Annotated in this window: 59 protein-coding genes (2 of these 59 running past the window's edge); 28 read left to right on the top strand and 31 right to left on the bottom strand. The window is 71.7% G+C overall.

What is annotated here, in order from left to right; genetic code table 11:
- Positions 1-397 carry the 5' portion of a hypothetical protein gene (locus tag SACTE_RS21060; protein ID WP_202435154.1) on the bottom strand. The gene continues 62 nt to the left of window position 1, outside the view, so only the first 397 of its 459 coding nucleotides appear in the window; its start codon is at positions 395-397; its stop codon lies off the left edge, out of view.
- 37 nt (positions 398-434) lie between these two features.
- Entirely contained in the window at positions 435-869 is a 435-nt protein-coding gene (locus tag SACTE_RS21055; protein WP_019993816.1) for an alpha/beta hydrolase, read from the bottom strand.
- A 281-nt stretch (positions 870-1,150) separates the two neighbouring features.
- Between SACTE_RS21055 and SACTE_RS21050 the strand changes: the two genes are divergently transcribed.
- The gene (locus SACTE_RS21050; protein WP_014048033.1) at positions 1,151-1,876 is read left to right on the top strand and encodes a dienelactone hydrolase family protein; all 726 of its coding nucleotides are present in this window, start codon (positions 1,151-1,153) and stop codon (positions 1,874-1,876) included.
- Positions 1,877-2,013: 137 nt separating this feature from the next.
- Here the strand turns inward: SACTE_RS21050 and SACTE_RS21045 are convergent, their stop codons facing one another.
- Positions 2,014-2,565: a helix-turn-helix domain-containing protein gene (locus SACTE_RS21045; RefSeq protein WP_014048032.1), complete on the bottom strand. Its 552-nt coding sequence runs from the start codon at positions 2,563-2,565 to the stop codon at positions 2,014-2,016.
- A 99-nt stretch (positions 2,566-2,664) separates the two neighbouring features.
- On the opposite strand from SACTE_RS21045, the gene SACTE_RS21040 reads away from it, so the two are divergent.
- Complete coding sequence (locus SACTE_RS21040; RefSeq protein WP_019993819.1) at positions 2,665-3,615, top strand: alpha/beta fold hydrolase; 951 nt, start codon at positions 2,665-2,667, stop codon at positions 3,613-3,615.
- Between the two features lie 293 nt (positions 3,616-3,908).
- Positions 3,909-4,805, top strand: coding sequence for a type II CAAX endopeptidase family protein (locus tag SACTE_RS21035; RefSeq protein ID WP_014048030.1), 897 nt, complete (start codon positions 3,909-3,911; stop codon positions 4,803-4,805).
- Positions 4,806-5,039: 234 nt separating this feature from the next.
- On the opposite strand, the gene SACTE_RS21030 is transcribed toward SACTE_RS21035, so the two are convergent.
- Positions 5,040-5,879 (bottom strand): serine protease, encoded by an 840-nt coding sequence (locus SACTE_RS21030; protein ID WP_014048029.1) that lies wholly within the window; start codon positions 5,877-5,879, stop codon positions 5,040-5,042.
- Positions 5,880-5,998: 119 nt separating this feature from the next.
- Positions 5,999-6,352: a helix-turn-helix domain-containing protein gene (locus tag SACTE_RS21025; protein ID WP_014048028.1), complete on the bottom strand. Its 354-nt coding sequence runs from the start codon at positions 6,350-6,352 to the stop codon at positions 5,999-6,001.
- Between the two features lie 98 nt (positions 6,353-6,450).
- Here SACTE_RS21025 and SACTE_RS21020 point away from each other — a divergent pair, with 98 nt between their 5' ends.
- On the top strand, positions 6,451-7,338 hold the full coding sequence (locus tag SACTE_RS21020) for an NAD(P)-binding domain-containing protein (protein WP_014048027.1): 888 nt from the start codon (positions 6,451-6,453) through the stop codon (positions 7,336-7,338).
- Positions 7,339-7,357: 19 nt separating this feature from the next.
- On the opposite strand, the gene SACTE_RS21015 is transcribed toward SACTE_RS21020, so the two are convergent.
- The gene (locus SACTE_RS21015; protein ID WP_014048026.1) at positions 7,358-7,717 is read right to left on the bottom strand and encodes a hypothetical protein; all 360 of its coding nucleotides are present in this window, start codon (positions 7,715-7,717) and stop codon (positions 7,358-7,360) included.
- A 77-nt stretch (positions 7,718-7,794) separates the two neighbouring features.
- Between SACTE_RS21015 and SACTE_RS21010 the strand changes: the two genes are divergently transcribed.
- The 3 genes from SACTE_RS21010 to SACTE_RS21000 all read left to right on the top strand — a co-directional run bounded on the left by SACTE_RS21010 (position 7,795) and on the right by SACTE_RS21000 (position 10,545).
- Positions 7,795-8,607, top strand: a complete 813-nt coding sequence (locus SACTE_RS21010; protein ID WP_014048025.1) for an arylamine N-acetyltransferase — start codon at positions 7,795-7,797, stop codon at positions 8,605-8,607.
- A gap of 235 nt (positions 8,608-8,842) precedes the next feature.
- Complete coding sequence (locus tag SACTE_RS21005; protein ID WP_014048024.1) at positions 8,843-10,054, top strand: pyridoxal phosphate-dependent aminotransferase; 1,212 nt, start codon at positions 8,843-8,845, stop codon at positions 10,052-10,054.
- A 92-nt stretch (positions 10,055-10,146) separates the two neighbouring features.
- Entirely contained in the window at positions 10,147-10,545 is a 399-nt protein-coding gene (locus SACTE_RS21000) for a hypothetical protein (protein ID WP_014048023.1), read from the top strand.
- 231 nt (positions 10,546-10,776) lie between these two features.
- Here the strand turns inward: SACTE_RS21000 and SACTE_RS20995 are convergent, their stop codons facing one another.
- Complete coding sequence (locus SACTE_RS20995; RefSeq protein WP_014048022.1) at positions 10,777-12,603, bottom strand: phosphoenolpyruvate carboxykinase (GTP); 1,827 nt, start codon at positions 12,601-12,603, stop codon at positions 10,777-10,779.
- Positions 12,604-12,813: 210 nt separating this feature from the next.
- On the opposite strand from SACTE_RS20995, the gene SACTE_RS20990 reads away from it, so the two are divergent.
- Positions 12,814-13,494 carry a hemolysin III family protein gene (locus SACTE_RS20990; protein ID WP_014048021.1) on the top strand — a complete coding sequence of 227 codons (681 nt, stop codon included), beginning with the start codon at positions 12,814-12,816 and terminating at the stop codon, positions 13,492-13,494.
- Between the two features lie 63 nt (positions 13,495-13,557).
- Here the strand turns inward: SACTE_RS20990 and SACTE_RS20985 are convergent, their stop codons facing one another.
- On the bottom strand, positions 13,558-15,579 hold the full coding sequence (locus SACTE_RS20985; protein WP_014048020.1) for a thioredoxin domain-containing protein: 2,022 nt from the start codon (positions 15,577-15,579) through the stop codon (positions 13,558-13,560).
- 172 nt (positions 15,580-15,751) lie between these two features.
- Between SACTE_RS20985 and SACTE_RS20980 the strand changes: the two genes are divergently transcribed.
- On the top strand, positions 15,752-16,318 hold the full coding sequence (locus tag SACTE_RS20980; RefSeq protein WP_014048019.1) for a Uma2 family endonuclease: 567 nt from the start codon (positions 15,752-15,754) through the stop codon (positions 16,316-16,318).
- A gap of 117 nt (positions 16,319-16,435) precedes the next feature.
- Here the strand turns inward: SACTE_RS20980 and SACTE_RS20975 are convergent, their stop codons facing one another.
- Both SACTE_RS20975 and SACTE_RS20970 read right to left on the bottom strand, forming a co-directional pair.
- On the bottom strand, positions 16,436-16,657 hold the full coding sequence (locus SACTE_RS20975; RefSeq protein WP_014048018.1) for a DUF397 domain-containing protein: 222 nt from the start codon (positions 16,655-16,657) through the stop codon (positions 16,436-16,438).
- Between the two features lie 4 nt (positions 16,658-16,661).
- A complete protein-coding gene (locus SACTE_RS20970; protein WP_014048017.1) occupies positions 16,662-17,522 on the bottom strand; it encodes a helix-turn-helix transcriptional regulator in 861 nt (286 codons plus the stop codon).
- A gap of 209 nt (positions 17,523-17,731) precedes the next feature.
- On the opposite strand from SACTE_RS20970, the gene SACTE_RS20965 reads away from it, so the two are divergent.
- Genes SACTE_RS20965 through SACTE_RS20955 form a run of 3 tightly spaced genes read left to right on the top strand, consistent with a single transcriptional unit; the run spans position 17,732 to position 19,136 of the window.
- Entirely contained in the window at positions 17,732-18,181 is a 450-nt protein-coding gene (locus SACTE_RS20965) for an ATP-binding protein (protein ID WP_019993822.1), read from the top strand.
- The gene (locus SACTE_RS20960) at positions 18,171-18,770 is read left to right on the top strand and encodes an ATP-binding protein (protein ID WP_014048016.1); all 600 of its coding nucleotides are present in this window, start codon (positions 18,171-18,173) and stop codon (positions 18,768-18,770) included. The genes SACTE_RS20965 and SACTE_RS20960 overlap by 11 nt, the downstream gene beginning before the upstream one ends.
- A gap of 27 nt (positions 18,771-18,797) precedes the next feature.
- A complete protein-coding gene (locus SACTE_RS20955) occupies positions 18,798-19,136 on the top strand; it encodes a recombinase family protein (protein ID WP_014048015.1) in 339 nt (112 codons plus the stop codon).
- 165 nt (positions 19,137-19,301) lie between these two features.
- On the opposite strand, the gene SACTE_RS35585 is transcribed toward SACTE_RS20955, so the two are convergent.
- Positions 19,302-19,580, bottom strand: a complete 279-nt coding sequence (locus SACTE_RS35585; protein ID WP_019993823.1) for a hypothetical protein — start codon at positions 19,578-19,580, stop codon at positions 19,302-19,304.
- Between the two features lie 389 nt (positions 19,581-19,969).
- On the opposite strand from SACTE_RS35585, the gene SACTE_RS20945 reads away from it, so the two are divergent.
- Entirely contained in the window at positions 19,970-23,188 is a 3,219-nt protein-coding gene (locus tag SACTE_RS20945; RefSeq protein ID WP_026359252.1) for a tetratricopeptide repeat protein, read from the top strand.
- A gap of 156 nt (positions 23,189-23,344) precedes the next feature.
- On the opposite strand, the gene SACTE_RS20940 is transcribed toward SACTE_RS20945, so the two are convergent.
- Positions 23,345-23,581: a hypothetical protein gene (locus tag SACTE_RS20940; RefSeq protein ID WP_014048012.1), complete on the bottom strand. Its 237-nt coding sequence runs from the start codon at positions 23,579-23,581 to the stop codon at positions 23,345-23,347.
- A 1-nt stretch (position 23,582) separates the two neighbouring features.
- Complete coding sequence (mca, locus tag SACTE_RS20935; protein ID WP_014048011.1) at positions 23,583-24,464, bottom strand: mycothiol conjugate amidase Mca; 882 nt, start codon at positions 24,462-24,464, stop codon at positions 23,583-23,585.
- A 97-nt stretch (positions 24,465-24,561) separates the two neighbouring features.
- On the opposite strand from mca, the gene SACTE_RS20930 reads away from it, so the two are divergent.
- A complete protein-coding gene (locus SACTE_RS20930; protein ID WP_014048010.1) occupies positions 24,562-24,966 on the top strand; it encodes a DUF4307 domain-containing protein in 405 nt (134 codons plus the stop codon).
- A 229-nt stretch (positions 24,967-25,195) separates the two neighbouring features.
- Positions 25,196-25,693 carry a transcription elongation factor GreA gene (greA, locus tag SACTE_RS20925; protein ID WP_014048009.1) on the top strand — a complete coding sequence of 166 codons (498 nt, stop codon included), beginning with the start codon at positions 25,196-25,198 and terminating at the stop codon, positions 25,691-25,693.
- Positions 25,694-25,762: 69 nt separating this feature from the next.
- Here the strand turns inward: greA and SACTE_RS20920 are convergent, their stop codons facing one another.
- From SACTE_RS20920 to ilvA, 3 genes are all read right to left on the bottom strand, one after another.
- Positions 25,763-26,617 carry an ABC transporter permease gene (locus tag SACTE_RS20920; RefSeq protein WP_014048008.1) on the bottom strand — a complete coding sequence of 285 codons (855 nt, stop codon included), beginning with the start codon at positions 26,615-26,617 and terminating at the stop codon, positions 25,763-25,765.
- Positions 26,614-27,618, bottom strand: a complete 1,005-nt coding sequence (locus tag SACTE_RS20915; RefSeq protein WP_014048007.1) for a daunorubicin resistance protein DrrA family ABC transporter ATP-binding protein — start codon at positions 27,616-27,618, stop codon at positions 26,614-26,616. Before SACTE_RS20915 ends, SACTE_RS20920 begins: the two co-directional genes overlap by 4 nt.
- 166 nt (positions 27,619-27,784) lie before the next feature.
- Positions 27,785-29,014, bottom strand: coding sequence for a threonine ammonia-lyase (gene ilvA, locus SACTE_RS20910; protein WP_014048006.1), 1,230 nt, complete (start codon positions 29,012-29,014; stop codon positions 27,785-27,787).
- Between the two features lie 156 nt (positions 29,015-29,170).
- Here ilvA and SACTE_RS20905 point away from each other — a divergent pair, with 156 nt between their 5' ends.
- Complete coding sequence (locus SACTE_RS20905; RefSeq protein WP_014048005.1) at positions 29,171-29,701, top strand: MarR family transcriptional regulator; 531 nt, start codon at positions 29,171-29,173, stop codon at positions 29,699-29,701.
- A gap of 87 nt (positions 29,702-29,788) precedes the next feature.
- On the opposite strand, the gene SACTE_RS20900 is transcribed toward SACTE_RS20905, so the two are convergent.
- Positions 29,789-30,934: a cystathionine gamma-synthase gene (locus SACTE_RS20900; RefSeq protein WP_014048004.1), complete on the bottom strand. Its 1,146-nt coding sequence runs from the start codon at positions 30,932-30,934 to the stop codon at positions 29,789-29,791.
- Positions 30,935-31,014: 80 nt separating this feature from the next.
- On the opposite strand from SACTE_RS20900, the gene SACTE_RS20895 reads away from it, so the two are divergent.
- The 4 genes from SACTE_RS20895 to SACTE_RS20885 all read left to right on the top strand — a co-directional run bounded on the left by SACTE_RS20895 (position 31,015) and on the right by SACTE_RS20885 (position 34,039).
- Entirely contained in the window at positions 31,015-32,118 is a 1,104-nt protein-coding gene (locus SACTE_RS20895) for a hypothetical protein (protein WP_014048003.1), read from the top strand.
- 47 nt (positions 32,119-32,165) lie between these two features.
- The gene (locus SACTE_RS34655; RefSeq protein WP_014048002.1) at positions 32,166-32,315 is read left to right on the top strand and encodes a hypothetical protein; all 150 of its coding nucleotides are present in this window, start codon (positions 32,166-32,168) and stop codon (positions 32,313-32,315) included.
- A 69-nt stretch (positions 32,316-32,384) separates the two neighbouring features.
- Positions 32,385-33,098 (top strand): peptide-methionine (S)-S-oxide reductase MsrA, encoded by a 714-nt coding sequence (gene msrA / locus SACTE_RS20890; protein ID WP_014048001.1) that lies wholly within the window; start codon positions 32,385-32,387, stop codon positions 33,096-33,098.
- A 155-nt stretch (positions 33,099-33,253) separates the two neighbouring features.
- Positions 33,254-34,039: a hypothetical protein gene (locus tag SACTE_RS20885; protein WP_014048000.1), complete on the top strand. Its 786-nt coding sequence runs from the start codon at positions 33,254-33,256 to the stop codon at positions 34,037-34,039.
- Positions 34,040-34,072: 33 nt separating this feature from the next.
- Here the strand turns inward: SACTE_RS20885 and SACTE_RS20880 are convergent, their stop codons facing one another.
- The gene (locus SACTE_RS20880; RefSeq protein ID WP_014047999.1) at positions 34,073-34,432 is read right to left on the bottom strand and encodes a helix-turn-helix transcriptional regulator; all 360 of its coding nucleotides are present in this window, start codon (positions 34,430-34,432) and stop codon (positions 34,073-34,075) included.
- A gap of 175 nt (positions 34,433-34,607) precedes the next feature.
- Between SACTE_RS20880 and SACTE_RS20875 the strand changes: the two genes are divergently transcribed.
- Positions 34,608-35,015 carry a YrdB family protein gene (locus tag SACTE_RS20875; protein WP_014047998.1) on the top strand — a complete coding sequence of 136 codons (408 nt, stop codon included), beginning with the start codon at positions 34,608-34,610 and terminating at the stop codon, positions 35,013-35,015.
- Between the two features lie 58 nt (positions 35,016-35,073).
- On the opposite strand, the gene gdhA is transcribed toward SACTE_RS20875, so the two are convergent.
- The 6 genes from gdhA to SACTE_RS20850 all read right to left on the bottom strand — a co-directional run bounded on the left by gdhA (position 35,074) and on the right by SACTE_RS20850 (position 41,179).
- Complete coding sequence (gdhA, locus tag SACTE_RS20870) at positions 35,074-36,450, bottom strand: NADP-specific glutamate dehydrogenase (RefSeq protein ID WP_014047997.1); 1,377 nt, start codon at positions 36,448-36,450, stop codon at positions 35,074-35,076.
- 226 nt (positions 36,451-36,676) lie between these two features.
- A complete protein-coding gene (locus SACTE_RS34650; protein WP_014047996.1) occupies positions 36,677-36,844 on the bottom strand; it encodes a hypothetical protein in 168 nt (55 codons plus the stop codon).
- Between the two features lie 118 nt (positions 36,845-36,962).
- Positions 36,963-37,646: an ABC transporter ATP-binding protein gene (locus SACTE_RS20865; RefSeq protein WP_014047995.1), complete on the bottom strand. Its 684-nt coding sequence runs from the start codon at positions 37,644-37,646 to the stop codon at positions 36,963-36,965.
- Between the two features lie 40 nt (positions 37,647-37,686).
- On the bottom strand, positions 37,687-39,171 hold the full coding sequence (locus tag SACTE_RS20860) for an ABC transporter permease (protein WP_014047994.1): 1,485 nt from the start codon (positions 39,169-39,171) through the stop codon (positions 37,687-37,689).
- Between the two features lie 165 nt (positions 39,172-39,336).
- Positions 39,337-40,602 (bottom strand): Ig-like domain-containing protein, encoded by a 1,266-nt coding sequence (locus tag SACTE_RS20855; RefSeq protein WP_019993826.1) that lies wholly within the window; start codon positions 40,600-40,602, stop codon positions 39,337-39,339.
- Positions 40,603-40,762: 160 nt separating this feature from the next.
- Positions 40,763-41,179, bottom strand: a complete 417-nt coding sequence (locus tag SACTE_RS20850; RefSeq protein WP_014047992.1) for a hypothetical protein — start codon at positions 41,177-41,179, stop codon at positions 40,763-40,765.
- A gap of 107 nt (positions 41,180-41,286) precedes the next feature.
- Between SACTE_RS20850 and SACTE_RS20845 the strand changes: the two genes are divergently transcribed.
- Complete coding sequence (locus tag SACTE_RS20845) at positions 41,287-41,601, top strand: hypothetical protein (RefSeq protein WP_014047991.1); 315 nt, start codon at positions 41,287-41,289, stop codon at positions 41,599-41,601.
- A 56-nt stretch (positions 41,602-41,657) separates the two neighbouring features.
- Here the strand turns inward: SACTE_RS20845 and hutH are convergent, their stop codons facing one another.
- From hutH to SACTE_RS20820, 5 genes are all read right to left on the bottom strand, one after another.
- Positions 41,658-43,208: a histidine ammonia-lyase gene (gene hutH / locus SACTE_RS20840; RefSeq protein ID WP_014047990.1), complete on the bottom strand. Its 1,551-nt coding sequence runs from the start codon at positions 43,206-43,208 to the stop codon at positions 41,658-41,660.
- A gap of 126 nt (positions 43,209-43,334) precedes the next feature.
- A complete protein-coding gene (locus SACTE_RS20835) occupies positions 43,335-44,507 on the bottom strand; it encodes a GGDEF domain-containing protein (RefSeq protein ID WP_014047989.1) in 1,173 nt (390 codons plus the stop codon).
- Between the two features lie 80 nt (positions 44,508-44,587).
- Positions 44,588-45,400 carry an enoyl-CoA hydratase-related protein gene (locus tag SACTE_RS20830; RefSeq protein ID WP_014047988.1) on the bottom strand — a complete coding sequence of 271 codons (813 nt, stop codon included), beginning with the start codon at positions 45,398-45,400 and terminating at the stop codon, positions 44,588-44,590.
- A 192-nt stretch (positions 45,401-45,592) separates the two neighbouring features.
- Positions 45,593-46,789 (bottom strand): adenylate/guanylate cyclase domain-containing protein, encoded by a 1,197-nt coding sequence (locus tag SACTE_RS20825; RefSeq protein ID WP_014047987.1) that lies wholly within the window; start codon positions 46,787-46,789, stop codon positions 45,593-45,595.
- A gap of 205 nt (positions 46,790-46,994) precedes the next feature.
- Positions 46,995-47,864, bottom strand: a complete 870-nt coding sequence (locus tag SACTE_RS20820; protein WP_019993829.1) for a biotin--[acetyl-CoA-carboxylase] ligase — start codon at positions 47,862-47,864, stop codon at positions 46,995-46,997.
- A 175-nt stretch (positions 47,865-48,039) separates the two neighbouring features.
- Here SACTE_RS20820 and SACTE_RS20815 point away from each other — a divergent pair, with 175 nt between their 5' ends.
- The 4 genes from SACTE_RS20815 (at position 48,040) to SACTE_RS20805 (ending at position 50,702) form a co-directional block, all read left to right on the top strand.
- Positions 48,040-49,620 (top strand): acyl-CoA carboxylase subunit beta, encoded by a 1,581-nt coding sequence (locus SACTE_RS20815; protein ID WP_014047985.1) that lies wholly within the window; start codon positions 48,040-48,042, stop codon positions 49,618-49,620.
- A 24-nt stretch (positions 49,621-49,644) separates the two neighbouring features.
- Complete coding sequence (locus SACTE_RS20810) at positions 49,645-49,851, top strand: acyl-CoA carboxylase epsilon subunit (protein ID WP_014047984.1); 207 nt, start codon at positions 49,645-49,647, stop codon at positions 49,849-49,851.
- A 76-nt stretch (positions 49,852-49,927) separates the two neighbouring features.
- A complete protein-coding gene (locus SACTE_RS35430) occupies positions 49,928-50,056 on the top strand; it encodes a hypothetical protein (RefSeq protein WP_014047983.1) in 129 nt (42 codons plus the stop codon).
- Between the two features lie 34 nt (positions 50,057-50,090).
- A complete protein-coding gene (locus tag SACTE_RS20805; RefSeq protein ID WP_014047982.1) occupies positions 50,091-50,702 on the top strand; it encodes a nucleoside triphosphate pyrophosphatase in 612 nt (203 codons plus the stop codon).
- 6 nt (positions 50,703-50,708) lie between these two features.
- Here the strand turns inward: SACTE_RS20805 and SACTE_RS20800 are convergent, their stop codons facing one another.
- Positions 50,709-51,167 (bottom strand): hypothetical protein, encoded by a 459-nt coding sequence (locus SACTE_RS20800; RefSeq protein ID WP_014047981.1) that lies wholly within the window; start codon positions 51,165-51,167, stop codon positions 50,709-50,711.
- A gap of 421 nt (positions 51,168-51,588) precedes the next feature.
- Between SACTE_RS20800 and SACTE_RS20795 the strand changes: the two genes are divergently transcribed.
- Both SACTE_RS20795 and SACTE_RS20790 read left to right on the top strand, forming a co-directional pair.
- On the top strand, positions 51,589-53,343 hold the full coding sequence (locus SACTE_RS20795) for a biotin carboxylase N-terminal domain-containing protein (protein WP_014047980.1): 1,755 nt from the start codon (positions 51,589-51,591) through the stop codon (positions 53,341-53,343).
- Between the two features lie 121 nt (positions 53,344-53,464).
- Positions 53,465-54,061: a TetR/AcrR family transcriptional regulator gene (locus SACTE_RS20790; RefSeq protein WP_014047979.1), complete on the top strand. Its 597-nt coding sequence runs from the start codon at positions 53,465-53,467 to the stop codon at positions 54,059-54,061.
- A gap of 35 nt (positions 54,062-54,096) precedes the next feature.
- Here the strand turns inward: SACTE_RS20790 and SACTE_RS20785 are convergent, their stop codons facing one another.
- Positions 54,097-54,418, bottom strand: the final stretch of a protein-coding gene (locus SACTE_RS20785) for a DeoR/GlpR family DNA-binding transcription regulator (RefSeq protein WP_078492649.1). Its footprint extends 641 nt past the window's final position; only the last 322 of its 963 coding nucleotides appear in the window; the start codon falls outside the window, past its right edge — the gene reads right to left on this strand; it ends in the stop codon at positions 54,097-54,099.

Below are 54,418 nucleotides of genomic sequence, written 5' to 3'. Positions count from 1 at the left end.
TTTCGCTCGCCTCATGCAACCGTACGTCGACTGCGAATTCGCCCCCCTTGGACTCCGCGACGATCTGCGGGCTCTTGACCTTGCTGCCGTCCACGCCGTCCTGGACGATCTTCCAACCCTCTTTCGGGAGCTCGGCCCGCAGGCGATCCATACCCTTTTCCATATCCACGAAAGGGGTCTTATAGATACTCCAGGGGTGCCGTGCGCGGTAGACCTCCTCGTCGGGGTCGTAGTCCGAGCAACGCACCGTCATCGCACCGGTATCCGTGACCTCCCCCTTCACGTCGAGGATATCGAGAATCCGGCTGGACACCCTTTCGACGCCCGCCCTCACAGTATCGCCGTCCCGCGTTTCCACCGCCGCCTCTTTTCCATTCGAGCACGCTACTGCCAGCATGCACGTCGCAATAATGAACCCGGTTTTCAAGATTCGCCTATTCAAGTTGCACCTTGTCATATTGACCGGCGATGACGGCCCCCTGATTGCGTATACTGTCGGACTCGCCGTCGAAGAATCCGGTGTGTCCGCCGGAGTCACTCTCCATGATGTTCCCACCGAAGGATTCATCAGTGGGAATGATCCCGTTGTCACCGAGCCCCATCAGGCGGCCGCCCTGCCTGACCACCTGATCGTCCCAAGGGGCGCCCATGGCCCACACGTGGTCGGCTCCGACACCCAGGTCCGCCGCGTGATCGGCTTGGACGCCAGGACTGCCCGCGAAGACGAAGTCATTGGCGACCGCAGGGTCCTTCCAACTCCCCGACTGTGCTGAAACGCCGACCACCGTGCTGCCGTAACTGTGCCCAATGACAGTGGTGTGTGCGCGAGTTCCGTCGGCAGCCTGCTGCGCAGCCGCGTTCCCCTGCAAGAATTCGTGGAGCCGCGGACCGCCCTCGGCCGCGTACTGCCCGCAGTCCTTTGCAGGCGCACGTCCTGATCGACGGCCGCTTCGTCATCGAGGACGGCCGGCGCACCTCCGTCCTCGCGGGCCGCGCGGTCCGGAGCCCCGGGCGGCCCGTACGGCCGTGATCCACGCCCCCGGCACAGCCCACGTCGGCGCGGCGCGGTGATCCGGCCGGGCGCCCGCGCCGTTCTGCCGGTGGTGAAGAACGGCCCGGTCCGGGCCGGGCCTCACTACAGTCCCCTGCCATGACGACGGTCACCACACGCACGGTCACCTACCCGGCCGACGGCCTGACGATGGTCGGACACCTGGCGCTCCCCGCCGGTGCCGACCGTCGGCCGGCGGTCCTGCTCGGGCCCGAGGGTCCGGGGCTGAACGACTTCCAGCGCCGCCGCGCCGACGCCCTGGCCGAACTGGGGTACGTCGCGCTGGCCTTCGACCTCCACGGCGGGCGATGGTTCACCGATCCGCAGGAGATGCTGGCGCGCGTGACCCCGCTGCTCGCCGACGCCGACCGGATGCGGGACATCGGCCACGCGGCACTCGACGTGCTGCGCGCCGAACCACGGACCGACCCCGGCCGGATCGCCGCCGTCGGCTACGGCACCGGGGGCGTGATCGCAATGGAGCTCGGGCGCGACGGCGTCGACCTGCGGGCGATCGCGACGGTCAACGGACTGATCACGGGGCGGCCGGGCGAGGCCGCGCGCATCCGTTGTCCCGTGTGGGCCGGGGTCGGGTCGGAGGACCCGATCATGCCCGCCGCGCGACGGGACGCCTTCGCCGCCGAGATGCAGGCGGCGGGCGTCGACTGGCGCCTCGTGGTCTACGGCGGAGCCCTGCACGCCTTCCACCACCCGTCCGTCGACCAGGCCGTGCTCCCCGGTGTCGGCCACCACCCGCGGCACGCGGAGCGAGCCTGGCGCGACGTCGTCGACCTGCTCGCCGAGTGCCTTCCCGTGACGGAGTGACGCGCGGGCCCGCCCGGTCCGTCGAGGGCTCGGAGCGGACCGGTGCGCCCGGTGCGCCCGGTGCGCCCGGTCAGGGCCCGGGGCAGCTCCCCCCGCACGCGTCCGCCGTCAGGGAGGCCGTCGCGGGGCAGGGCGTCTCAGAGTGCCTGGTGGTCCTCTCCGGTCGCCTTGTCGGGCACCAGGGCGAGGCTGACGATGTGGCGGATGCGGCCGTCGCCGGGGGCGTGTCCCGTGCGGCGGGCGACCAGTTCCTCCAGTTCCTCCACCAGCCCGGGGAACTCCTCGGGGGTCACCCATACCGCTCCCTGCCGGTAGAGGACGCCCTCGTGCGCGGGGTCGGCGTCGTCGCGGGTGAGGTAGCGGTCGAGGTCGGCCATCATCGCCCCGGTGAAGACGGTGAACGCCTGCCGGTGGTCGTCCTTGGTCATGCCCGCGCGGGCTTCCTCGTCGACGAGGGCCTCGTCCTGCCGGACCCGATAGCTGCGTTCGACCGTCCCGCGTACGGGTCTTTCATGGACCACTTCCAGGATCCCGGCCTGGGTGAGGGTCGCGACGTGCCGGTACATGCTCGCGGGCGAGACGTCCGGAAGGCGTTCCCGCAGCTGGGCGGTGGTCAGTTCGCCGGCGCCGACCAGGGTCTGGAGGATGCGCATCCGGACCGGGTGCAGGAGGAGATTCACGGTTGCCATACGTCCATGATCTCACATCTGATAACGTTCTCGTAGTTGAGAACGAACGGCGTCCCCAGCGGCACCTCCGGCGACGCGCGAAACGAAAGAGGCCGAGTCTTGCCCGACATCGACATGACGGTCCCCGCGGACGACGGGACCTCGCTGGCCGGCACCCTGACGCTGCCGGCAGGCCCCGGACCGCACCCGGCCGTCCTGCTGCTGCACGGCTCCGGCCCGCTGGACCGCGACGGCAACGCCCCGAAGCTCAGGGTGAACCTGGCGCGGCCGGTGGCCGAGGCCCTCGCGGCCCGGGGGATCGCCACCTTGCGCTACGACCGGCGCGGGGTCGGCGCCACACCCGGCGACTGGCGGACCGCCGGGTTCACCGACAACCGCCGGGACGCCGCGGCGGCCGTGCGCGCCCTGGCCGACCGGGCCGACGTCCGCGCGGACGCGATAGGCGTGATAGGCCACAGCGAGGGCTCCCTGCACGCCATGGCCCTGGGATCCCGCACGGACGTACGGGCGGTGGTGCTGCTGGCCGGCTTCGCCGACGTGGGCGAAGGCGCCTTCCGGTGGCAGGGCCGCTCGATCGTGTCGAGCATGCCCGCCCCCGTCCGGCTGCTGCGCCGGCCGCTGGCGGGACTGGGCGGCCGGATCCTCGCCCGGGTGAAGAAGACCCGGACGGACGTGGCGCGGGTGGCCGGAACCAAGGTCAACGCCCGCTGGCTGCGGGAGATGCTCGTCCATGACACCCGGGACGACCTCGCCGCCATCAGCGCCTCGGTCCTCGCCGTCACCGGCGCCAAGGACCTCCAGGTCGACCCGGACGCCCTGGAGGACATCGCCCGTCTGGTCCCCGGCGGCGCGCAGACGCACCGCGTCGACGACCTCACCCACGTCCTGCGACGCGACACCGGACGCCCCACGATGAGCCACTACCGCCGCCTGCTGCGCGAACCGGTCGACCCCGGCCTGCTCGACCTCGTCGCCGAGTGGCTCACCCGCCACCTGGACGCGGCGGCCTGTGAGACGCCCGCCGAAGAGCGGCTCGCCTCCTCCTCCTGACCCTCCGGCACCCGCGGCCCCCGGGCGCACATCCCCGGCCGGAACAGCACGCACGCGCGACGGACACCGCGCCGCACCCCCGCCGCCCGGCCGCCCCGGCACGGACCCCGGGCCGCGCACGCCGCCACCACCCGGCACGGCACACCGCCGAGCAGCACGCCGCCCCGGCGCGGTCCCGCGCCGCGCCGCAACGCCGCGGCAGCGTCGAAACACGCCGTGGACACCCCAGGACACACCGTCCCGCCCCTCGCGGCAGACCCGCATCCCGGACGCACACAAGAGAGCTTCTTGGCATGACTACGTCACACACCACAGCCTTCCGTCCGCAGAGCTTCCGCCCACAGAGCTACCGGAGCGACCTGACCCTCTTCCTCGCCCTCGCCTTCGGTGTGAGCTGGTCGGCCTGGGCGACGGCCTTCGCGCTGGGCGGCCCGGCCGGGTCGGCCGCCGCCTCCGGCATCCATCTCTTCGGCGCCTTCGGCCCGTTGATCGCCGCGCTCGTGCTGCGTGTCCGACGCGGCCGGCGCGGAGAGTCCGCCCCCGCGCATGTGGTGCGCCTGGGGCGGAGCACGCTGGTGTGGACGCCGCCGCTGGTGGCGCTCGCCTCGGGAACGATCTGTGTGGGAAGTCTGCTGGCGCAGGCGGCGGGCGGTCCGACGCCCAGCCTGGAGCATGCCCAGGACGCCGTGCGCGACGCCGGCGGGCTCGCCGCGTTCGTCGGCGCGATGCTGATCGGCGGTCCGCTCGGGGAGGAGCCGGGCTGGCGCGGCACCGTCCACCCGCGGATGCGCGCCACGATGGGCCGCTTCCAGGCCGGCCTCGTGCTGGGCGCCGTCTGGGCCGTCTGGCACCTGCCGCTCTTCTTCGTCGACGGCACCGTGCAGCACGAGTTGGGCCTGACGAGCGCGAGCGGCGTCCTCTTCGCCGTCAGCATCGTCCCGATGGCGATGCTGATCGGGTACGCCTACGAGCGGGGCGGGATCGTCGCGGCGATCGCGGTCCACTTCGCCATCAACGTCACGATGGTCCTCCTCGACGCCAAGGCCGCCGAGACCCATGCCCTGCTGCTCGGCCTCCAGGCGCTCGTCACCGCCCTGCTGCTGGCCTTCGCCCCGCCGCCGAGGCTCCCTCGTACGTCCGAGGCCGACGCCGCGGCCCGCGCCGAGCCGGAGCCGGCGGTACACGGCTGAGGTCCGTGCTCCGGGGGCTCGGGGGCCACCGCGCTCACGGTTTCCGAGGCGGCCGGCCCACCGGATCCGCCGGCGAGCGCCGCAGGAGGCGCACCACCGCCGAACACGCCACCGACCGCCTCGGGGAACTCCCACACCGTCGCCGCCCGCCGCGAGAAGCGGCTGCGCGCGCCTGAGCCCCCTCTCACCCGCGGTGCCCGCCGTCCGGCGCCGCGCGTGGTCCGGGAGACCCGCCTACGGCTTGGGCAGGGCGCAGCCCGTGCGGTTCAGGTCGATCCGGTTGCCGGGGCCGAGGCAGGGCACGATGCCGTACGTCTGCTGGGCGTAGTTGATGCCCTTCCGGACGGTGACCGCGCCGCTCTCGTCGACCTCGCACGGGTTGTTGTCCGTGCACCGCTGGCCGTCCTCGTTGCCCGTGTTGTTGACGGCGACCACCTTGCCGGTCGCGTCGTTGATCACCGGGGAGCCGGACGTGCCGCCGATCGTCTGGCACGCGGAGGTGTAGCGGACCGAGTCCTTCCAGGTCCAGCTGCCCTCCTTGAGGCGGTAGGCGAACCCGTCGACGGCGCAGCTGTACAGGCGCTTCCAGTACCCGGAGGCGACGGTGATCGCGGTGCCCTTCGCCGGACGCGCGGAGTCGAGTTCCAGGGCCTTGATGCCGTAGGAGCTCTCGATCTGGGCGTACGTCGTCGTGAGCTGGTACAGCGAGACGTCGGTGTCCGTCATCGTCCCGTAGGCGATCTTGGAGGCGCGCAGCGTCCCGACGCCGTTGCCCGCCGCGTTCAGCAGCGTGAAGCTGCGGGTCGACGCGCGGTCGAGCACGACCTGGCCGGGGCCGGGGAAGCCGGTCTCCAGGCAGTGGCCGTTGGACAGCACGAGGGCGGGGTCGCCCGGCTGGGACGAGGGCGCGCGGACGACCGATCCGGAACAGTTGCTGAGCGCGACCGTGCCCGCGAAGCCGACCGCCTTGGCGCGGACGTCGGTGGCGTCCGGGCCGCCGGCGGCGGCTGCCGGTGCGACGCCGGCCCCGAGGAGCAGGACGGAAAGAAACGCACCGACAAGAGGCTTTTTCATGTGGGGGTCCCCTCCAGGGATGCCGTGGACCGGAGTTCTTCCGGTTTTGACATGCGCATGTTGCTGCATGGAGGGGTGCCTCACAAGGGGCGGAATCCAGCCGCCCGCGCGCCCGTCGTTCAGCTCGGCGCGGCGTCCGCCTCCGCGCCGGGGAAGACGTTCTCCCGGCCCCAGGCGCCGAGGGGAGCCAGCGCCTCGTTGAGCGCGACGCCCCGGGGCGTCAGCGAGTACTCCACGCGCGGGGGCACCTCGTCGTACACCTCGCGGTGCACGATGCCGTCCTGCTCCAGCTCACGCAGATGCGAGGTGAGCACCTTCTCGGTCACCCCGGGCACCTGCCGACGCAACTCCCCGAACCGGAACGGCCTTTCGTCCAGTGCCCACAGGATCAGCACCTTCCACCTGCCGCCGATCACGTCCATGGCCGCGTCGATCCCGCAGACGTACGCCCCCGGCCGCCGTACAGCCCCCATACCCACCCGCCTCCCAGCTGGACACTCACCTCAGCGTAACCACCCACTCGTAAGTGGGTACTTGATGGCACGACCGGCCTGCGACCACCCTCGTGACCATGTCCGAAACCACTCCACCCACGCCCCCTCTCACCCTTCTCGGGCTCGGCGCCATGGGCACCGCGCTCGCCCGCACCTGGCTCGCCGCGGGTCATCCGCTGACCGTCTGGAACCGGACCCCGCACCGGGCCGCGCCGCTCGCCGCCGAGGGTGCGGTGGTCGCCGCGACGGCCCGGGACGCCGTGGCCGCGAACGGCCTCGTGGTGGTCTGCCTGCTCGACGACGCCTCGGTCGGCGAAACCCTGGAGGGCGTCGACCTGGCCGGCCGGGACCTGGTGGACCTCACCACCGGCACACCCGGCGAGGCCCGCGCACGGGCCGCGTGGGCGCGGGCGCGGGGAGCCCGGTTCCTGGACGGCGGGATCATGGCGGTCCCTCCGATGATCGGTGTCCCGGAGTCCGGGGGTTACGTGCTGTACAGCGGCTCGCGGGCCCTGTTCGACGCCCACGCCCGCACGCTCGCCCGCCCCGCCGGCACCCGGTACGTCGGCGAGGACCCTGGCTTCGCGGCCCTGCACGACGTGGCGCTGCTGAGCGCGATGAACGGCATGTTCGCCGGTATGGCCCACGCCTTCGCGCTGATCCGCCGGGAGGAGATCGCCCCCGCCGAGTTCGCCCCGCTCCTCGTCGAGTGGGTCACCGCCATGGCGGGCTCCGCCTACACGACGGCGGAGCGGCTGGACAGCGGCGACCTGACGTCGGGGGTGGTGTCCAACCTCGCCATGCAGGTCACAGGGGGCGGCACCCTGCTCCGCACGGCCGACGAACAGGGGGTGGACCGGGCGCTGATGGCGCCCTACCTCGACCTGATGCGACGGCTCCTGGCGCAGGGCGGACGGGACGAGGAGGACACCACGGGCGTCGTCGACCTGCTGCTGTCCCGCTGAACGGCGGGCGAGGGCGCCCTCACCCGCCGGGCGTCGTCGCCGCTCCGGGCCCCGCCGCCGCTGCCTCGCGGGCGTACGCCACCGCCTGACGCAGCGACAGGCCGGGCTCCGCCTCCCGCAGCGCCTTGATGGCGGGCACCGAGTCGACCGGGCCCTCGTGACCCACGGAGGCGAGCCGCTGCCGGACCCACCGGCCGCGCAGTTCGGCGTCCGGCACGGCGGCCACCTCCGAGACGAGCTCCAGAGCCCTCTCCAGGCCGGGGCGGAGGTCGTCGGTGGCCGTGCCGAGTTCCTGCCGGAGCAACCCGGCGATCTCCGGCGCGTCCCGCAGCACGAGGACCGCGGTTTCCTGCTTCGTCTGCTTCCCGAAACCGATCATGTGAGGACTCTCCCCCCGACCGCCCTCCTCCGCACCGGATTTGAGTGACATCTGAGGCGGCTGCGTACTGTCGGTGCATGACACCCGATCTCGACGCCTACCTCGCCCGCATCGGCTGGACCGGGGAGCGGCGGCCCACCGCGCAGGTGCTGCGGTCCGTCCACCGCGCCCATGTGTACGGCATCCCGTTCGAGAATTTGGAGCCCGTGCTCGGCGGTGCCCCGTCCCTCGCGCTGACCGACCTGGAGGCGAAACTCCTCCGCTCCGAGCGCGGCGGCTACTGCTACGAGCACAACACCCTGCTCGGCGCCGCCCTGACCCGGCTCGGCTTCCGGGTGACGCCGCTGGCCGGGCGGGTGGTGCTGGGCGCCGCGCCCGGTGACGTCCGGCCGCGCACGCACATGCTGCTGAAGGTCCGGGCGGAGGACGAGCCCACCCCCTTCGTGGCGGATGTGGGGTTCGGGTCGACCGGGGCGCTCCTGGAGCCGATCCCGCTCGTGGCCGACGCCGAGCTGTCCGACACCCCGCGCCACCACCGGCTGGTGCACGCCCCGCACGACGGGCCGCTGGAGCTGTGGGAGTTGCAGGCGCAGAAGGACGGGACCTGGGAGCCGCAGTACGAGTTCACCCTGGAGCCCTTCGAGGCGCCGGACTTCGAGGTCGCCAACTGGCACACCGCGACGAACCCGCGCTCGCCGTTCCGGCAGGCGGTGTTCGCCCAGCGCACCCTGCCCGGCTCCCACCTGGCACTCGCCGGGAGGACCCTCACCCGGACCGCGGACGACGGGACCGCCGAGGTGCGCGAACTGGCCGGCCCGGCGGAGGTCGTGCGGGTGCTGGCCGACGACTTCGGCGTACGGCTCCCCGAGGACACCGTCCTCCCCGGATGACCCGGGGTGCCCTCGGGACCCTCCGGGGGCGGTGGCGCGTGGTGCATCTCACCCCACTCCGCCCGTCACGCCCGCATTCCAAGCCCCGGCGCCGCTCCGACCGGCCCTTCCCACGGCCGTCGGCCGGGGGCGGCATGCCGATGGAAGAGCGGGCCGCGCGCGCGGCGCCCCCGGGAGGGCCGACACGGCCCCGGGCCGGGGGCGGCGGGCGTAACACGGTCGTAAGCTCGCAGCCATGCAGGTCATCCAGTCAACGAAGCTCTCCGGCGTCTGTTACGAAATCCGCGGTCCCGTGCTCGAGGAGGCCATGCGGCTGGAGGCTGCGGGCCACCGCATCCTCAAGCTCAACACGGGCAACCCCGCGGCGTTCGGATTCGAGTGCCCGCCCGAGATCCTCGAGGACATCCTGCGCAACCTCTCCGGGGCGCACGGATACGGCGACGCGAAGGGGCTGCTGTCCGCCCGTCGCGCGGTGATGCAGCACTACCAGACCAAGGGGATCGACCTCGGCGTCGAGGACGTCTACCTGGGCAACGGCGTCTCCGAGCTGATCCAGATGTCGATGCAGGCGCTGCTCGACGACGGCGACGAGGTGCTCGTCCCCGCCCCGGACTATCCGCTGTGGACCGCCTCGGTCTCGCTGGCCGGCGGTACGGCGGTGCACTACCGCTGCGACGAGCAGGCCGACTGGATGCCGGACCTCGCCGACGTCGAGCGCAGGATCACCGACCGCACCAAGGCGATCGTGATCATCAACCCGAACAACCCGACGGGTGCCGTATACGACGACGAGATGCTGCGCGGCCTCACCGAGATCGCCCGCCGCCACAACCTGGTCGTCTGCTCCGACGAGATCTACGACCGGATCCTGTACGACGGGGCCACGCACACCCCGACCGCCGCCATCGCCCCGGACCTGATGGTCCTCACCTTCAACGGGCTCTCCAAGAACTACCGGATCGCCGGGTACCGCTCCGGCTGGATGGCCGTCTGCGGCCCGAAGGCGCACGCCTCCTCGTACATCGAGGGGCTGACGGTCCTGGCCAACATGCGGCTCTGCGCCAACATGCCGGCCCAGCACGCGGTGGCCACCGCGCTCGGCGGACGGCAGTCGATCGACGACCTGGTGCTGCCGGGCGGGCGGATCCTGGAGCAGCGGGACATCGCGTACGACCTCCTGACGCGGATCCCCGGCGTGACCTGCGTGAAGCCCAAGGGGGCGCTGTACCTCTTCCCCCGGCTGGATCCCAAGGTCTTCAAGATCAAGGACGACCGGCAGATGGTGCTGGACCTGCTGCGGGCCGAGAAGATCATGGTGGTGCAGGGCACCGGCTTCAACTGGCCGGATCCCGACCACTTCCGGGTGGTCACACTGCCACCGGCCAAGGACCTGACGGACGCGGTGACCCGGATCGGGAACTTCCTGGACGGCTACAGCCAGCCCTGAGGCCGCGATCGCGCGAACCCGCTTCGGATCGCGGTCAACTTTAGACAGAATCTAAGATAGGATGGCCTTACTGCACTACCAGGAGGCCATCCATGTACGAGCCGATCCGCACTAAATCGGTCCACACATCGGCCGACGACGCCGATTTCCCGCACCGCAGCCGTGAGGACGAGCTGGACATCCAGCTCGCCGGGCACCTCGGCGCCCTGCTCGCCGTCACCGACGAGCTGGGGCTCACCGCCGACGGCGACCGCATCGCCGCACAGGTGGCCCGGCTGCGCGGTGCTCCGCCCGCCCGGCACGCCGGACGGACCGACGCGGCGGCACCGGTCCTGCACCGCCGCGCCCACGCCCTCGCGGGCCGGGCCCTGGTGGTGGCCGCGTCCCGGGCCGACACGGCGGTAGCGATCCTCGCCGCCGAGGCCATGGACGCGCACACCGCGGCCCTGTCCCCCGCCACCGCGCCGACCGCTCTGGCCGGCGCCCGCTGACGGCCCCGGTCCACCTGTCGTCTCGACGCGTGGACCGGGTGCCACCGACGTGGAACCGCTGCCGGTTCCAGGCAGCACGACGCCCCGCCGAGTTCGCGCTCGGCGGGGCGTCGTGGGTCCGGCTCCCGGACCGGGCGGCAGCCGCTCGGGAGGGTTCCGGGTGCCGTACCGCGGCGGGTGGCGACCCACAGGTCAGGGCGGATGTCGTGATGCCCGCCGCGGGGTCCGGGATCAGCCCAGGCGCTCGACCAGGGCGTGGTACTCGTCCCACAGCTCCTTCGGCGTGTGGTCACCGAAGGTGTTGAAGTGGCCGGGGATCAGCGCGGCCTCCTCGCGCCAGACCTCCTTGTCGACCTTGAGCAGGAAGTCCAGGTCCGATGCGCTCAGGTCCAGGCCGTCGGTGTCCAGGGAGCCCGGGGCCGGAAGGATGCCGATGGGGCTCTCGACACCCTCGGCCTTGCCCTCCAGGCGCTCGACGATCCACTTCAGGACGCGGCTGTTCTCACCGAAGCCGGGCCAGACGAACTTCCCCGCGTCGTTCTTGCGGAACCAGTTCACGTAGTAGATCTTCGGCAGCTTGGACTGGTCGGCCTTGTCGGCGCCGACGTTCACCCAGTGCTTCATGTAGTCGCCCATGTTGTAGCCGCAGAACGGCAGCATGGCGAACGGGTCGCGGCGCAGCTCGCCGACCTTGCCCTCGGCGGCGGCGGTCTTCTCGGAGGCCACGTTGGCGCCGAGGAAGACACCGTGCTGCCAGGTGAAGGACTCGGTGACCAGCGGGACGGCGGAGGCCCGGCGACCGCCGAAGAGGATGGCCGAGATCGGCACGCCCTCGGGGTCCTCCCACTCCGGCGCGATGATCGGGCACTGGCCGGCCGGGACGGTGAAGCGGGCGTTGGGGTGGGCGGCGGGCGTCGTGGACTCGGGGGTCCAGTCGTTGCCCTTCCAGTCCGTGAGGTGCGCGGGCGGCTCCTCGGTCATGCCCTCCCACCACACGTCGCCGTCGTCGGTGAGCGCGACGTTGGTGAAGACGGAGTTGCCCCACATGGTCTTCATGGCGTTGGCGTTGGTGTGCTCGCCGGTGCCGGGCGCGACGCCGAAGAAGCCGGCCTCCGGGTTGATCGCGTAGAGCCGGCCGTCCTCGCCGAACCGCATCCAGGCGATGTCGTCGCCGATGGTCTCGACGGTCCAGCCGGAGATCGTGGGCTCCAGCATGGCGAGGTTGGTCTTGCCGCAGGCGCTCGGGAAGGCCGCCGCGACGTACTTGCTCTCCCCGCGCGGCGGGGTGAGCTTGAGGATCAGCATGTGCTCGGCGAGCCAGCCCTCGTCGCGGGCCATGACGGAGGCGATGCGCAGCGCGTAGCACTTCTTGCCGAGCAGGGCGTTGCCGCCGTAGCCGGAACCGTAGGACCAGATCTCGCGGTCCTCGGGGAAGTGCGAGATGTACTTGGTGGAGTTGCAGGGCCAGGGCACGTCCTGCTCGCCCTCGGCGAGGGGGGCACCGAGGGTGTGGACGGCCTTGACGAAGAAGCCGTCGGTGCCGAGCTCGTCCAGGACCTCCTGGCCCATGCGCGTCATGGTGCGCATGGAGACGGCGACGTACGCGGAGTCGGTGAGCTCCACGCCGATCGCGGAGAGCGGCGAGCCCACGGGGCCCATGCAGAACGGGACGACGTACATCGTGCGGCCGCGCATGGAGCCGCGGAACACGCCCTGCTCCCCCGTGAAGACCTCACGCATCTCGGCGGGAGCCTTCCAGTGGTTCGTGGGGCCCGCGTCCTCCTCCTTCTCGGAGCAGATGAAGGTGCGGTCCTCGACGCGGGCGACATCGCTCGGGTCCGATGCCGCGTAGTACGAGTTCGGGCGCTTGACCGGGTCGAGCTCGGTGAAGGTGCCCCTGGCGACGAGCTCCCCGCACAGGCGCTCGTACTCGGCCTCGGAGCCGTCGCACCAGACCACCCGGTCCGGCTCGGTGATTGCCGCGATCTCGTCCACCCAGGAGACCAGCTCCTGGTGGTTGGTGGGAACAGTGAGGGGAGCCGCGATGTCGCGCGCCACGATCGCTCCTTGGAGTGGGTGTCTGTGGAAGAGGCCCCGTGGGGGCTGCGGCCCGGATGCTTCGTCCCCCATGGCGCTCATCCGGTGCCGACCGCACTCATTTGAGTTTCCGCTCATCGCGCCCATATGTCCAGGGGGCCGCACAGGTGAGCAGACGTGAGCATCGCCACTCGTCCCCACGACCTACGGAGGCGTAGGTAGCATGCGGACATGACTTCTGCCGCTTCCGGGCCCGTCGAACTCACCGACCCCATCCCGGTGAAACCGCGGATGCGCGGCTGGCTGCACGCCGGGATGTTCCCCGCGGTCCTCGTCGCCGGGATCGCCCTGATCGCCCAGACGGAGAGCGCCCGGGCACGGATCGCCTGTGCGGTCTACGTCGTCACGGCCTGCCTGCTGTTCGGCGTGAGCGCGGTCTACCACCGCGGGACCTGGGGGCCGCGCGGCGAGGCGGTCCTGCGCCGGCTGGACCACGCCAACATCTTCCTGATCATCGCGGGCACCTACACCCCGCTGACGATGCTCCTGCTGCCGGAGTCCACCGGCCAGCCGCTCATGTGGGCGGTCTGGGGCGCCGCGGCGGCCGGGATCGCCTTCCGGGTGTTCTGGGTCGGCGCGCCGCGCTGGCTCTACACCCCGTGCTACATCGCGATGGGCTGGGCGGCGGTGTTCTTCCTGCCGGACTTCATGCGCACCGGCGGCATCGCGGTGCTCGTCCTCGTCGTCGTCGGCGGGCTGCTCTACAGCGCGGGCGGCGTGATCTACGGCATCAAGCGGCCGAACCCGTCACCGCGCTGGTTCGGCTTCCACGAGGTCTTCCACTCGCTGACCCTGGCCGCGTTCATCGTGCACTACGTCGGCATCTCCCTGGTGGCCTACCAGCACGGCTGAGGGGCTACACGTGCGAGGGCCCGGCCGCCACGGCCGGGCCCTCGCACGTGTCAGGCGTAGGTCTCAGCCGCCCAGCCCGCGTTCCAGCTCCTCCGCGTCCGTCGTCGGCGCCTCGCAGACGAAGTGCCGGCAGACGTACGCCGTCGGCGCCCCGTCCACCAGCGGCCGGTCCACCAGCAGCGGGAACTCCGCGGCGCCCCCGGGCACCTCGCCCGCGGCCACCACGGCGCCGGGCGCGCGCCCGAGCAGCGCCGTGCGGTGCAGCTCCCCGCCGACCGGCCCGGCCACCGCCACCTCACGCGGCCCGTCCAGCAGCGCCTCGGCGACCGCCAGTCCCCAGCCGATGAACCGGGGCGCCTTGGGGCCGAGCGCCTTCACCACGCCCAGCGCCCCTTCGGCGGCCGTGCGGTGCGCCTCGGAGCCGGTGTGCGCGGCGTACGACAGCAGCGCCCCGGCGGCAGCGGTCCAGCCGGCCGGGGTGGCGCTGTCGGTGGGGTCCTGGGGACGGCGGATCAGCTGCTCGGCGTCGTCGGCGGTGTCGTACAGCTGGCCGTTCTCGCCGGTGAAGCGCTCCAGCACGATGTCCAGCAGGAACCCGGCGAAGTCCAGCCAGGCGCCCTCGCCCGTGACGGAGGCCAGCGCCAGGAATCCCTCGGCCACATCGCCGTAGTCCTCCAGGACCCCGGCGTTGTCCCCGGCCCGGCCGTCCTTGGAGGTGCGGCAGAGGCGGGCGGTGTCACCCATGTGGACGCGGACGAGCAGATCGGCCGCCTCGGTGGCCCGCTCGATCAGGTCCGGCCGGTCGAAGTAGGCACCGGTCTCGGCGAGCGCGGCCACCGCCAGCCCGTTCCAGGCGGCGACGATCTTGTCGTCGCGCTCCGGGCGCACCCGGTCCCCGCGCGCCGCGAGCAGCCGGGCCCGCACGTCCGCGACCCGCGCCGGGTCCTCGTCCGGGCCGGTCCTGGCGAGCCGCAGGACCGAGGAGCCCTCCTCGAAGGTGCCCTCCTCGCTCACCCCGAAGTACGCGGCGGCGAAGGCTGCGTCGTCCTCCCCCAGCACCTCGCGCAGTTGCTCGGGCGTCCAGACGTAGTAGGCGCCCTCGACGTGCCGGCCCCGGGCGTCCTCGCTGTCGGCGTCCAGCGCTGAGGCGAAGCCGCCCTCGGTGGTGCGCAGCTCGCGCACCATGAAGTCGGCGGTCTCCAGCGCCACCCGGCGGGCCAGGTCCGATCCGGTGGCCCGCCACAGATGGGCGTAGACCCGGCACAGCAGGGCGTTGTCGTACAGCATCTTCTCGAAGTGCGGGACGACCCACTCCCGGTCGACCGAGTAGCGGGCGAAGCCTCCCCCGAGCTGGTCGTAGATCCCGCCGCGCGCCATGGCGGCACAGGTGTCGGCGGCCATCTCCAGGGCACCCTCGGCACCGGTACGGGCATGGTGGCGCAGCAGGAACTCGACGGCCATGGACGGCGGGAACTTGGGCGCGCCGCCGAAGCCGCCGTGCTTCTCGTCGTACTCCCTGCTCAGCGCGAGCAACGCCTGCGCCAGCTCCGGCTCACCGGGGACCCCGTCGCCGCCATGGGCCAGGGAGCGGCCGGCCAGGTCGGTGACGATGCGTCCGGCGACCTCCGCGACCTCTCCGCGCCGGCCGGTCCAGGCGGCCGTGACCCCTTCGAGCACCTGCCGGAAGGAGGGCATGCCGTGGCGGGGCTCGGGCGGGAAGTAGGTGCCGAAGTAGAAGGGTTCGGCGTCCGCGGTCAGGAAGACGGTCATCGGCCAGCCGCCCTGACCGGTCGCGGCCTGCACGGCTTCCATGTAGACGGCGTCGACGTCGGGCCGCTCCTCACGGTCGACCTTGACCGGCACGAAGTGCTCGTTGAGGTACGCCGCGAGCGCCGCGTCCTCGAACGACTCGTGGGCCATGACGTGGCACCAGTGACACGCGGAGTAGCCGACGCTGAGCAGAACCGGAACGTTCCGCCTTCTGGCCTCCTCGAACGCCTCGGGCGACCAGGGCCACCAGTCGACGGGGTTGTCCGCGTGCTGGAGCAGGTACGGGGAGGTGGTCTGCGTAAGTCGGTTGGCCATGCCCCCAATCCTCGCGCACCCGCCTCCACGACACCCGCGCGCCACGGGACGGAGGGCGAACGGGCAGGTGGGACCGGGGTGCGCTGTCGAAGTCGGGCGGCCCGGCATCACCGGACAGTAGGTTGGCTCCAGCAGCACCGGGACTGCCGAAGCTCCTCGAAGGAGGCACACCATGACCGCCGAGATGGTGGCGCCCGCCTGGATGCACACCCAGATCAGCGCGGAGCAGTACGACTCCTGGTCCGAGGAGCAGTGCGCCGGCATCGAGATCGTGGACGGGATGGTCGTCGTGAGCCCGAGCGCCTCCAAGCGCCACAACCGGCTGGCCCGCATCCTGGCCAACGCCCTGGACGCCGCCGCAGGCCCGGACTGGAACGCGGACACCGACTTCGACGTCCGCCTGCAGGACGTCCCCCTCACCAACCGCCGCCCGGACGTCACCGTCTACCGGTCGGAGACCATCGACCTCACGCCTACCCGACCCGAACACGTACTCCTGGTCGTCGAGGTCGTGGCGCCCGGCTCGGAAACCACCGACCGGATCGTGAAGGTGGACCAGTACGCCAAGGCCGGCATCCCCTTCTACTGGCGAGTCGAACAGGCCGCCACCGGAGTCCCGGTCGTCTACACCTACGTCCTCGACCCCACCACCAATGCCTACAGGGACGGCGAGACGTTCACCGGTACGGTCAAGGCCACCGCACCCTTCTCCGCCACGGCCGGTCTCGGGGTCGTGTAAGAGCGGAGCCGTCTCCCTGCTTTCGACAGCCGACCGGCAAACTGCAAGATCAAAGCGAAGAAGCGCCCGACCATGCCGTCTGGTCGGGCGCTCCAACTGGCGGGCATCTAGCCACGCCTACACCTGACGAAACTCGCCGCCCATGACGCCCAGGACGAAGGCGTTGAACTCTGCGGCGGTGAACGCCAGCGCGGGGCCGTCTGGGTACTTGCTGTCACGCAGCGCTCGACCACCGTCATGAAGGGTGGCAACCTCGATGCAGTTGCCGTTGTTGCCGGAGTAGGAAGACTTCACCCACTCCAGCCCGGCAACCGAAGCGCGCTCGATGTAAGGCTTCACCGTCTTATTTCATCTCCTTTATAGCGTCCAGAATGAGCGCCCGTGAATTGCTGACGTTAGCAGCGGCCATATTCAAGCGCCGAAACAGTGTGGTGTAGGTGTCAACGTCGGCAGGTTCCTCGTAGTACAGAGTACTGGTCGGCGATTCGGCGTAAATGATGTCCGTCTCGGCCGACGTCGGGAAACTCATGATGACGAACGGCCCGAAGAGGCAGGCGTTCATAGGGTCGTCCTGCGGCAGCACTTGGAGCTGCACGTTCGACCCCCTACTGTCCTCGACCAGCGCTTCAAGCTGCGCCTTCATCACCTCAGGCGAGCCGACGCGGTGATGCAGGACGCTCTCCGCGATGATCACCCAAAGCTGCAACGGGCAGTCGCGCGTGAGCACCTTGCGGCGTTCACGGCGCACGTTGATCTGCGTCTCAACGTGGCCCTTGGTGGCGTCCGGCGCCTGCAACTCGATGAGCGCTCTGGTGTAATCCGGCGTCTGAAGTAGCCCAGGAATCAGGTTGGTCTCGACGTTATACAGCTCGGCCGCGTCCCACTCGACGGCAACGTACGCGGCATACGCAGAATCCACGGCGTTGGTGTAGCGCGACCACCAACCCTTTTTCTTGGCCTCGCGTGAAAGTTCTTCGATCTCGGCACGTTCGGCGGGATCGGTGACGTTGGTGGCATCCATCCAGGCGCGCAGGTCGGGCAGGCGGATGCCGGACTGGGCGTTCTCGATACGCCCCACCTTGGACTCAGCGGATCCGAGCACCGTGGCGACGTCGGCATGAGTCATCCCGGCAGCGCTTCGCAGCTCACGAAGACGCCGCGCCAACCGGCGTTGACGGATCGTCGGGTTGCTGTTGATGGGCACGGTCGCGCCCCCTCCTCTGCTTCTTCGTGCAGGTCAAGTGTGCCGCTCGCACACGGTGGCGGCAACAGTCTGTCACGGCTCCCCAAAGTGGGGACTTGACACTTTAGGGACCCCACACTGCATAGTGCCTACTGTGAAGACGCTTGAGGTTGGCGCTCCGCACTTTGGATCGTCGCAAGCTCTCCCCAACTCAACTCAAGGGAGCAAACGTGGCTGTTCAGAAGACGGAGCTAGTGCGGCGGTACCGACGGCAGCGGCCAAGCGTCAGGGCCGCCCGAGGGGACGCCAGGGCGATAGCCGATAAGTGGCAAGAACCGCAGATCACGGGTGACTTGGAGTTGCTGGTCTCCGAGGTGGTCACGAACGCCGTTATCCACGGCACCACGGGCCGAGGCAGTCAGGTGCAGGTGAGTTACCAGCTTCTTGATGACCGCCTTCGCGTCGAAGTGCGTGACGCAGCGAGCGGCCGACCGTGCGTACTGCGGACGACTTCTGTGGGCGGTGATCTTCGCGAGTACGGACGAGGCTTGATTGTCGTCTCTTCGCTCGCGTACCGCTGGGCCGTGGTGCCTCGGGTCATGGGCAAGAGCGTGTGGTTCGAAATCCTGCTGAACAAGCAGGCAGCCAGCGACACCCCAGAGGTGAAGCATGGCGCTTGAACGTACGGACGACGCCCCCACCATGCGTCTGCACTACGCGACGCATCTGCGCCTGGCCGCCGTGCCGTCGGCGGTCAGTTGCTCGCGCATGTTCATTCGGCAAACGTTGCAGCGCTGGAAGGTGCCGGACTACATCGACGACGTGGCCGAGTTGGTGGTGAGCGAGCTGGTCACCAACGCCGTCAAGATGACCGGCATCATCGACCCGCAACCGAAGTGGACGGCGGTAAAGGCAGAACACGTCATCGGGGTACAGCTCCGCATCATCGACGCACGGCTGTACGTCGAGGTGTGGGACAGGAGTACCGACGCTCCGGTGAAAAAGGACCCGGACGACGACGCCGAAGGCGGACGCGGCCTGTTGCTCATCGAGGCGATGGCCGAACGCTGGGACGTCTACCGGCCGCAGTCGGGCGGGAAAGTCGTGTGGGCCGAGGTGTTACTCACCGAGCCCCCGAACCCGCCGCCCCTTCCCGCCGTGCCCGTGCGCGTACCGGGCGAGACAAAGCCGCGAGGCGGCCCGGCCAAAGACGCAGCTACCACCGCCCTGATGCAGCGCGTGCTTGACGGCCTCCTCAACACCCTCTGATCCCGCAGCGCAGAAAAGCAGGTACCAATGGTGACCGACACCCCCACCGCGTACGGATACATCCGCGTGCGCGCGGAAGTAGGTGACGACGAGCTTCGGCTCGTGGAAAGCGAGCTGGGCAAGTATGCCGAGGCTCACGGCCTGGAGCTGGTGCACATCCTTTACGAGGACGGTCCCGGAATCTCGCCCGACCGACTGGTTCGTCGGCTCCTCCGTGACGACGTACACCACGTGATCGTGCCGTCTCTGCAACAGGTCACGGAACACCGCCTCATCGGTGGGCTGTTGGAAGCGGCGATCGAACGGGAAGCCGGTGCTGCGCTGCATGAGGCGAGCGCGCTGAGCGGGCCCGTGAGCAGCTTATAGCCCCGCGTGCCTACCGACCTCTAAGGTTCCGCCCGGAGCCGCGTTGCTCCGTGCATGATCTACGGCGTGTTTGTTGACCTGCCTGCTTCTTCGTCAGCCGGCGAGGCTGAGGTGCAGGTGGGCGATGCCGAGCATGGCTACGACCAGCCGGGTACGAGGGTGCCGTCAACGATCAGCACCGCGCACCCATTTCTGGCGAGCATCGCCGTCGCAGGCGGCCTCCACGGCCAGGCACCGGCTCCCGCGGAGATCTCCATGCAGCTCCCAGCCGACCGGCTCCGCCCCCTCGCGCCGTGCCGCGGCGTCCAGCCACGCCCCGAATCCGGGCGCGAGGTCCACCCGGCGGGCCTGGTCGGCCCAGTCGGCGGCGGTGTGGCGTACGACGGCCAGCAGATAGGGGCGCCAGGCGTCGTTCGGTCCCTTGCCGTCGCGTACCGCCCGCACCGTCCGGGCGAACGCCTCCGAGGCGGTCCTCGGCGGTGTGCGGGTCGCGGCAGCAGGTCCGGGCGTACGTCAGGACGGCGGGGGCGTGGCGGCGGTAGGGCTCGGCGGTCGCCCCGGCGTCGCCGCCGTCGCGTATCGCGGCCGTCAGCAGCGCGTCGGGCCGTCCGTCCTCGGCGTCGCCCGCCCGGTGCCGGCCCTCGGTGCCCTTCCGCGTGCGGCCGCCGTTCCCGCGGTCGTTCGTGTTCCTGCGCTCCGCATCCGTACGACTGTCGGCGCGCAGTCTCGCAGACTCCCTGTCGCCCGGGCGCCGGACCCTGGAGACTGGGTCGTCCATACGACGGGTCCGGCCGCGACCGGCCGGCGGGCGCCAACGAGGGGGATGCATGACCATGCGGGACAGCCATCGGGCCGACGCCGAACGGCTGTTGGTGCGGGCCGTGGAGGAAGAGGCGCGGCGTACCGGCGGACGGACGGACGCCGACGCGCTGCTGGCGCGTGCGCGGGGCGCGCTCGACACGATGGCGGCGGGCGCCGCCGAGGAGTACGCCGCGTACACGCGGGCGCTCGACGCGGCGCAGGCCGGGCAGCAGCCGCTGGCGCACCGCTTCAGCAAGGCGTCCCTGGCAACCCCGCTGCTGGTGACCGGGGTTGCCGCGGCCGCCGCCTTCGGTGCGGACCTGGCGTTCGGCACGGAGACCGGCCTCGCCTTCGGCGCGGGCGCGGTGGTGGCCGTCGCGGGCACCACCGCGACCGTCGCCCGGGTGACCGCGTCGCACTGGCCCGCCGCCCACCGCAGGGCCGGTGCGCTGAGCCAGCCCGGAGGCCCGGAACAGCTGCGGCTGCAGTGGCTGACGGCACTGGAGGTACGGGGCATCCGCCCCTTCCTCGACCAGCAGCGCATGCTGACCGCCGCCACCCGCACCCCGAAGAAGGCGTCCTCCTCCGTGGTGCCGCAGCTACGCGGCCAGGACCGCAGCGCGGCGGCCCGCACCCGTTCACTGCTGGCCCAGTCCTTCGGCCATCTGCCCGCCGCCGAGGGCCCGTTCGCGGGGCGCCGGACCGAGATGGCGCAGATCGCCCGCTGGGTGCACGCGGCCCGGGCCGCGACGGAGACCCGGCCGACCGTGGTCGTCCTGCACGGGCCGCCCGGTTCCGGGCGCACCGCGCTCGCCGTACGGGCGGCCCACGCGCTGCGGGACCAGTTCCGGGGGGCCTGTGTGGTGGACCTGCGGGGGCAGGTGGCCGGGGAGGCACCGCTGCCCACCCGGGACGCGCTGCTGCACCTGCTCAACCGGCTGGGCGCGCCCCGGGAGCAGCTGCTGTTCCGGGAGCAGTCCTCGGCGGAGCAGCAGGTACGGCGCCTGAGCGCGCTGTACCACCAGCATCTGACGGGCACCCCCGTCGTGGTCGTCCTGGACGATGCCACCGACGCCGCGCAGGTCGCGACGCTCGTCCCGGAGCGCTCCGACAGCCTGGTCCTGGTCACCGCCCGTGAACCGCTCGAGCTGCCGTCCGACGTACCGGCCCGGGTGCACCAGATGCCCGTCGCCGGTCTGGACGCGGCCGGCGCCGAGGAGTTGCTCCGGGAGTCCGCCGAAGACGCCGAGCAGGGACCGTACGACTACCCCTCCACGGACGCCGTGGTGGAGCTGTGCGGCGGCCTGCCCCTCGCCCTGCGCGTCGCGGGCTCCGCGCTCGGCGCCCGTACCCGGGCGGAACTCGCCGCGTCCCTCGGGGCGTACGGGCCGGTCGCGCCCGTCGACCGGGCCCTGTGGCTGCGCTACACCGACCAGGGCGAACAGGCCCGGCGGCTGCTGCGGCGGCTCGCCCTGGCCGGGCGCGCCAGTCTGGGGGCGGCGGCCGCGGCGTCCCTGCTGGGCGCCGGGGAGCAGGAGGCCGGGCGGCTGCTGGAGGACCTGGCACGGGCGGGGCTGCTGACGCATGTGCGGAGCTCGCGCTACCGGTTGCACGACCTCGTACGGGACTTCGCCCTGGCCCGCCTCCTCGACGAGGAGAGCGCCGAGGAACGCGCCGCGGCCCAGCAGCGCCTCGTCCAGAACTACGCGGAGCTCGCCGACGCGGTGATCCGCATGGTGGACGGCAAGATGTCCACCCGGGCCGGACAGTTCGGCTCGCACGGCTTCAGCTCGCTGGACGCGGCGCTGCGCTGGCTGGACGACGAGTCGAGCTTCATCACCGCGGCCCTGCGGCATGCGGAGGGCGTCGACCAGGCCACCGTGCTGCATCTGCTGGGCGCCCTGTGCGACTACTGCCTGCTGCGCGGTGACCTCTACCGGCTCGGCGAGATCAGCGAGCTGACGCAGGCCGTCGACCGCGGGCTGCTGGAGCGTTCCGTGCAGTGGCGTACGGGCATCGCGGCCCGGCAGCTCGGTGAGCTGGACAAGGCCCGCACCACGCTCTCCTCCGTCGTCGGCCTCTACCGGGAGGCCGAGAACGACGCGGGGGCGGCCCTGGCGCTCTGCTCGCTCGGCATCACCCTGCACCACCAGGGCAACCTCGCCGAGGCGTCGGCGCGGCTGCGGGAGGCCATCGGTCTCCAGGCCTCCGACGACCAGGCCGAGGACCGGGCCTGGTCGCTGCACGCGCTGGCCGCCGTGGAACGCGACCGGGCCAACCTCGCCGAGGCACTGACCCTGCTCGACACCGCGCTCGTCCTGCACCGGGAGGGCGAGTCGCTGCACGGCGAGGCATGGACGCATTTCCAGCTCGGCCAGGTCTGCCTGCGCCTGGGTGAGGTGCCGCGCGCCCAGGAGGAGCTGTCCACCGCCCTGGACCTCTATGGCCGCACCCGGGACGAACGCGGCGAGGCCTGGGCCCTGACCCAGCTGGCCCGGGCCCGGCTGCTGGAGGGCGACGCGGCTCCCGCCGTGGAGCAGCTGCGCGAGGCGCTGGCCCGGCACCGGGCCAACGAGGACGCCCGGGGCGAGGCCTGGACCCGGTACTACCTGGGCCAGGCCCTGGAGGAGGACGGCGACACCGACCAGGCCATCCGCGAGCTGGAGCGCTCGCGCACGATGTTCTCCCGGATGCGGGACGTGTACGGGCTGGCCTGCGCCCGGCACCACTCGGGGCGGGCGACCCGCGACCAGCGCGCCGCGCAGACCGGCAACCTGCGCAACTCCGGCTTCGCCCGGCAGCTTCTGGTGGACGCCCGGGCCGACTTCCGGCGGATCGGGGTGGCCCACGGGGAGGCCTGGGCCTGCCTGGAGCTGGCCCTGATCGACGGCGGCAACAACCGCACCGCCCAGGCCCTGGAGCTGTGCGACGAGGCGGTCGTCCTGTTCGGCTCGTACGGGGACGCGCGGGGCGGCGACTGGGCCCGCTTCCTGCGGTGCACGCTGCTGCCGTACGCGTCGCCGGGCGGCAGCGAGGTGGGGACGGCGGTCGCCCAGCAGGAGCTCGCGGACCTGGCCGGCGCCGGCCACGCGATGCGGGACGCCAAGCTGACCGACTGCGCCGAGGCGCTGCGGGTGGTCCTGGACCGGGGTGTGGACCTGGACGACGGCTGGCAGGCCTGGCGCCTCGGGCTGACCCCGTCGCGTCGGGCCCGCGAGGTCATGGGTGTACCGGTGGGGGCGCGGCCGTAGCCCGCCCGTCGGGCGCGCGAGGGCCGGCGTGAGAGCCCCCGTACGCGGCGAAGGCGCGCCCCCTGCCGGGGGAAGCGCGCGTCCACGTCACGGGGTCGCCCTCGGCCGTGCGGCGCTCGGGGGCAGGGCCCGCGTGCCCCCGGCGCGGACGGACGGCTACTTGCCCCGCGCCCCGGTCTCCTCCGGCGCCTTCTCGTCGGCCGCCGCGGGGTCCGGTGCCTCCTCGAAGTCGACCTTGCCCATGTGGCGGTTCATCGACTTCATCAGGAACCACACCCCCACGGCCAGTGCCGCGAAGACGAGGAAGCCGAGGACGCCGGGGGTGACCTTGTTCTTGTCGAGCTCGTCGGCGGCGAGCGGGACGAGGTGCGTCAGTGCCTGGGTCGCGTACATATCAGGCATTGTCGCGGATGCCCGCGAAGAGGTCGCTCTCGGGGAGGGATGTGGCGACCAGAGACTTCGCGAGCTCGTACTCCTCGGTCGGCCAGACCTCCCGCTGGACGTCCATCGGGACCCGGAACCAGCCGCCGTCCGGGTCGATCTGCGTGGCGTGCGCGATCAGCGCCTTGTCCCGGATCTCGAAGAAGTCGTCGCACGGGACGTGCGTGGTCAGCGTGCGCTCGGCGCGCCCGAACTCCTTCCAGCGCTCCAGCCAGTCGCCGTACGGGGACTCCAGTCCACGGGCGAGCAGCGCCTCGTGGAGGGCGACGGTGCGCGGCCGGTTGAAGCCCTGGTTGTAGTAGAGCTTCTGCGGCTGCCAGGCCGGCCCGAACTCCGCCTCGGGGAACCGCTCGGTGTCCGCGGCGGCCTCGAAGGCGATCATCGAGATGGTGTGCGTCTTGATGTGGTCGGGGTGCGGGTAGCCGCCGTTCTCGTCGTACGTGGTGATCACCTGCGGCCGGAACGCGCGGATCTTCGCCACGAGCCGCCCCGCCGCCGTCTCGTCGTCCTCCAGGGCGAAGCAGCCCTCGGGCAGCGGCGGCAGCGGGTCGCCCTCCGGCAGCCCCGAGTCGACGAAGCCGAGCCACTCCTGCTTGACGCCCAGGATCTCCCGGGCCTCGTCCATCTCCTTCTTGCGCACCTCGTGGATGTGCTCCTCGATGTACGCGTCCCCCTGGAGCTTCGGGTTGAGGATGGAGCCGCGTTCGCCGCCCGTGCAGGTGACGACCAGGACGTCCACCCCCTCGGACACGTACTTGGCCATGGTGGCCGCGCCCTTGCTCGACTCGTCGTCGGGGTGGGCGTGAACGGCCATCAGTCTCAGCTGCTGGGTCAAGACTCGGTCCTCGGTGATTGGTCGCAATGGTCGGCTTCTATAGTGACTGAACCAGGGGGTGGAAAATTCCTCGATTCCCGGTACCGGAGGAACGATCATGGCAGCGGTGCGCGAGGCCTTGCCCGACGGGCGCTACGGCCGGTCGCGGGATCAACGCGCCGACCGCACGCTGAAGATCGTCGGGGCGGTGCTCGGTGCCGTTCTCCTCGCCGTGATCGGCTGGTTCGGGTACGCCTACGTCGCCGGCCAGGACGTGAGCGCGGAGATCATCAAGTCCAAGGTGGTCTCCGACGAGCGGGCCGACGCGCACGTGGAGGTCCGCAAGGAGCGGGACGTCGTGGCGCACTGCACGGTCCGCGCCCTGAGCGAGGACGGCGGCGAGGTGGGCCGCAAGGAGGTCCGGCTCGACGCGGGCTCCGACCGGATCGACACCGTCGTCTCGATGCGCACGACGTCCAGGGCGACCGCGGTCGAGCTGATGTCCTGCGGCGTCAGCGGCTGACCCGTCACGCGCGACGCCCCGGGGCGTCCGACGCGCGCGGGACGACCCGCGGCGCACACCGTGCCCAGGCCGTGCGCGGGGGCGCGTACCCACGCCGACGGCGTGTGACGGTTTACCTTCTCCCCCTTTTCGCGGGGAATTGTTAGGCTCGTGGTTTCGCCCACCCGTGGCAGCACATGCTTGGGGTAGGGCGATGCTTTGTATTCCCAGTACCGACGAGGAGCACCCTGTGACCCAGACCAGCGATAACGTCACCTGGCTCACGCAGGAGGCGTACAACCAGCTCAAGGCCGAGCTGGAGTACCTGTCTGGTCCCGCGCGCACGGAGATCTCCGTCAAGATCGCGGCGGCCCGCGAGGAGGGTGACCTCCGCGAGAACGGCGGGTACCACGCAGCCAAGGAGGAGCAGGGCAAGATGGAGCTCCGGGTGCGACAGCTCACCCAGCTCCTGGAACACGCGAAGGTCGGCGAGCCGCCGGCCGACGACGGCGTGGTCGAGCCCGGCATGGTCGTCACGATCGCCTTCGACGGCGACCCGGACGACACGCTCACCTTCCTGCTCGCCTCCCGCGAATACGCGACCGGCGACATCGAGACCTACTCCCCGCAGTCCCCGCTCGGCACGGGCGTGAACGGCAAGCGGATGGGTGAGGAAGCGGAGTACGAGCTGCCGAACGGCAAGAAGGCGACGGTGAAGATCCTCACGGCGAAGCCGTACACGGGCTGACCCCCACCCACCTCATCGAGGAGCCCCGGCCGGGTGCGGCCGGGGCTTCTCGCGGTCGCGGGCCGGTGCTCAGGCGGTCGCCGAGCGGTACTTGCGGACCGCGAGGGTCCGGAAGACCACGAGGATGACGACCGACCAGATCACCGACGCGAGGATCGGGTGCCGCATCGGCCAGGCGTCCGGGGTGACGAAGCCCGGCGGCAGGTTGCCGAACAGCTCACGGCAGGCCTGCACGGTGGCGCTGAAGGGGTTCCACTCGGCGATGTGCCGCAGGAACGCCGGCATCTGGTTGGCGTCCACGAAGGCGTTCGAGATGAACGTCAGCGGGAAGAGCCAGATCAGCCCGCCGGACGTGGCGGCCTCGGGCGTCCGCACGATCAGGCCGATCAGGGCGCCGATCCAGGAGAACGCGTAGCCGAGCAGGAGCAGCAGCAGGAAGCCGAGCAGCACCTTGCCGATGTTCTCGTGGGTCCGCCAGCCGACGATGAGCGCGACACCCGCGAGCACCACGAGCGTGAGGGCGGTCTGCACGAGGTCGGCGAGCGTACGTCCGGTGAGGACGGCGCCCCGGGCCATGGGCAGGGACCTGAAGCGGTCGATCAGCCCCTTGTGCATGTCGTCGGCGATGCCCGCCCCGGCCCCGGCGGTGGCGAAGGTGACGGTCTGGGCGAAGATGCCGGCCATCAGGAACTCGCGGTAGGCCTGGGGCGAGATGGTGCCGCCGACCTTGATGGAGCCGCCGAAGACGTAGGTGAACAGCACCACGAACATGATCGGCTGGATCAGGCCGAAGATCACCATCTCGGGAATCCTGATCATGCGGATCAGGTTCCTCCGGGCGACGACCAGGGAGTCCACGACCGACTGCGCGATCGCTCCCCGCCGCGCCCTCGGGGCGAATTCGGATGTGGGGGTGGTGGTCACCGCTCTGACTCCTTACGGCCCCGGTCGGCCTCGGTCGGTCCGGCCTCGTCGGCCTTCGCCTGCTCGGCGGCGTGCCCGGTGAGCGAGATGAAGACGTCGTCGAGGGTGGGCCGGCGCAGCCCGATGTCGTCGATCTCCACGCCGCGGGTGTCGAGGTCGCGGATGACCTCCGCGAGCAGCTTGGCCCCGCCGGTGACCGGGACGGTCAGCTTGCGGGTGTGCGGGGAGACGGCGATCTCGCCCTTGCCGTAGGCGGCGAGCACCGAGCGTGCGGGCTCGATCTGGTCGCTCTGGTGGACGACGACCTCGACGCGCTCGCCGCCCGTGCGGGCCTTGAGCTGGTCGGAGGTGCCGCGGGCGATGACCTTGCCGTGGTCGATCACGCAGATGTCGTGGGCCAGGTGGTCGGCCTCCTCCAGGTACTGCGTGGTCAGCAGCAGCGTCGTGCCGCCGGCGACGAGGTCCTGGATGACCTCCCAGAGCTGCTGCCGGTTGCGGGGGTCGAGACCGGTGGTGGGCTCGTCCATGAACATGACCGGCGGGGAGACGACGAGCGCCGCCGCCAGGTCGAGGCGGCGGCGCATGCCCCCGGAGTACGTCTTCGCGGTGCGGTCGGCCGCGTCGGCGAGGTTGAACCGCTCCAGCAGCTGGTCGGCCCGCTTCTTCGCGTCGCGCCCGCTCATCTGGTAGAGCTGCCCGACCATCCGCAGGTTCTCGCGGCCGGTGAGGTATTCGTCGACGGCCGCGAACTGGCCCGAGAGGCCGATCGAGCGGCGTACCTCGTTGGGGTACTTCAGCACGTCGACACCCGCCACGACGGCCTGCCCGCTGTCGGGCCGGAGCAGGGTCGTCAGGACGCGTACGGCGGTCGTCTTACCGGCACCGTTCGGGCCCAGGAGGCCCAGGACGGTGCCTTCGGGTACGTCGAGGTCGACGCCGTCCAGTGCACGTACATCGCCGAAGGTCTTGACCAGGCCTTCGGCGTAAATGGCGCCTGGCATGTGGGATTCCCCCGTTGCGTTCAGGTGACTTCCGAAAGGGATCGTAGAGTTCCCGGCCCCCGTGCGCCGGGAACACCGGAGTGTTCGGCGATGGCACAGTATCGCGATACATCGCGACCCACAACGGGTTCTCGGTACCCGGCCGCTGCCGGCCCGACACGCGTGGTCAGCCCATCACCCGGTACCCCGCCTCCCGCAGCGCCTCGGCGACCTCCACGCAGTGGTCCCGGCCCTGGGTCTCCAGGTGGAGTTCCACCTCCGCCTCGGTCAGCCCGAGCCGCGGGTCGGTGCGTACATGGCTCACGTCGAGCACGTTGGCGTCCGCCAGGGACAGCGTGGAGAGCAGTGCGGCGAGCGCCCCGGGGCGGTCGGTGAGGCGGAGCCGCAGGCTCAGGTAGCGGCCGCCCACGGCCATGCCGTGGGTCAGGATGCGCTGCGTCAGCAGCGGGTCCACGTTGCCGCCGGACAGCACGGCCACGACAGGGCCGTGGAAGGCCCCGGGGTCGCTCAGGAGGGCGGCGACCGGGCTGGCCCCGGCCGGCTCGACGACCATCTTGGCGCGTTCCAGGCAGAGCAGCAGCGCGCTGGAGAGCTCGTCCTCGGTCACCGTGCGGACCTCGTCGACCAGCTCCCGGACCAGGCCGAAGGGGATGTCACCGGGGCGGCCGACCTTGATGCCGTCGGCCATCGTCTGCACCGAGTCCAGCGCCACCGGGTGCCCGGCGGCCAGCGACGGCGGATAGCCGGCGGCGCCCGCGGCCTGCACCCCCACGATCCTCACGTCGGGGCGCAGGGCCTTCACCGCCACCGCGATGCCCGCGACGAGCCCGCCTCCGCCGACGCCCACGACGATGGTGCGGACCTCCGGGCACTGCTCCAGGATCTCCAGCCCGACGGTGCCCTGCCCCGCGATGATGTCCGGGTGGTCGAAGGGGTGGATGAAGACGGCCCCGGTCCGCTCCGCGTGCTCCTGCGCGGCGGCCAGCGTCTCGTCGACGACCTGGCCGTGCAGCCGCACCTCGGCGCCGTACTCACGGGTCGCCGCCACCTTGGGCAGCGGGGCGCCGACCGGCATGAAGACGGTGGAGCGTACGCCGAGGAGCGAGGAGGCCAGTGCCACACCCTGCGCATGGTTCCCGGCACTCGCGGCCACCACCCCGGCGGCCCGTTCCACGGGGCTGAGGCCCGCGATCCGTACGTAGGCGCCGCGCAGTTTGAACGAACCGGTGCGCTGGAGGTTCTCGCACTTGAGGTGGACCGGCGCGCCGACCAGGGACGAAAGGTGGCGGCTGCCCGCCATCCCGGTCGTCTTCACCACCCCGGAGAGCATTTTCTGCGCCCCCCGGACGTCGTCGAGGATCAGGGGCGGGACGGGGGCCGACGTACGGAAGGTCATACCGCAAGTCTTGCAGTTCGAGGCCGTCCGGGCCGTCGTGTCTCATGGCGGGCTGCGGTGGTGTCCACAGGTTTGTGCAGCGCTGGTACACGTTGCCCCGGGGCCGCGTACTCTGTCCCCCACCCATCCGACACCGCACGAAGAGAGCTCCCGGCCATGCCCCCTCAGGACATGTCGACTGCCGCGTCCCCCACCGGGGGCAGCGCCCCCGGAGACCCGGGGGCGGACCACCTCCTCGACGCTCTCCAGCACCAGGTGGCCGTCTTCGCCCGCCGTGCCGAGCAGACCCGCCTCGGCGGTGTCGGCCAGGTCCGCAACTCGATGGACCGGGCCGCCTACCTGCTGCTCAACCGCCTCGACAAGGAAGGCCCGATGGGGGTCAAGGCCTTGGCCGCCGGTATGGGCATCGACTCGTCGACCGTGACCCGGCAGGTGGCGCCGCTCGTCGACACCGGCCTCGTCAAGCGGACCTCGCACCCGGAGGACGGCCGGGCGGTCGTCCTGCAGCTGTCTCCGCGCGGCCAGACGCGCCTGGAGGAGGTCCGTACCTCGCGCCGTGAGCTGATGTCCCGGGTGACCGACGACTGGAGCGAGGAGGAGCGCGACACCTTCTGCGCGCTGCTGACCCGCTTCAACGCCTCCCTGGCCGCCCGCGCGGCCGCGCACCAGCAGCCGCAGGAGGGCTGACGGCGAAACCCCGGGGCGACGGCCCGGGGTGACACGGACGCCCGGCGGCCGGGGAGTCCCCTCGGCCGCCGGGCGTCCGCACGTCACTCAGCCGAGCGCCTGGGTGAGGTCGGCCAGCAGGTCGTCGGCGTTCTCGATGCCGACGGACAGCCGGACCAGGTCGGCCGGCACCTCCAGCAGGGAACCGGCGGTGGACGCGTGCGTCATCCGGCCCGGGTGCTCGATCAGCGACTCCACACCGCCGAGGGACTCACCGAGCGTGAACAGCTTCGCCCGGTTGCAGACCTCGACCGCCGCCTCCTCGCCGCCCGCGACGCGGAAGGACACCATCCCGCCGAACGCCTTCATCTGCTTGGCGGCGACCTCGTGCCCCGGGTGCTCCGGCAGACCCGGGTAGAGGACCTGGCTCACCTTGGGGTGCCGGGTCAGCAGGTCGGCCACCTTGGTGGCGTTCTCGTCGTGGCGGTCCATGCGCACCGCCAGCGTCTTGATGCCGCGCAGCACCAGCCACGCGTCGAACGGCCCGGCGACGGCGCCCATCGCGTTCTGGTGGTACACCAGTTCATCGGCGAGCTGGGGGTCGTCGGTGACCAGCGCACCGCCGACCACGTCCGAGTGCCCGCCCATGTACTTGGTGGTGGAGTGCACCACGACGTCCGCGCCGAGCGCGAGCGGCTGCTGGAGGTAGGGGCTGGCGAAGGTGTTGTCGACGACGAGCCGCACGCCCGCCTGCCGGGCCACACCCGCGACGGCCGCGATGTCGGTGATGCCGAGCAGCGGGTTGGACGGGGTCTCCACCCAGACCGCCTTGGTGCGGGGGGTGATCGCCGCGCGCACCGCGTCGACGTCCGAGGTGTCGGCCACCGAGAACTCCACGCCCCAGCGCGAGGCGACCTTCGCGAACAGCCGGAACGTGCCGCCGTAGGCGTCGTTCGGGATGACGACGTGGTCACCGGGCGCGAGCAGCGTCCGCAGGAGGCAGTCCTCGGCGGCGAGGCCGGAGGCGAAGGCGAGGCCGCGACGGCCGCCTTCCAGGGCCGCCAGGTTCTCCTCCAGTGCGGTGCGGGTGGGGTTGGCGCTGCGGCTGTACTCGTAGCCGCCCCGCAGCCCGCCGACACCGTCCTGCTTGTACGTGGACACCTGGTAGATCGGCGGGACCACGGCGCCGGTGAGGGGATCCGCCGTGTTTCCGGCGTGGATCGCGAGGGTCTCGAAGCTGTGCTGGTCGCTCATGGGAACCGAGCGTAGTTCGTCCCGAGGGCACTTCCGGGCCACTGCGCCGTACGGTTACCCGTCCGGGGACAATGGACCGCATGGAGATTCTGTGGTTCCTGCTCGCGCTGTGCATGCTCGTCGCCGTCGTCGGCCCGCTCGTGCTCCGCCGTCGCGGCGGCATCCGCCAGGTCGCGCCCGGCTCGCCGGACGCCGCGGACCCCGACACCTACGGTTTCGCGCGCCAGGAGGAGCTGGACGTCCGGATGCCCGGACCCGACCAGGACCTCCTCGACGTCCTCGACGTCGTGCAGGGCACCCAGAACTGGCGGGCCGCCTCCCAACTGCTCGCCGCCACACCCAAGGAGGGCGAGACCCGCTGGCAGCGGGTGCAGGCGTTCGCCGGAGCGGCCTCGCTCGAACTGGCCCAGCGGCCCGGCGAGGGCGGCGCCTGGCTGCGCAACTGGCGGGCCGAGGCCCCCAAGGACGCCGGCGCCGCCGCCGTGCACGCGGAGTTCCTGGTCCAGCAGGCGTGGCGTACGGGCACGGTGGGCACGGACGACTTCCGGGTGATCCTGGAGGAGGCCCGTGCCGTCGCCGGTGACGCGGCGCTGCTGGCACCGGGCGACCCGATCCCGTACCTCGTGGAGCTGGCCGTGGCGCGCGGACTGGGCTACTCCCACGAGCAGTTCGACCAGCTCTGGGCGAAGATCATCGACCGGGCGCCCGCGCACATGGGCGCGCACATCGCCGCCCTGCACTTCTGGTGCGAGAAGTGGCACGGCTCCCGCGAGGAGGCCGAACGCTTCGCGACCACCGCCGCGGCCCGCGCCCCGCGGGGCTCGCTGCTCGCCGCGCTGCCGCTGTTCGCGGTGTACGAGCACCTGCCCGAGGTCAATCTGGTGCAGGGCTTCTACCGGGGCGTCGTGGTGACGAAGGCGGTCGAGGGCGCCCTGTTCGCGGTGCACGCGGCCCGGCCGGACGACCCGATGCTCGCCCATGTCCGGCACCTGCTGGTCCTCTTCCTCGTCCGGATGGAACGCTGGTCGGAGGCGATGCACCAGCTGGTCCACATCGACGGACACGTGGGCGCGCTGCCCTGGACGCAGAACCCGGACCCGGCCGCCGAATACACGGTGTACCGCGCGCTGGCGGTCGCCGGGTACGAGGCGAACGGCGGCAACCCGGCCACCCTCCCGCGCTGAGAGCCGGCCCGCTTTCCGCCCCCGCCCTCCGACCGGAAGGACGCCCCATGGCCCGCCTGATCCCGCTCGTCCTGATCGGCCTCGCCGTCTTCTTCTGGCTGCGCACCAGGAAGAAGACGAGCGCCTACCTGGACTCCTACGAGTCCGTCCAGGACCCGGACCGCGACCGCCGCGATCCCCCGTCCCCCGCCCCCTGAGAAGGCGGAACAGCGGGGGCTCCGGCCGTGTTGTACAGGGCGAACCCGATCCCCGGAGGAGCCCCCCGCATGTTCCTGACCCGCCGCACCCCGCAGCTCCCCACCCCGCAGGAGGCCCTGCGCGGCCGCCCCGTCCCCGAGTTCCCGGTCCCGTCCCGCCACACGGTCCTCGGCAACGCGCTGACCGGCCCGTACCCGCAGGGCCTGGAGGTCGCGGACTTCGCGCTGGGCTGTTTCTGGGGCGCCGAGCGCAAGTTCTGGCAGACCGAGGGTGTCTGGACGACTCTCGTCGGCTACCAGGGCGGATACACCGAGAACCCGACGTACGAGGAGACCTGCTCGGGCCTGACGGGCCACACCGAAGCGGTCCGCGTCGTCTTCGACCCGACGGTCGTGAGCTACGCGGAGCTGCTGAAGCTCTTCTGGGAGTCGCACAACCCGACCCAGGGCTTCCGCCAGGGCAACGACGTCGGTACGCAGTACCGCTCGGCGCTCTACACCCACTCCCCCGAGCAGGCGGAGGCCGCGGCGGCGTCCCGTGAGGCGTTCCAGAAGGTGCTGACCGGCGCGGGCCTCGGCGAGATCACCACGGAGATCCTCCCGGCCGAGGGCCGCACCTTCTGGCCGGCGGAGGCCTACCACCAGCAGTACCTGGACAAGAACCCGGACGGCTACTGCGGCATCGGCGGCACGGGCGCCACCCTGGAGTCCCCCTCCGAGACCAACTGGGGCCGCGCCTGCCCGACGGGCATCGCCCCGGCACCCAAGGCTGCGGAGAAGTAGGCCCCGGCGCGCTCCTCGACGGCTCCCGGCCACCGGCCGGGGGCCGTTTCGTCGAGCCGGGCCCGCGTGCCCCACCCCCGCACCCCGGGCGTGCGCGTGATCGCTACCCTGTTCCTCCGCCCGACACGGGCGGGCGGCAGAACAGGGGTGGGGACATGCGCAGAGGCATCGCGACGCTCGCGGCCGTGGGGGCGGTGGTCACCGCGACGGTGACGGCACCGGCCGCACACGCCGAGGGGCGGGGGGACGTCCGCGTGACGAAGACCGTCGTGAACAAGGGCGGCAGCGTGATCGTCGGGGTCAAGAGCCCGAAGCGGTTCGCGATCGACATGACGATCAAGGACAACTCGGGGGTGAAGCGGGTCACCTATGTGTCCGCCTTCAACGTGGCCAACAGCCACGGGCCGGTCTCGTATCTGGGCACGACGTGCAAGAAGAGCAGCGGCACCACCTCCCGGTGCACCGCGACGATGGAGATCGACCCGACCTGGATCGACTCGTACGGAAGCGGGAACAGGGGCTGGGACGCCAACGCGGTCGCGGGCACCTGGCAGGTCAACGCCACCGTGCAGGCCAACGACGGTGACTACTGGATCTCCGACCGCATCGCCACCTTCAAGGTGAAGCGCGCGGCGACCCTCACCACGGACGCGGCGCCCGAACCGGTGAAGAAGGGGCACACGCTCACCGTCACCGGCAAGCTGTCCCGGGCCAACTGGACGGACCTCAAGTACCACGGCTTCACCAAGCAGGTGGTGAAGCTCCAGTACAAGAAGCCCGGTGGCTCCTACCACACGGTCAGGACGGCGACCACGGACAGCAAGGGCAACCTCCGTGCGACGGTGAAGGCCACGGCCTCGGGCAGTTGGCGCTGGGCGTTCCTCGGGACGACGACGACCATGAAGGTCGTCTCCACCGGTGACGCGGTCACGGTGAAGTAGGGCGCGGCGGCCGTCCGGCGCGCTCACACCGCGTCAGGCGGCCAGCCGCACCTGGGCCCTGGAGACGGTGCGGCCCGGAGCCGGCCGGGAGGCCACGGTGTGGCGCACCAGCTCGTCCTGGGCCAGGGACAGCACGTCGGCCAGGCCGAGACCGAGCGCGCCGGCCGCCGCCGAGAGGACCTCGGAGGAGGCTTCCTTGCGCCCCCGCTCGATCTCGGAGAGGTACGGCACCGATATCCGCGCCACCTCCGCCACGTCCTTCAACCTCCGCCCCTGCGCCTGCCGTTCACCACGCAGGACAGCTCCGACGACGTCCCGCCACAGCGGCTGCCTGGGGGCGAGGGGACGGAGCGGGACGACGGGGGCGCGGTCCGGCGCGGGGCGGCTGTTCATCACCCCAGCCTAGGAGCGCGGAGCCCCCGGCGGGAGGGGGAGGCGTTCCGCGCCGGGCTGATCTGCTGTCCGCAGAACCGTGTGTGGCACAGGGCGGGTACGGAGAGAGCGGAGTCCCGCTACTCTTCGCCCACACCTGATCGAGCGGGGCGAAGAGGAAGGGGGCGTACGACGGATGACGGCCGACGACGGTCACGGACAGCTCACCGCCTGGCACGGCAGGCCCTGGTTCGCCGCCAACGAGGTCCTCGCGTTCGTCCTGGAACTGGGCGTCCTCGGCGCACTGGCCTGGTGGGGCTTCACCGCGGTGGACGGGGCGCTCGTGTCGGCGGTGCTGGGTATCGGGACCCCGGCCGCGGCCGCGGTCCTGTGGGGGCTGTTCGCTGCTCCCCGCGCCCGGTTCCGGGGGTCCCCGGCCGGGGTACTGGCGGTGAAGGCCCTGGTCCTGGGCGGCGGAGCGGCCGCCGTGTACGGCGTCGGGCATCCGGTGGCGGCGGTGGTCCTCGCCGTGGTCCTGGTGGTGAACACGGCCTGCGCCGAGTTCTTCCGGGGCCCGGCCGCATCCGGGGGTCCCGTCTCCTGAGGGCGTACGGCGTGCGGGGCCGCCCGGTCACCCGGGGGCGGCCGGGCGGCCCCGTACGTCAGATCAGGCCCTGGGCCAGCATCGCGTCCGCGACGAGCTCGAAGCCCGCGATGTTGGCGCCCACCACGTAGTTGCCGGGGCTGCCGTAGCGCTCGGCGGTGGTGTAGCAGGAGTCGTGGATGTGGCGCATGATCTCCGCCAGGCGCTCCTCGGTGTGGGCGAAGGTCCAGGAGTCCCGGGAGGCGTTCTGCTGCATCTCCAGGGCGCTGGTGGCCACACCGCCCGCGTTGGCCGCCTTGCCGGGAGCGAAGGCGACACCGGCCTCCTGGAAGACCCGGACCGCCTCGGGGGTGGTCGGCATGTTGGCGCCCTCGGCGACCGCCTTCACCCCGTTGCGGACGAGGGCGCGCGCGTCCTCCTCGTGCAGTTCGTTCTGCGTGGCGCAGGGCAGCGCCACGTCCACCGGGACGTTCCAGACGCCCGTGCCCTCGACGTACCGCACGTGCGCGCCGCGCCGCTCGGCGTACTCGGAGATGCGGCCGCGGCCCTCCTCCTTGATCTCCTTGAGCAGGGCGAGGTCGATGCCCTTCTCGTCCACGACGTAGCCGCCGGAGTCGGAGCAGGTCACCACGGTCGCGCCGAGCTGCTGGGCCTTCTCGATCGCGTAGATGGCCACGTTCCCGGAGCCGGAGACGGCGATGCGCTGGCCGTCCAGCGACTCGCCGCGGCTGCGCAGCATCTCGGCGGTGAACAGGACGCAGCCGTAGCCGGTGGCCTCGGTCCGCACCAGGGCGCCGCCCCAGCCGAGGCCCTTGCCGGTGAGCACGCCCGACTCGTAGCGGTTGGTGATGCGCTTGTACTGGCCGAAGAGGTAGCCGATCTCGCGGCCGCCGACACCGATGTCACCGGCGGGCACGTCGGTGTACTCGCCCAGGTGGCGGTGGAGTTCGGTCATGAACGACTGGCAGAACCGCATGATCTCGGCGTCCGAGCGGCCCTTGGGGTCGAAGTCCGCGCCGCCCTTGCCGCCGCCGATCGGCATGCCGGTGAGGGCGTTCTTGAAGATCTGCTCGAAGCCGAGGAACTTGACGATGCCGAGGTTGACGGACGGGTGGAAGCGCAGTCCGCCCTTGTACGGGCCGAGCGAGCTGGAGAACTCGACGCGGAATCCCCGGTTGACGTGGATGTCGCCGGAGTCGTCCGACCACGGCACCCGGAAGATGAGCTGGCGCTCGGGCTCGCAGATCCGCTCGATGATGCGGGCGTCCACGAACTCGGGCCGCTGCGACAGCACCGGGCCGAGGGTTTCGAGGACCTCGCGGACCGCCTGGTGGAACTCCCTCTCGCCCTGGTTGCGCCGGAGAATCTCTGCGTACAGCGGCTCGATGACGCGATTCTCGGAGTGCGGGGGAAGAGGTGCGGAGCTGGCCGGCATCTGATCAGACCTTCCATGGGTGGGCGTCATGCGCGCGGCGCTCCCGTCCCTGGGGCGCCGCCGGTCCCCCTCCGGGAGGAGAGCCTCACGGAAGCGACGCTGCTTCCGGAAGACGTGCGGAACCATTGCACCGGCCAATTGTCCCAGTGCCCCGCGAAGATCTCCGTCCGCATCCACATACTGGCCGCGCCCCGCCTCGGCCGGGCCGTCCGGCGGAGGCGTCCGGTCAGGACTCGCGCGGGCCGCGCAGCATCCAGAGGCCGGCGCCGGAGCCGATCACGGTCACGCCCGCGCAGATGCTGAGGGCGAGCTGGAGCCCGCTCTCGTCCATGACGTCGAGCAGGACGTTGGCGACGAGTGCGACGCAGAGCACGAGCCGGAGCAGGGCCTTCATGGGTTTCCTCCGTGGTCGGTTCGAGGTACCCAGTCTTTCCGTGACGCCCGGGCGGCACGAGGGGGGACGCTCCCGGAACCGGGGTGCAGCCCGGTACACCCCGGTTCCGGGACCGGGGTCAGGCCGCCGCGTTCTCCGTGACCGTGACCTTCCCCTTGCGGATGGTCGCCACCCGCGGCGCCTTGCGGGCGAGGGAGCTGTCGTGGGTGACCATCACGAACGTCAGCCCGTGCTCCTTCCAGAGCCCGTCGAGCAGTTCCATGATCTCGTCGCGCATGGACTCGTCGAGGTTGCCGGTCGGCTCGTCGGCGAGCAGCACCTTGGGGCGCTTCACCAGCGCCCGGGCGATGGCGACGCGCTGCTGCTGGCCGCCGGACATCTCGCTCGGCAGGTGGGTGGGCCGGTCACCGAGGCCGACGGACTCCAGGGCTTCCGCGGCCCGCTCACGGCGGGCCTTGGCGCCGAGGCCGAGGGGGACCAGGGCGGTCTCGACGTTCTCCTGGGCGGTGAGCGTGGGGATGAGGTTGAAGCCCTGGAAGACGATTCCGATGGACTCGGCCCGCACCTTGGTGAGCCGGGACTCGGGGAGCTCGGCCAGGTCGACACCGTCGAGCTCGACGGTGCCGGAGGTGGGCCGGTCCAGCCCGCCGAGCATCTGCAGGAGGGTGGACTTGCCTCCTCCGGTCGGGCCCTGGATGACGAGCCGGCCGCCGTCCTCGATGGTCAGGTCGACGCCGGCGAGCGCGTCGACGGGGTTCTTGCCGCGCATGTAGCGCTTGGTGACGCCCTTGAGCTGGTACACGTCTGGACTCCTGCGGTACGTACGAAGGGGAGGGGCGGTGTTACGCGACGCGGCGCAGCGCGTCGGCCGGCCGCAGCCGGGAGGCACGCCAGCCGCCGAAGGCCCCGGCGATGAGTCCGCCGGCCACCGCCAGGCCGACGGCGACGAGGATCGTGGTGAGGGAGACCGGCGCGGTCAGCGCGATGTCGAGGGTCTTGGACGCGGCCTGACGGCCTCCGCCGCCGCCCATCGGGCCGCCGCCGCCCATGCCGCCTCCACCGCCCATGCCGCCTCCGCCGCCCGAGCCGAGCTCGGCGCTGAGGGTGGGGCTGATGGCAGTCACGGCGTACGCCCCGGCCACACCGACGACGATGCCGATGACACCGCCCATCAGGCCGTTGACGAGGGCTTCGCCGACGACCTGGCGGGTGACGCGTCCGCTCTTCCAGCCGAGCGCCTTGAGGGTGCCGAACTCCCGCACCCGGCGGCTGACCGCGGAGGAGGTCAGCAGGCCGGCGACGAGGAACGCGGCGATCAGGACCGCGACGGAGAGCCACTTGCCGACGCTGGAGGCCAGGTCGGACGCGGTGGAGAGGGAGCCGGACACCGTTTCGGCGAGGTCGGCGGAGGTCGTGACCGTCGTGCCGGAGATGTTCTTCTGGATGGCGGCCTTGACGGTGTCGATCTTCTGCGAGTCGGCGGCCTTCACATAGACCGTGGTGACCTTGTCCTTGGAGTCGGCGACGGTCTGCGCCTGCTTCAGGGGGATGTAGACGTTGGCCGCGGCGTCGCCGCTGTCCGCCGTCGATATGCCGACGATCTTGTAGTCGGTTCCGGAGATCGTGACGTTCTTGTCGAGGGCGAGCTCCTTCTCCTCCGCGTAGGCCGAGTCGACGACCGCGACCGCGGCGTCGGTCTCGGTCGCCTCGAAGGTGCGGCCCTTGGTGATCGCGGAGGAGGTCAGCGGTCCGAGGTCCTGCTGGGTGACGTCGGTGCCGTACACGGTGAAGGAGTTGACGTCGAAGGAGGCGCCGCCGCCCTGGACCTCACCCTGCGGCTGCCCACCGCCACCGCCGCCGCCCCGGCCGCCGCCCTGGCCGCCCTGGGAGGCGCCCTCGTCCTGCTTGAACTCGCCGCGTTTGAACTGGCCGTCGACCTTCATGACGGTCAGGCTGAGCCCGCCCACGGCGTCGGCGACCCCGTCCTGCGCGCCGACCTTGTCGACGGTGCTGGAGGCGAGCGTCTGGAAGCCCTGGACCATGACCCGGTCCGTGCTCTGGGTCTCGTCCTCGTCGTCCTTGGCGTCGAACTCGAAGCGGGGCCGCTCGGAGCCGCCGGACTTCGGTGCGGCGGCGGCCTTGGTCACCGTCATGTCCGTACCCAGGCCGTACAGCGATTCCAGGACCTTGTCCTGGGCCTTGGCCATGCCCGAGGAGACGGAACTGACGATGATGACCAGCGCGATACCGAGGGCGAGCCCCGAGGCGACGACGAGCGCCGCCTTTCTGCGGCGGCGCAGTTCGCGCCGGAGGTAGGTGAAGAACATGGCGCGAAGATATGGAGTGGGCGTGATGGGGAGTTAAGGCTGCGATGAGAGCCGCATGAGAACCCCGCACCCGTTCCGTACGCGCACCCGGACACGCCGAAGGCGGCGGCACCCGGGACTCCGGGTGCCGCCGCCTTCGTACGGGGAAGGGGGCCGGGCGTGTGATCAGCCGGCGGAGCCCGCCGTCCACTCCGACCAGCTCATGTTCCAGCCGTTGAGCCCGTTGTCGGGGGCGATCGTCTTGTCCGGGGAGTTCTTGACGACGACCACGTCACCGATCATGGAGTTGTTGTAGAACCAGGCGCCGGCCGTGTCGGGGTCGTCGGCACCCTGGGCGTCGGCCAGACCGACGCATCCGTGGCTGGTGTTGACGCTCCCGAAGATGCCCTTGCCCCAGTAGTTGCCGTGGATGAAGGTGCCCGAGCTGGACAGCCGCATGGCGTGCGGGACGTCCGTGATGTCGTACTCGCTCTTGCCGTCGTCGTCCGTGAAGCCGACGGTCGCACCGTCCATGTGGGTCTCCTTGTACTTCTCGGAGATCACCATCTGGCCGTTGTACGTGGGGTTGTCGGGGGAACCGGCGGAGATCGGGATGGTCTTGATCGTCTTGCCGTCGCGGGTGACGGTCATCGTGTGGGCCTTGGTGTCCACGGTGGAGACCTGGTTGCGGCCGACCTTGAAGGTGACCGTCTTCTGCTGCACGCCCACGACGCCGTCGGCACCCTCGACGCCGTCCAGCGCCAGCTTCAGGGTGACGGTGGAACCGGACTGCCAGTAGTCCTCGGGGCGCAGGTCGAGGCGCTGGTTGTTGAACCAGTGGCCCACGACCTCCTGGCCGCTGCTCGACGTCACCGTGATGCCGTCCTGGACGGCCTTCTGGTTGGTGATCGCCTTGTTGAAGTTGATCGAGACGGGCATGCCGACGCCGACCGTGGAACCGTCCTCGGGGGTGAAGTTCCCGATGAAGCTGTTCTCCGGCGAGACCGTGGTGAACGAGCTGTTGGCGTGCGCCTGCCGTCCCTCGGAGTCGGTCGCCGTGGCGCTGATCTTGTACGTGGTCGAGCGCTCCAGCTGGCCGTTCGGCTTCCACTGGGAACCGTCGCCGGCGAGGGTGCCCTCGACGGCCTTGCCCTCCGACGTGGTCATCGTGACCTCGGTCAGCTTGCCCTTGGCGACGGTGACCATGGCCGCGTTGTTGATGCTCGCGTTGATCGCGCCGTTCTTCGGCGCGATCGTTATCTTGGCCTCGGACGCGGCCTTGGCCGCCGCCTCGTCCACCTGCGCCTGCGACGTCTTCGAGCTGTCGGCGGCGCTCGTACCCGATCCGCCGTCGTCGCTACAGGCGGAAAGCACCAGTACGCCGCCGAGCAGTGCGGACGCGGCCACGAGGCCCCGGCGCCGCTTGCTGTCCGTCATCACACGCTTCTCCATCGTTGCCGATTTCCCCGAGATCCCCGGACGGGGCAGCAGAACAACTCTCCCCGTCAATGTCCTAGAACACCCTGAACAGGTCGTCCGTTCCACATCGAGTGAAGATGTGGGGAACACCACTCATCGACGCGCTCGTGACCTCGGCGGTTCCCGCCGGATGTCAGCGTTGCGTCACGTCGACGGCTTCCTCGTCGTCCGTCCCATTGTCCTCGATCCCGTAGAAGGCATCGTCCTCGTCGTCCCCGACGGTCCAGTCCTCGGCGTCGGGGTCGTAGTCGATCACCTCGCTGTCCCACGACGCCTGGGCGAGTTCGACGCCGGGCATCTCACCGACCAGGTCGAACGGGTCGACGAGCGCGGCGACCGCCTCCGCTGCGTCTTCCCCGACCGCCTCGTCGGCATGCGTGCCCCCCTCGGCGGGATCACCGTCCGGTGCTCCGGGGGCGCTCGCCGCCGAGGCGACGCGTTCCGCGGCGAGGGTTTCGAGTGCGGTACCGGTCAGGGCTTCGGCGTCGGTGATCTCCAGCACCAGATCGACACGGAGCCGGACGAATTGCGTTGTCTGCGACGTACTCATGTGCCGGAGCGTACGGCCGTCGCACCCTCGGCTTTCCTCCGACCCGCTGCTTTGCTTAGCATCGGCGCACGGGGCCAACTGACAGTTGTCGCTAGGGGATCGATTCTGTGTCCATCGCTCGTCGCACGCTGCTGACCACCACAGCCGCAGGCACGCTGCTCTGTGCTCTCTGGTTCGTCCCGTCCGCCAACGCGACCGACGGGGCGGCCGACCGGGCCGGCCTCACCGGGTCCTCGGAACAGGCCGGACAGCCGTCCGGCCAGGAGAGCGGGCGGGCGGACGGTCAGGAGACGCTCGCCGACACCGGTACCGGTGTCGACACCACTCCGTATCTCGTCGGCGGCACGCTCTCCCTGTGCGTCGGCGCCGGATTCGTCGCGTACTCGGTGCGCCGTGACGGCGCCGTGGACGCCGGTGCCTGACGTCGGGAGCGGAGGCCGCCGCGCCCCGTGGTGCGGCGGCCTCCGCGTCGCCGCGGTCAGGCGAGCGGGCCGGTCACCGCTTCCACGGCCCTGACGAGCCCGCCCCGCGACACGAAGGCGTCGGCGGCGGCCAGGTCCGGGGAGAGGAAGCGGTCGGGCCCCGGCCCCTGCGCACCGGCGGCCCGCAGCGCCTCGACTGCGGCGAGCGAGGCGGGCGCCGGGGCCATTCCGGCCGCGGCACGCAGCTCGACGGCGCGGGTGGCGGCGTACAGCTCGACGGCCACGATCCGGGCCAGGTTCCCGACGGCGGTACGCAGCTTGCGCGCGGCCGACCAGCCCATGGAGACGTGGTCCTCCTGCATCGCGGAGGACGGGATCGAGTCGACGGACGCCGGGACGGCGAGCCGCTTCAGCTCGCTGACCAGCGCGGCCTGCGTGTACTGGGCGATCATCAGCCCCGAGTCCACCCCGGCGTCGTCGGCGAGGAACGGCGGCAGCCCGTGCGAACGGTTCTTGTCCAGCAGCCGGTCCGTACGGCGCTCGCAGATCGAGCCGAGGTCGGCCGCGACGATGGCCAGGAAGTCCAGCACGTACGCGACGGGCGCCCCGTGGAAGTTGCCGTTGGACTCGACCCGGCCTCCCGGGAGCACCACCGGGTTGTCGACGGCGGCGGCCAGTTCGCGGTCGGCGACGAGCCGCCCGTGCGTGAGGGTGTCCCGCCCGGCCCCGTTGACCTGGGGGGCACAGCGTACGGAGTAGGCGTCCTGGACCCGGGGGACGTCGTCCTGGTGGTGCCCGGTGAGGCCGGAGCCGGCCAGCACCCGCAGCATGTTGTCGGCGGAGGCGCCCTGGCCGGGGTGCGGGCGCAGGGCGTGGAGCTCCGGGGCGAGAACCTTCTCCGTGCCGAGGAGTGCCTCCAGGGAGAGCGCGGCGGTGATGTCGGCGCTGGTGTAGAGGTTCTTCAGGTCCGCGAGGGCCAGCACCAGCATGCCGAGCATGCCGTCGGTGCCGTTGAGGAGGGCGAGCCCCTCCTTCTCGACCAGCTCGACGGGGGTGATGCCGTGCGCGGCGAGGAGTTCGGCGGCGGGGCGCACGAGTCCGTCGGGGCCCTCGGCGTCGCCCTCGCCCATCAGCGTCAGCGCGCAGTGCGAGAGCGGGGCGAGGTCTCCGGAGCAGCCGAGCGAACCGTACTCGTGGACGACCGGGGTGATGCCCGCGTTGAGCACGTCGGCCATGGTCTGCGCGACCTCGGGGCGTACGCCGGTGTGGCCGGAGGCGACGGTCTTCAGCCGCAGGAACATCAGCGCCCGCACCACTTCGCGCTCGACGCGCGGACCCATGCCCGCCGCGTGCGAGCGGACGATGTTGCGCTGGAGCTGCGCCCGCAGTCCGGGGCTGATGTGCCGGGTGGCGAGGGCGCCGAAGCCGGTGGAGACGCCGTAGACCGGCTCGGGCTTGGCGGCGAGGGCCTCGACGATCTCGCGGGCGGCGGCGAGCGCTTCCACGGCGGCCGCGGAGAGTTCGACCCGGGCACCCTCGCGGGCCACGGCGACGACTTCCTCGGCGGTGGTACCGGACGTCCCCAGCACGACAGTATGCATATCCATATTCAGAAGCGTACGTACTGAAAGCCGCCATGTCATCAGTGGTCGGGGGCCTGACCCCTTACGGCCGCCGCCGGCCGACGACCCGGTGTCCGACGGCCGTCACGGCCGGTGCCCGTCCGGCGGCCGTCACACCGGGTGCCCGTCCGGCGGCGGGCTGCCGCGCAGTCGGCGCCGGTCGTGCGGCGACCTGGGCGGCGAGTCGGCGAGCCGGATCACCTCTCCGTCCCGTCCGGCCACCACCGGATTCCTGGAGTGGGCCGCCTTCGCCTGGTACTGCGCCGCGTCCGCCAGCCGGAAGAGGCGGCGCGCGGAGCGCACCGGGCCGATGTCGTCACCGGTCGAGGCGACTCCGCAGGCCACCCCGTCACCGAGCTCCAGGCCGACGGCCCGCGCGCAGAGCTCCTCGGCCACCCGGACCACCTCGTCGGCGGTGGGACCCACCGCCAGCAGGCAGAACTCGTCCCCGCCCAGCCGGGCGGCCAAGGCTCCGGGCAGCATGGCCCCGCACAGGGAGAGCACCGAGCCGAAACGTTCCAGCAGACGGTCGCCGACGGCGTGGCCGTGGGTGTCGTTGACCGTCTTGAGGCCGTTGACGTCGCAGACGACCAAACTGACCACGGCGTTCTCGGTCCGGTGCCGGTCCAGCGCCTCGTCGAGCCTGATGTCGACGGCCCTGCGGTTGGCGAGGCCGGTCAGCGGGTCGGTGAAGGCCAGCTTGCGGACCTCCTCCAGCCGCTCGGTCTGCACGACGCCGGCCGCCACGACGGCCGCCAGCACCGTCGCGAAGTCCGCGTCGTCCCGGTCGAAGACCGCCGTGCCGGCCGGGCGGGCGACGTACAGCTCGCCCCACGCCCGCCCGTGCAGCACGATCGGCGCCACCACACAGCAGCTCCGGCCGCGCCGGCGCAACGCGGCGACCCGCTGGTGGCAGTACGGCCGGGCCCCCCGGGCGGGGGCGCCGACCGCCGGGGCACCGTCGGCGGTCTCCACCCAGGCGTCCGGCTCACCACCGCCGGCCCACCGCTCGTGCAGGAATTCGGTGATCTCCGGGAACTGGTGCACGGGGTAGGCCTCCTCGTCGGGGAACTCCTCCTCCCCGGTGGCCCGCTCCCCCGCGTTGACCAGCACCCGCAGCCTGCCCCGGTCGCGCTCCCACACGGAGAGAGCGGCGAAGCTGCCGCCCAGCGCCTCGCACGCCCCGAGCGCCGCCGCCCGCCACGACTCCTGCGGCGTGCAGGCCGCCGCCATGGTCTGCGCCAGCGACACCACGGCGCGCAGCCGCACATCATCACCGCCCATCGCTCCAGCTTAGGGAGGTTTCCGCCGATTCGATCAGTCGGCGACGCCGGTGGTCCTCACCCCCGCGCCGCCCGCCCGGGTCACTCGCCGGGCCAGTTCGGCTTCCGCTTCTCGTTGAACGCGGCCACGCCCTCGGCCCGGTCCCCGGAGAAGGCCACCGACCGCCAGGCCGCGTCCTCCACCTCCAGCCCGGCCCGCAGGTCCAGCCCCTGTCCCAGCCGGAGCGCCCGCTTGGCGGCCCGCAGGCCCACCGGGGAGTTGGCCGCGACACGGCCGCCGAGCGCCAGCGCCTCCTCGCGGTCCCGGCCGGCCTCCACCAGCTCGTCGACCAGCCCCAGGGCGTGCGCCTCGGCCGCCTCGACCCGCCGCGCGGTGAAGACCAGCTCGGCGGCGCGCGCGGCGCCGACCCGGCGGGGCAGCAGCTGCGTGCCCCCGCCGCCCGGGATGACCCCCACGGAGACCTCGGGCAGCCCGACGACGGCCGTACGGTCGGCCACGATCACGTCGCAGGCCAGCGCCAGCTCGAAGCCGCCGCCGAGGGCGAAGCCGTGCACCGCCGCGACGACCGGCATCGGCAGTTCGAGCACCCCGGTGTACGCGGCCCTGGCGGTGGGCCGCTGCCGTACCAGCTCGGCGTCGCTGAACGAGTTCCGCTCCTTGAGGTCCGCGCCCACGCAGAACGCCCGCTCGTGGCTGGAGGTGAGCACGGTGGCGCGCACCCCGTGGTCGGCGGCGAGCGCGGCGCAGGCTGCCCCGATCGAACGGGCCATCTCGCTGGACACGGCGTTCATCGCCTTCGGCCGGTCGAGCACCAGCTCGGCGACGTGTTCCTGGCCCTCGTGCCGCCGTACGACGACGAACTCCCCGAACCGCTGCTCCGACGTGACGGTCATGACTGATCCCCTCCGGTTAACGAGCGTTACCGGATCCTAAGGGCTGTCCCGTCATACCTGGCGGGCGCGCGACGTCAGCCACGGCACCTCGCCCCAGCACCTCAGGCGCTTGCCGAGCGGGGCCAGGGACGGAGCTCCGGAAACCGGCCCGTCCGGGCACCCGGCGGCATCCGGGGCGGGAGCCCGGCCCCGTCAGCTGGACGGCTTGCCCCGCCGTGCCAGCAGCCACGGCTCGACCACGCCCAGCCCCCGCACCGGCCGCTGCCACATCGGCTGCAGCCCGAAGCGGTACGTCGGCGGCGGCGGCTCCTCGTCCCGCCGCCCCTCCTTCTCGGCCAGCCGGGCCCGCTCGGCCGCCGCGGCGGCCTCCTCGGCGGCCTCCGTCTCGGAGGCGGGCGCGTCCCCCGTCCGTGTCAGTTCCTGGGCGAACGCCCCGTCGACCAGCACGGCGTCCTTCGGCGCTATCGAGGTGAGCCGGCTGGCCAGGTTCACCGTCGTACCGAAGACATCGCCCATGCGGGTGGTGACCGTGCCGAACGCGATGCCGACCCGCAGCGCGGGCATCGTGGTGTCCTGAGCCATCGCCTCGACCAGCCGGAGGGCTATCTCACCGGCCGTACCGGCGTCGTCCGCCGCGAAGAGGACCTCGTCGCCGAGGGTCTTGATGAGCCGCCCGCCGTGGGCGGCGACCAGGTCCGCCGAGGTCGTCTCGAATGCCTCGACCAGCTCGCCGAGCTCCTCCTCCTCCAGCCGCCGGGTCAGCCGGGTGAATCCCACCAGGTCGGCGAAGCCCACGGCCAGGCGCCGGTCGACCATCTCCTCGTCGTCCGCGGCCTGCACGACCCGGCCGGTGGCCGCGGCCAGCTGCCGCCGCCAGACGTACACCAGGAACTCCTGGAGCTCGGGCAGCAGCAGCTCGACCAGCGGATAGGTGACCTCGGTGCGGGTCATGCCGGGTTCGGGGGGCTCGGTCAGGCCCTCCAGGAACGAGTCGATCTGCCACTCCGCCAGCCGGGCGGTGGTCTGCCCGGTGGACCGGGCCACCTGGATCGCCATCGGCTCGCTGAGCAGCCCCGCCTCCACCAGACCGGCCAGCCGCCGCAGCGCCAGCACGTCGGCCTCGGTGAGCGCCTTGGCCTGCCCGATGTCGGCGAATCCCATGGCCCGCCAGAACCGGGACGCCAGGTCCATGGAGACACCGGCGGTCCGGGCCGCTTGGAAGGGCGTGTAGCGGCGGTCGCTGCCCAGGATGAGCGCTTCCAGCCGGATGGCGAGGGGGTCGTCGGTCGGTTCGGCCGTGTGGTCGACCTCGTGGTGCGGTGTGGAATGGACCGAGGGTTCCGACGGGGGGTCGGTGCCGTCCCCGGAACTCGTGTCGTCGACGGTCACCGGCCGCCTCCTGCCCGTTCCCTGGCCACTGCCCTGCCGATCTGTCGCTGGATCGCCTCAACGATACGGCAGGTGTGCCCTGGCTCACGTCCGCGGTCGCCCGGTTCAGGCGCCGTCCGGGGTGACATCACCCGTATGTGGGGGCACCGCACGCGCCGGGCGCGCGCCCCGCACCGCCCGGCGAGGGCCGCGCGCTGGCCCGGGATCAGGTGAGCCCGCCCTCCACACCGCGCAGGTGCACGATGTCGCCGGCCGAGACGGGTTCCTGGAGTCCGTCGCCGGTGGCCAGGACCAGCCGCCCGTCGCCGTCGATCGCGACGGCCTCGCCCACGACGGAGCGGTCGCCCGGCAGCTCGGCCCGCACCGGCCGGTCCAGCGTGGCGCAGCCGGCCGCGTACGCCGCCTGGAGGCCGCTCTCGGCCGCGTCGCCCCCCGCGTCACGCCAGCGTGTGTACCACTGCTCCAGGGAGCGCAGGACGGCCCGCAGCAGCGTCTCCCGGTCCGTCGAGGCGGCTCCGGCCAGCGCCAGCGACCCGGCGTGCGGGGCGGGCAGCTCGGCGGCGCGCAGGGAGACGTTGAGGCCGATGCCGACGACCACGCCGTCCGCGGCGCGCTCGGCGAGGATGCCGCCGGTCTTGCGTTCCGAGCCGTGCACGGTGACCAGGAGGTCGTTGGGCCATTTCAGTGCCATGTCGACGCCCGCCGACTGCGCGAGCCCGGTGGCCGTGGCGACCCCGGCCAGCAGGGGCAGCCATCCCCACCGCTCGGCGGGTACGCCGCCGCCGGGGGTGAGGTAGACCGAGAAGAAGAGGCCCGAGCGGGGCGGTGCCGTCCAGACGCGGTCGAGGCGCCCGCGGCCCGCGGTCTGCTCCTCGGCGACCAGCACCGCGCCCTCGGCCAGTGCGCCGGCGGCCCGGGCGGCGAGATCGGAGTTGGTGGAGCCGGTCGCCTCGACGATGTCGAGCGAGCTCCACAGGCCGCCGGGTCTCAGCAGTCCGCGTCGCAGCGCTGCGGTGTTCAGGGGCGGCCGGTCGAGGTCCGACCAGCGGTTGCGCGGGGCGTCCGGAGGAGTCATGCAACCCACACTAGGTGTGGCCAACGACGCACTGCCGAACCGTATCCCCGCCGATACGCTACGGATCAGTAGCCAACAGGAGCCGACGAGCCGGTAGCCGTCGAGCACATATCGGTCCAGCACCTTCACTGGATGTACCAGCCGTCCCCGTGACCAGGCAGGGAGCCGCCACCCGATGTCCGAGCCGCAGAGCGACATCCACACGACCGCGGGCAAGATCGCCGACCTTCGGCGGCGTATCGACGAGGCCACGCACGCAGGTTCCGCACGTGCGGTCGAAAAGCAGCACGCCAAGGGCAAGTTGACCGCACGTGAACGCGTCGATCTGCTGCTCGACGAGGGTTCCTTCGTGGAGCTCGACGAGTTCGCCCGCCACCGGTCGACCAATTTCGGCATCGAGAAGAACCGCCCGTACGGGGACGGCGTCGTCACCGGCTACGGCACGGTCGACGGCCGCCCCGTCTGCGTCTACTCGCAGGACTTCACCATCTTCGGCGGCTCGCTCGGTGAGGTCTACGGCGAGAAGATCGTGAAGGTCATGGACTTCGCGATGAAGACCGGCTGCCCGGTCGTCGGCATCAACGACGGCGGCGGCGCCCGCATCCAGGAGGGCGTGGCCGCCCTCGGCCTGTTCGCCGAGATCTTCCGCCGCAACGTGCACGCCTCGGGTGTCGTCCCGCAGATCTCACTGATCGTCGGGCCGTGCGCGGGCGGCGCGGTCTACTCCCCCGCGATCACCGACTTCACGGTCATGGTCGACCAGACCTCGCACATGTTCATCACCGGTCCCGACGTCATCAAGACGGTCACCGGTGAGGACGTCGGCTTCGAGCAGCTGGGCGGCGCCCGTACGCACAACACCACCTCCGGGGTGGCGCACCACATGGCGGGCGACGAGAAGGACGCCGTCGAGTACGTCAAGTCCCTGCTGTCCTACCTCCCGTCGAACAACCTCTCCGAGGCCCCGGCCTTCCCGGAGGAGGCGGACCTGACGGTCACCGACGAGGACCGGGAGCTGGACACGCTCATCCCGGACTCGGCGAACCAGCCGTACGACATGCACACCGCCATCGAGCACGTGCTGGACGACGGGGAGTTCCTGGAGACCCAGGCGCTGTTCGCGCCGAACATCATCACCGGGTTCGGACGCGTCGAGGGCTATCCGGTGGGCGTCGTCGCCAACCAGCCGATGCGGTTCGCCGGATGCCTGGACATCGACGCGAGCGAGAAGGCCGCCCGCTTCGTGCGCACCTGCGACGCGTTCAACGTGCCGGTGCTGACCTTCGTGGACGTGCCCGGCTTCCTGCCCGGGGTCGACCAGGAGTACGGCGGGATCATCCGCCGCGGCGCCAAGCTGATCTACGCCTACGCGGAGGCCACCGTCCCGCTGATCACCGTGATCACCCGCAAGGCGTTCGGCGGGGCCTACGACGTCATGGGCTCCAAGCACCTGGGCGCCGACCTCAACCTGGCCTGGCCGACCGCGCAGATCGCGGTGATGGGCGCGCAGGGCGCGGTCAACATCCTGCACCGCCGGACGATCGCCGCCGCCGAGGACCCGGACGCCACGCGCACGGAGCTGATCGCGGACTACGAGGACACGCTGCTCAACCCGTACGTCGCGGCCGAGCGCGGCTACGTCGACGCGGTGATCATGCCGTCCGACACCCGGGCCCACCTGGTGAAGGGGCTGCGCCAGCTGCGGACCAAGCGCGAGGCGCTGCCCCCGAAGAAGCACGGCAACATCCCCCTCTGACCGCCACCACCACCGGGAGCCACCATGATCAAGGTCGTACGGGGCAATCCGACCCCGGAGGAGCTGGCCGCCGCCCTCGCGGTGGTCAGGGCGCGCGCGGCGGCGGCCGCCGCCGCACCGTCCGGGCCGCCGATGCCGCCCGAGCAGTGGTCGGACCCGGGCCGCATCGCACGCCAGGGGACACGGCGCCCGGGACCGCGGTCCTGGGCCCGTACGTACTGGCCGGCCTGATCCGGAAGAAGGCCCCCGCGGCGCTTGAGTACGCGTACTCAGGCGCCGCGGGCGTGCCCGGAGCACCATCGGACACATGCTGTGGTCCGATCCCGAGAACAAGCCGCCCAAGGAACTGCGCGACGCCCAGGACATGATGCGTCGCGCGGGGCTGCTGCTCGCGCTGGCCATGGTCGTGGCGATGTTCGTGCTGGGCATCCGCTGAAGCACGCCGTGGGGCCGTCCCCGGCCCGCCTACGATGGCCGGTATGACTGATCAGCGCCGCCTCGTGCTCGCCTCCGCCTCTCCCGCCCGTCTCGGCCTGCTGCGTCAGGCGGGCTTCGCCCCCGAGGTCGTCGTCAGCGGTGTGGACGAGGACGCGCTCACCGCTCCGACCCCGGGCGAGCTGGCGCTCGTCCTGGCGCGGGCCAAGGCCGCCGCGGTGGCGGACCGGCCCGAGGCCCGGGGCGCGCTGGTCATCGGCTGCGACTCGGTGCTCGAACTGGACGGCCGGGCGCTCGGCAAGCCCGCCGACGCCGAGGAGGCCACGGCCCGCTGGACGTCCATGCGCGGGAGGACCGGTGTCCTGCGGACCGGGCACAGCGTGATCGACACGGCGACCGGCCGCACGGCGTCGGCCACCGCCTCGACCACGGTCCACTTCGGCGAGCCGACCGACGCGGAGGTCGCGGCCTACGTCGCCTCGGGCGAACCGCTGTACGTCGCGGGGGCGTTCACCCTGGACGGCCGCTCGGCGCCGTTCATCGAGTCCATCGAGGGCGACCACGGCAACGTCATCGGCCTCTCGATGCCGCTGCTGCGCCGCCTCCTCGGCGAACTCGGCATCTCCGTCACCGAGTTGTGGGCCTGAGAGGGGTCACACGGCGGCCGGGGCCCCGGCCGCGGCGCCGCCCTCGCCCGTGCCGCCCGGCTCCGAGCCCGGCACCCGCGGTCCGTAGGACACCAGGGTCCAGACGAGCAGTGCCAGGACCGCCGTCATCACCCCGAAGGCCGCCCAGCCGACCAGGCCGACCGCGAGCGCGCCGAGCACCCCGTGCACGACCGCGCAGCCGATGAGCGCGATCCGGGCGAAGCGGCCCGGCGCCCGGTCCCGGACGGCCGCGACGAGCGGTATCAGCCCGCACAGCACCAGCAGGACGCCGGAGAGGACACCGAGCACCCATGTACCGGTGGACATCGCACCCGGGTCCATACCGGCCAGGGACATCTGCTGGTTGTCGACGACGCTCGCGAGGACCGCGTTGACCAGCACGATCCCGACGGCCTCCCCGAACAGCACGATCGCGGTCACCACGGCCACGGTCCTGCGCACCACGGCGCCCACCCCCTGTTACCTACAGTACGTGCGGTACAGCGCGGACCCTACTCACAGGTAACACATCGGACAAGGGGTCGTGCGCCGGTCATGCGCCCCGCGTGCTGCGCCACTCCTGACACGCGCTTCCTGCGCGCCTGCTCCGCACCGCCTCGTGCGGGCGGCAAAGTTTCCCTCGGCCGTTCGTAGGGAGTCCACAAAGAAACGCCGCGCGGGGTTGACCGTACGAACAGAGACTTGGACCACACCTCGTGGCTACTGTGCGGTCAAGGGTCCCGGCGTACCGTGGTGCGACAAGGGATTTCACGACTCGAGCAAGCCTCGAATCACACTCCGTGTGGGCAAGTTCACCATTGGGGACGGGTCGTACGGCCGTGTCGGTAGTCCCTAAACTCAGCTTGTTCTCAAGGAGGGAGTCATCGTGCGCAAGGTGCTCATCGCCAACCGTGGCGAAATCGCTGTCCGCGTCGCTCGGGCTTGCCGGGATGCCGGAATCGCGAGCGTAGCCGTCTACGCCGATCCGGACCGGGATGCTCTGCACGTCCGCGCGGCCGACGAGGCGTTCGCTCTGGGCGGTGACACCCCGGCCGCCAGCTATCTGGACATGGCCAAGGTGCTCCAGGCCGCCAAGGACTCCGGGGCGGACGCGATCCACCCGGGTTACGGCTTCCTCTCGGAGAACGCCGAGTTCGCCCAGGCGGTGCTGGACGCGGGTCTGACGTGGATCGGTCCGCCGCCGCAGGCCATCCGCGACCTCGGTGACAAGGTCGCGGCCCGCCACATCGCCCAGCGCGCGGGCGCACCGCTGGTGGCCGGCACCCCGGACCCGGTGTCCGGCTCGGCGGAGGTCGTGGAGTTCGCCGAGCGGAACGGCCTCCCGATCGCGATCAAGGCGGCGTTCGGTGGTGGCGGGCGCGGGCTGAAGGTGGCCCGCACCCTGGAGGAGATTCCCGAGCTGTACGACTCGGCGGTCCGTGAGGCGGTGGCGGCCTTCGGGCGCGGCGAGTGCTTCGTGGAGCGCTACCTCGACAAGCCCCGGCACGTGGAGACGCAGTGCCTGGCCGACACCCACGGCAACGTGGTCGTGGTCTCCACCCGTGACTGCTCGCTGCAGCGCCGCCACCAGAAGCTGGTGGAGGAGGCGCCCGCACCGTTTTTGACCCAGGAGCAGAACGCGGAGCTGTACCGGGCGTCGAAGGCGATCCTGAAGGAGGCCGGCTACGTCGGCGCCGGCACGGTGGAGTTCCTCGTCGGTCTGGACGGCACGATCTCGTTCCTGGAGGTCAACACCCGTCTGCAGGTGGAGCACCCGGTCACCGAGGAGGTCACGGGCCTGGACCTGGTGCGGGAGATGTTCCGGATCGCGGACGGTGAGGAGCTGGGTTACGGGGACCCGGCCGTGCGCGGGCACTCCTTCGAGTTCCGTATCAACGGTGAGGACCCGGGCCGTGGCTTCCTGCCCGCGCCGGGCACCGTCACCCTGTTCGCCCCGCCGTCCGGTCCCGGTGTCCGGCTGGACGCGGGTGTGGAGTCGGGCAGTGTCATCGGTCCGGCGTGGGACTCGCTGCTGGCCAAGCTGGTGGTGACCGGGGCGACGCGTGAGCAGGCCCTTCAGCGGGCGGCGCGGGCGCTGGGCGAGTTCACGGTCGAGGGCATGGCCACCGCCATCCCCTTCCACCGTGCCGTCGTCGTCGATCCGGCGTTCACCTCGGACCCCTTCCGTATCCACACCCGGTGGATCGAGACCGAGTTCGTCAACGACATCAAGCCCTTCACCGTCCCCGCGGAAGCGGAGGCGGACGAGGACTCCGGCCGTGAGACCGTCGTCGTCGAGGTCGGCGGCAAGCGCCTGGAGGTCTCCCTGCCCTCCTCGCTCGGCATGAGCCTGGCCCGCACCGGCCTCGCCGCCGGCGCCAAACCCAAGCGCCGCGCCGCGAAGAAGGCCGGATCGGCCGCTTCCGGCGACACCCTCGCCTCGCCCATGCAGGGCACGATCGTCAAGATCGCGGTCGAGGAGGGCCAGGAGGTCAAGGAAGGCGACCTCGTCGTCGTCCTGGAGGCCATGAAGATGGAACAACCCCTCAACGCCCACCGCTCCGGCACCGTCAAGGGACTCGCGGCGACCGTGGGTACGTCGGTCTCCTCCGGCGCCGTGATCTGCGAGATCAAGGACTGATCAGCCCCGCTCTCGACCACCCGGCCGCCCGGCAGCCCGACCGCACGCGTCCGCGTGCCCGACGGCGGCCGGGCGGTCGGTGGCATCCTGGACCCGGAGCGGACACCAGGAGGGCAGTGCGATGGCGACGAGCAGCACGGCGGGGACGCGGGCGCCGGACCGCCCCATGCGCGCCGACGCGCGCCGCAACTACGACCGGCTGCTCGGCGAGGCCCGTACGTCGTTCGCGGAGCACGGCACGGATGCCTCGCTGGAGGACATCGCCCGGGGGGCGGGCGTGGGCATCGGCACCCTGTACCGGCACTTCCCCAACCGGCACGCCCTGATGAACGCGGTCTTCCAAGAGGCGCTGACGGCGCTGCTGACCCGCTCCCGGGAACTGGCCGGGTCCGAGCAGCCGTGCACCGCGCTCGTGGAGTGGCTGGGCGCGATCGTCAGCCACGCCGGCGAGTACCGCGGTCTGGCGCAGGCTCTCATGTCGGCCTCGGTGGACCGGACTTCGGCCCTGACCGAGTGCCATGTGCCGTTGCGTCAGGCGGGGGCGCGGCTGCTGGAGCGGGCCCAGGCGAGCGGCGCGGTGCGGGCGGACGTCTCGATCGACGACCTGTTGCAGCTGACGAACGCGATCGCCCTGGCGGCGGAACAGACCCCGGCGGACCCGGCTCTGGCGGCCCGCCTCCTGCGCCTCACCCTCCAGGGCCTGCGCGCCGCGCCCTGAGCGCCGCGATCCGGCGGGTGCGCTCGGGGCCCCGCCTACCGTCGCCGGAGGTCCGCCACCCGGGCCCGTTCCCCGGGCCCGTCCGTGCTCCGCAGCTGCGGGCCGAGCCCGGCCGGTCCACCGCCCGGGTGTGTACGCCGCTGGCCCGGCAGCGGCAGGTCGGGGCGGGGCCTGCGGCCCTGGTTCAGACCCTCGCCGCCGCCCGTGTGCTCCGACTCCGACCCCGCGACCGTGATCTCGACGCCCTGGTCCGCCAGCGCCTGGAGCTCGGTGGCGGCCCGTTCGTCGTGGGCCGGCGGTTCGTCCGTCACCAGACGGGTGATCAGCTCCGTGGGTACCGTCTGGAACATGGTGTCG

The organism is Streptomyces sp. SirexAA-E, assembly GCF_000177195.2.
Taxonomy (GTDB): Bacteria; Actinomycetota; Actinomycetes; order Streptomycetales; family Streptomycetaceae; genus Streptomyces; species Streptomyces flavovirens.
The sequence above is the reverse complement of the archived record's forward strand: the minus strand, read 5'-3'. Positions and strand labels throughout refer to the sequence as shown.

Bases quoted from the DNA above. Each gene is read 5' to 3' on its own strand.
- SACTE_RS21030 (WP_014048029.1), bottom strand. From the start codon at position 5,879: ATGAAAAAGCCTCTTGTCGGTGCGTTTCTTTCCGTCCTGCTCCTCGGG.
- SACTE_RS34655 (WP_014048002.1), top strand. From the start codon at position 32,166: ATGGCCCGCCTGATCCCGCTCGTCCTGATCGGCCTCGCCGTCTTCTTC.
- SACTE_RS21045 (WP_014048032.1), bottom strand. From the start codon at position 2,565: ATGGCAACCGTGAATCTCCTCCTGCACCCGGTCCGGATGCGCATCCTC.
- SACTE_RS20990 (WP_014048021.1), top strand. From the start codon at position 12,814: ATGACTTCTGCCGCTTCCGGGCCCGTCGAACTCACCGACCCCATCCCG.
- SACTE_RS21010 (WP_014048025.1), top strand. From the start codon at position 7,795: ATGACACCCGATCTCGACGCCTACCTCGCCCGCATCGGCTGGACCGGG.
- SACTE_RS20900 (WP_014048004.1), bottom strand. From the start codon at position 30,934: ATGAGCGACCAGCACAGCTTCGAGACCCTCGCGATCCACGCCGGAAAC.
- SACTE_RS35430 (WP_014047983.1), top strand. From the start codon at position 49,928: ATGCTGTGGTCCGATCCCGAGAACAAGCCGCCCAAGGAACTGCGCGAC.
- SACTE_RS20940 (WP_014048012.1), bottom strand. From the start codon at position 23,581: ATGTACGCGACCCAGGCACTGACGCACCTCGTCCCGCTCGCCGCCGAC.
- SACTE_RS21020 (WP_014048027.1), top strand. From the start codon at position 6,451: ATGTCCGAAACCACTCCACCCACGCCCCCTCTCACCCTTCTCGGGCTC.
- SACTE_RS20985 (WP_014048020.1), bottom strand. From the start codon at position 15,579: ATGGCCAACCGACTTACGCAGACCACCTCCCCGTACCTGCTCCAGCAC.
- SACTE_RS20805 (WP_014047982.1), top strand. From the start codon at position 50,091: ATGGCCGGTATGACTGATCAGCGCCGCCTCGTGCTCGCCTCCGCCTCT.
- SACTE_RS21005 (WP_014048024.1), top strand. From the start codon at position 8,843: ATGCAGGTCATCCAGTCAACGAAGCTCTCCGGCGTCTGTTACGAAATC.
- SACTE_RS21000 (WP_014048023.1), top strand. From the start codon at position 10,147: ATGTACGAGCCGATCCGCACTAAATCGGTCCACACATCGGCCGACGAC.
- SACTE_RS21050 (WP_014048033.1), top strand. From the start codon at position 1,151: ATGACGACGGTCACCACACGCACGGTCACCTACCCGGCCGACGGCCTG.
- SACTE_RS20810 (WP_014047984.1), top strand. From the start codon at position 49,645: ATGATCAAGGTCGTACGGGGCAATCCGACCCCGGAGGAGCTGGCCGCC.
- SACTE_RS20855 (WP_019993826.1), bottom strand. From the start codon at position 40,602: ATGGAGAAGCGTGTGATGACGGACAGCAAGCGGCGCCGGGGCCTCGTG.
- ilvA (WP_014048006.1), bottom strand. From the start codon at position 29,014: ATGACCTTCCGTACGTCGGCCCCCGTCCCGCCCCTGATCCTCGACGAC.
- hutH (WP_014047990.1), bottom strand. From the start codon at position 43,208: ATGGATATGCATACTGTCGTGCTGGGGACGTCCGGTACCACCGCCGAG.
- SACTE_RS20790 (WP_014047979.1), top strand. From the start codon at position 53,465: ATGGCGACGAGCAGCACGGCGGGGACGCGGGCGCCGGACCGCCCCATG.
- SACTE_RS21035 (WP_014048030.1), top strand. From the start codon at position 3,909: ATGACTACGTCACACACCACAGCCTTCCGTCCGCAGAGCTTCCGCCCA.
- SACTE_RS20860 (WP_014047994.1), bottom strand. From the start codon at position 39,171: ATGTTCTTCACCTACCTCCGGCGCGAACTGCGCCGCCGCAGAAAGGCG.
- SACTE_RS20895 (WP_014048003.1), top strand. From the start codon at position 31,015: ATGGAGATTCTGTGGTTCCTGCTCGCGCTGTGCATGCTCGTCGCCGTC.
- SACTE_RS20875 (WP_014047998.1), top strand. From the start codon at position 34,608: ATGACGGCCGACGACGGTCACGGACAGCTCACCGCCTGGCACGGCAGG.
- SACTE_RS34650 (WP_014047996.1), bottom strand. From the start codon at position 36,844: ATGAAGGCCCTGCTCCGGCTCGTGCTCTGCGTCGCACTCGTCGCCAAC.
- SACTE_RS21025 (WP_014048028.1), bottom strand. From the start codon at position 6,352: ATGGGGGCTGTACGGCGGCCGGGGGCGTACGTCTGCGGGATCGACGCG.
- SACTE_RS20820 (WP_019993829.1), bottom strand. From the start codon at position 47,864: ATGACTCCTCCGGACGCCCCGCGCAACCGCTGGTCGGACCTCGACCGG.
- SACTE_RS20960 (WP_014048016.1), top strand. From the start codon at position 18,171: ATGGCGCTTGAACGTACGGACGACGCCCCCACCATGCGTCTGCACTAC.
- SACTE_RS20850 (WP_014047992.1), bottom strand. From the start codon at position 41,179: ATGAGTACGTCGCAGACAACGCAATTCGTCCGGCTCCGTGTCGATCTG.
- SACTE_RS20980 (WP_014048019.1), top strand. From the start codon at position 15,752: ATGACCGCCGAGATGGTGGCGCCCGCCTGGATGCACACCCAGATCAGC.
- SACTE_RS20815 (WP_014047985.1), top strand. From the start codon at position 48,040: ATGTCCGAGCCGCAGAGCGACATCCACACGACCGCGGGCAAGATCGCC.
- SACTE_RS20880 (WP_014047999.1), bottom strand. From the start codon at position 34,432: ATGAACAGCCGCCCCGCGCCGGACCGCGCCCCCGTCGTCCCGCTCCGT.
- SACTE_RS20835 (WP_014047989.1), bottom strand. From the start codon at position 44,507: ATGGGCGGTGATGATGTGCGGCTGCGCGCCGTGGTGTCGCTGGCGCAG.
- SACTE_RS21015 (WP_014048026.1), bottom strand. From the start codon at position 7,717: ATGATCGGTTTCGGGAAGCAGACGAAGCAGGAAACCGCGGTCCTCGTG.
- SACTE_RS20830 (WP_014047988.1), bottom strand. From the start codon at position 45,400: ATGACCGTCACGTCGGAGCAGCGGTTCGGGGAGTTCGTCGTCGTACGG.
- SACTE_RS20905 (WP_014048005.1), top strand. From the start codon at position 29,171: ATGCCCCCTCAGGACATGTCGACTGCCGCGTCCCCCACCGGGGGCAGC.
- SACTE_RS20955 (WP_014048015.1), top strand. From the start codon at position 18,798: ATGGTGACCGACACCCCCACCGCGTACGGATACATCCGCGTGCGCGCG.
- SACTE_RS20915 (WP_014048007.1), bottom strand. From the start codon at position 27,618: ATGCCAGGCGCCATTTACGCCGAAGGCCTGGTCAAGACCTTCGGCGAT.
- msrA (WP_014048001.1), top strand. From the start codon at position 32,385: ATGTTCCTGACCCGCCGCACCCCGCAGCTCCCCACCCCGCAGGAGGCC.
- SACTE_RS20930 (WP_014048010.1), top strand. From the start codon at position 24,562: ATGGCAGCGGTGCGCGAGGCCTTGCCCGACGGGCGCTACGGCCGGTCG.
- SACTE_RS20885 (WP_014048000.1), top strand. From the start codon at position 33,254: ATGCGCAGAGGCATCGCGACGCTCGCGGCCGTGGGGGCGGTGGTCACC.
- SACTE_RS20945 (WP_026359252.1), top strand. From the start codon at position 19,970: ATGCGGGACAGCCATCGGGCCGACGCCGAACGGCTGTTGGTGCGGGCC.
- gdhA (WP_014047997.1), bottom strand. From the start codon at position 36,450: ATGCCGGCCAGCTCCGCACCTCTTCCCCCGCACTCCGAGAATCGCGTC.